Raw genomic sequence first — 57,671 nt, 5'->3', positions numbered from 1 at the left:
CAACTCATCCATTCACCGGTAATTGGGTGGTGCAAAGATAAACGCGCCGCATGCAAAGCCTGACGGCGGAAATTGCGTAACGTTTCGAGTAACTCTGGGCTGGCTTTCTGTGGTGGTCGCGGGCGACCGCCATAGGTAAAATCACCGACCAGCGGATGACGTAAATGAGCCATGTGCACACGAATTTGGTGCGTACGACCGGTTTCAAGACGCAGACGCAAATGCGTATGGGCACGGAAGCGTTCAACCACTCGGTAGTGCGTAATGGCCGGCTTTCCTAAAGCAACAACAGCCATATGTGTACGCTTGGTTGGATGGCGCGCAATCGGTTCATCAATCATGCCGCCAGCAGTCATTGGCCCATTACATACGGCTTCATACTCTCGCGTAATTTCACGTTCTTGCATGGCTGCAACTAAGTGAGTTTGTGCGGGGACGGTTTTGGCAACGACCATCAAGCCCGTGGTATCTTTATCTAACCGATGAATAATTCCGGCACGCGGCACTTGGTCGATAGCTGGAAAGTGATGCAACAGGGCATTCAACAATGTTCCATCTGGAGTGCCGGCACCTGGATGGACAACCAAACCAGCTGGCTTATTAATTACTAAAATATCGTCATCTTCGTAGACGATATTTAGTTCAATCGGTTGCGCTTCGAAGCGTTGCTCTTCCACAAGTTCGGCCGCCACCTCAATCGCCATACCGGCTAAAACTTTCTCGCGAGGCTTATCAACCACCTGCCCCTCTACCTTCACCTGTCCCTCGGTAATCCAGCTTTTTAACCGAGAACGTGAATAATCTGGGAACATCTCAGCGAGAGTTTGGTCCAATCGCTTGCCGTTCGCCGAAGGGGGGACATTTCCTGTTAGTGAAATCTGTTCGCTCATAAATTCGTATTCGGACCTGTGAAAGCAGCCAGTGCTGCGCTAGAATGCGTGAATATGTATAGTGTACCCGTTTGGGACGCTGCACCAAAGTTAAATCAACAGAGATAAAAAAAACACATTATGAAATTTCGTCTAATTGTAGCCTGTGTAACCCTCATGACCTTGAGCGCATGCTCAAGTTCGCCTGATGAATTTGAAAATACTCGAATGACTGATATCGAAGTTGGGTATGAACGGGCGCAACAAGCCATTCAAGCTGGAAACTTCAGTAGCGCTCTGCAAACTTTGGAAGCATTAAATACGCGCTTCCCATTTGGTCCACTGACACATCAAATTCAGCTCGACTTAATTTATGTTTACTACAAAACGGGCGATATTGATAAGTCACTCGCTGCCATTGATCGCTTCACACGCTTAAACCCAAATCACCAATCGGTTGATTATGCCTTATACATGCGAGGCTTAACCAACGAACGCGCCGCTGAAAATCTATTCCAAGATTTAGTCGGCATTGACCGCTCTGATCGTGACCCGACAAAAGCTCGTGAGGCATTTGATGATTATGCAGAACTGGTTCGCCGCTTTCCGGATAGCAAGTACTCGGCGGATGCACGTCAGCGAATGATTGGTATTAAGAGTCGTTTAGCGCGTCATGAGTTGGCGGTTGCTCAATACTATATGAAGCGTGAGGCATTCTTGGCCGCTGCAAATCGCGGTAAGTACGTACTGGAAAACTTTAGTGATACGCCTGAAGCTGAACACGCTCTAGCCGTTATGGCTGAAGCTTATCGCAGCCTTGAGCTAACTGAATTGTATGCTGATGCGGTAGCTACGCTGAAACATAACTTCCCTCGCAGCGACTACCTATCAAAGCTCGATTAATGACTACCGACGCGGTGCCTTACACCGCGTCTTCATTTTCCTCGCCAGTACGAATTCGAATCACTCTTTCAACATTCGTCACAAAGATTTTTCCATCGCCGATTTTACCTGTTTGCGCCGTTTCTAAAATGGTATCAATGCAGCGCTCAACCTGATCATCAGCAACAACAATTTCAAGTTTCACTTTCGGCAGAAAATCAACCATGTACTCTGCACCACGATATAATTCAGTATGCCCTTTTTGACGACCGAAGCCTTTGACTTCAGCCACCGTCATACCTGCAATACCGATTTCTGATAACGCTTCACGTACATCATCCAGTTTAAATGGCTTAATGATGGCTTCAATTTTTTTCATGAGAGCTCCGAGCTTGCACTTGTCGTTCTAATTCATAACGAAAGTGATTGGTAATTGGATAACGACGATCTTTGCCGAAGTTACGCGCTGTTATTTTCGGGCCAACGGCACCTTGTCGACGTTTGTACTCATTAATATCAACCAAGCGCACAACACGCAATACATCTGCCTCATCGAATCCACAATCGATAATGGCATTAGGTGACCAATCTTGCTCCACATAGAGTGTCAAAATTCGGTCTAACACGTCATACGGCGGCAAACTGTCTTGATCTTTCTGATCCGGCGCTAGCTCAGCAGATGGTGGACGCGTAATAACACGCTCAGGAATAACTTCTTGCTCTAAATTGCGAAAGCGCGCCAATTCGAACACCAATGTTTTTGGTACGTCTTTAATTGGTGCGAAACCACCGTTCATATCGCCATATAACGTACAGTAACCAACCGCCAACTCACTTTTGTTACCGGTGGTTAACACCAACGAACGCGTTTTATTTGATACCGCCATCAGCAAGGTGCCACGTGCACGCGCTTGAAGATTCTCTTCGGTGGTGTCTTTTTCGGTACCTGAAAACAGCGGTTCAAGCTGTTGCATGAATGCATCGTACATCGGTTCAATTGCCACAACATCGTACTTAACACCCATTCGCCGAGCCTGCTCTGCCGCATCATCTTGGCTCATTTGTGAGGTATAGCGAAATGGCATCATGATGGCGTGAACTTTGTCCGCCCCTAATGCATCAACAGCAATCGCCATGGTTACCGCTGAATCAATGCCCCCCGATAACCCCAACGTGACCCCCCGAAAACCGTTCTTAGTAACGTAATCGCGCACTGATAAAACTAGCGCTTGATAAATTTCGGTCAATAACGATTGTTCGCGTGGTTTAAATTGAGTATCGAGTAGTTGTAGCCCGCTGTTGTCAGAGCGAATGCTCGCACACGCTGTTTGACAGTGCGGCAGCTCAGCAACGAGATCACCGTTGGCATCCATAACCAACGAATGACCATCGAAAACTAATTCATCTTGCCCGCCACAATTATTGACGTAGACAATGGGAATGCGCGTTTCGCTGACGCGTTGCTGCAAAATATGTAAGCGTTGCTGGTGTTTCTCAACTTCGTACGGCGATGCATTTAGAGAAATCACCAAATCGATGTTCTCAGCTGCAAGACTCGCCAGCGGCGCCGCATGCCAAAGATCTTCGCAAATCAGCAAGCCAATACGGTGTCCTTGCCAGGTGAAAATGCCATTGTCGTGACCAGGAATGAAATAACGCTGTTCGTCGAACACGCCATATTGCGGCAGGCGCTGCTTATGGTAGCGCGCAAGGCATTTACCTTTGTGCAGCACCGAGACACTATTATAAAGCTCGTCACCAACGCGTTGAGGGTGACCAACAATAGCAAGATTCGTGTCAGCCGCTGCCGCAATTTTGTCTAGCGCTTGGTAAACCAACTTTTCAAAGTCATCTCGAAACAGAAGATCTTCTGGCGGATATCCAGTAATCGCGAGCTCGGGAAATATGACTAAGTCACTATCAGCGTATTGCTGCAACGTTGCGATAATCGACTCGGTATTGCGAGTGATAGCACCCACCGTAAAATCAAGTTGGGCAAGCGTTATCGTTATAGGCTTCATGAACGGTATCTCAAGCTCGGCTACAAATAGGATGCGTATGATAGAGCAGCGTTATGTTTCGCGCAAATTCAGCACATCATTATTGGTTTAAATAGAAACGTGAACCGGCACTCTCTATCGTGTAAATATCGCGCCCATGATGTTGCTGTACTTGGGCTATTTCCGCCCATTGATAAACCACGTTGCGATGAACTTTCGCCCAGAGGTCTCTGCCGCAATCAACATACAGTTGCTCGTTGCGCACAATAAGGGGATGCTGCTCTGAAAGAGCAAATTGTTGATCGATATTGGTTGTTACCTGAATCACGGTTGGCGAAACATCAGTAACTTTCGTCCAAGTAACAACAATAAAAGGAACGTCAGCGACACTAATTTTGACTTTCTCGGCAGGGGTTACCAAGAAATAATCCCCCTGCTCATGCACCAACACACTAGCGAACAGTTTTACCAACCTATCGCGTTGAATTGGCGACCCTTGATAATGCCACTGACCATTTTCATCAATGTGAATTGGAATTTCACCACAATATGGTGGGTTCCAACGTTCAGTTGGAGCATGTTTCCCTTGCTCTAACGAGCTAAGTATTTGCTCCAAACTCATTTAGCCCACCAAACGTTTCTGGCGCAACAGATACCAAAGTGTTGCCTCAGTTCGATTCGATACCTTAATGGCCTTAAAGATAGCCGAAAGGTGCACCCGAATTGTCCCCTCGGTAATACCAAGTATGGTTGCGATTTCTTTGTTCGATAAACCTTGTGCCAACAACTGCATAATTTCCAACTGACGCGGCGACAAAAAGTGCTCAGCACTCCCTTGTCGATTGATGTTGTCGTTTAGTCGCGACTCTTCTGGTAAATAACGGTCGTTTTGCAACAAAATACGTATTGCTTGTTTTGCTTCTTCGGCACTTGCATCTTTTGGCAGGTAGCTACGTACCCCGTTACTTAGGGCTTGGCGTACTTCAGACAACGGACGTGGCCAGCTAAACAAGACAATATGCGAACTTGGCGCCATTTTTTTCAGCGTCTGCAAGGTCGGACGGATTTCCGCATCAGGGATATCCATGTCGAGGAAAATTAGGTTATAGTCGTTTTGGTGGCGCAAGTATTCTTGCGCAATATCAAAGCTCGGGGCTTCGTAAATAGCGAGCTGGTCAGAGAAACTGGTTAGTACTTGGATGAGTCCAGCACGTACAAAGAATTGCGAATCTATTATTAATATTTTCATTTAAAACCACGCGCTTTAATTGGTCACTAACATTTAGCGTATTGTACACGCTTTAACGAATGTTTGAAGTTGTTGTGTTACTAAATTGTAAATTAATGTAAAAAATCAAGAATTGCAGTATCAGATATAAACAATCGAAAACAGTCTGAGTGTGCTATAGCGCATAAAATTCAATGAAAAAGAGAAATTTATGAGAATTTTACGTTTAATTGGGTTTGTTTTATTAATGTTACATTCTGGATCGGTGTTTGCCCAGTCTGTTTTGTTTCATAATTTTAACGGTTACACATTAACCGGAAATCCTGGTCACGAGGCCGTATTGGTCAAGTTTGACGCCATGTTGATTCATGATGGTAAGGTGGCAGCCATTGGTACGCTTGCTGAGCTCGAAGGCGTGTATGGTTCACTTACCAAGCAAAAACGCGTGAACTTAAATGGCAAATTTGTGTTGCCTGGCCTCATCGATGCACACGGACACGTACTAGGCCTCGGTCAGAACTTAATGTTAGCTGATTTGCGTGATGCTAAATCAGAAAGCGATGCGGCAGCTATCGTTGCCAACTTCGCACAAAACACGCCCTCGGCAGAATGGATTTTAGGTCGCGGCTGGAACCAAGAAAACTGGACAGTTAAAGCGTTTCCAAACGCTGAATCGCTGGACGAAGTTTCATCTGATAAACCAATTTACCTAACCCGCGTTGATGGACACGCAGCATGGGCTAACAGTAAAGCGCTCGAAATTGCAGGAATCACAGCAGACACCGTAAGCCCAGATGGCGGAGAAATTATTCGCGATTCGCAAGGTAACCCAACTGGGGTTCTGATTGATAACGCCATGAATTTGGTGGAGCAAAAAATTCCAGCCGCGTCAGCGCAGCAACAAGAAGAGGCTTTAAAGTTAGCTTTTAATCACCTTCTAGAGCGCGGCATCACAGGCGTTCATGACGCAGGTGTCGATGCGACGACCCTTCAGGTATATAAAGAGCTCGCAGACAAGCAGGCAATGCCACTGCGTATTTACGCGATGTTATCAGCAACAGAACCAAAGCTACCTGAGCTTCTCGCGGCTGGGCATTACGTGACAGCAGATGACAAACTCACCGTTCGCAGCGTAAAAATCTATGGTGATGGTGCCCTCGGTAGTCGCGGCGCCGCGCTTTTAGCGCCATATCATGATGCGCCAGATCAACATGGCTTAATGGTTACCTCACAAGAGCGCATTCGTGAGTTATACGAACTCATCATTCCACATGGTTTCCAAATCAACACACACGCCATTGGCGACCGTGCCAACCGAATTGTACTGGATGAGTATGAACATGCCTTTGACACCATTGGCGGGCGTAACTTGCGTCACCGCATTGAACATTCGCAAATTGTCCACCCAGAAGATATTCCACGCTTCAAAGAGCTGAACATTATTGCATCCATGCAGCCAACGCACGCCACCAGCGACAAAAACATGGCTGAAGATCGATTAGGCAAAGCACGCATGAAAGGTGCTTACGCCTGGCAGACGTTTGCCGAGCAAGGCACTATTATCGCTGCCGGTTCTGATTTTCCAGTCGAACTCGCTGATCCGTTCTTTGGCTTACATGCTGCGGTAACGCGTCAAGATCGTGACAATCAACCCGAAGGTGGTTGGTATGCGCATGAAAAGCTTACTTTAGAGCAAGCATTACGCGCATTTACTTTGGACGCAGCTTACGCTGCTGGCCAAGAACAAGAGCTCGGCACATTGGAACCTGGAAAGTGGGCTGATTTCATTGTGTTAGATCATGATCCGTTTGCCCGTGACGCCGCTATACTATGGCAGAATAAAGTGCATGCAACCTACGTTGCCGGCAAAGCTGAGTACCTATCTAAATAGGAAAGCGAAATAAAAACTAAGGAAACAACGCAGTATGGATTTAAAAAATGTTCGTCGTGATTATGAGCAAGGTAAATTGTGCCGCGAGTCTCTGCTTGACGATCCAATGCAACAATTTGCGCATTGGTTCGCTGCCGCGAAAGATCACCCGTCGCAAACCGATCCAACTGCGTTCACCCTCGCTACCGTTGGTGCGGATAACCAACCGCACCAGCGCATCGTGTTATTGAAAGAAGTGCGTGACAATGGCTTCGTGTTTTATACCAATTACGATAGCCAGAAAGGCCATGACATCAGTACGAATAGCCGTGTGGCAATGCTCTTTTCGTGGCTAGCTATTGAGCAGCAAGTTCGTATTGAAGGCTTCGCGCGCAAAATTTCACGAGAAGATAGCGAAGCGTATTTTTATAGCCGCCCAAGAGAGAGTCAACTTGGCGCGCTAGCATCTGCGCAAAGCCATCCCATTGCAAGTCGCAGCGAATTAGAAGCGCGTTATCATGAGCTCACTGAGAAATATAAAGATCAACAAGTGCCAATGCCGCAACACTGGGGTGGTTATGTTGTGGTACCGGAGCGCTTTGAGTTCTGGCAAGGCGGTCGCTATCGACTGCATGACCGCTTCACCTTTACTAAAGCCAATGGCGCCTGGACTATTGAGCGCCTTCAACCTTAATTAATCTGCTCTAGGTAGTTAATTCTGGCAATGGTTGCTGCATCATGTCGGCAACCTTCGCCAACTGCCGCCACAACTCTGGACTATATTCTACCCCGCTCTGAAGCTGACGAGTTCGGGTTGCCATAGCGCCCTCTCCCGGAATTCGAACCGGATAATTTTTGTCAATTGGCGTCACTGCTTTCATTCCGTCAACTAATGCTTGAGCCTGCGCTTTGAATTCGTTCACATCGCCAAACGCACTCGGATCAATGACTTGAATCCATACGGTATTCGCATCCAAGCCTGGCTGTTCTTGATGACGCCCTAATTGACTCAGCGCCAGCGTCCACAACTCGCTAAACAAACACAAGCCCGAACCTTTATAGCCTAATTCTTGGCCACCTAGCGGCGCCAGCACACTCGCGGGATCATGCAAAAACGTGGTTGCATCGGTGGTGTAATCTCCCGTTGCGGTAATTAGTGCTGGGTAAGGCAACGGCTGCTGTTCCGCAATGGCCTTACGGACCTTGCCAGCCGCCGTCATCGAAAAACTAATATCGAACAGTATTGGATGCGATTGGGTGGGTGCGCCAATCGCAAATGGATTTGGTGAGAACCACGCTGATTTCGCGCCGTGTGGCGCCACAACCTGCTGCCCTGGCGTTGCGCACATCAATTGAATGAGCATGCCTTCATTTACGGCTCGCTCAAGATAAACCGCAAGTGCGGCGACATGCTGAGCGCGTTTCACAATAACCGTTCCGGTACCGCACTCGCGTGCCATCGCAATTGCCGTATCAACCGCTTGCGGCACCACGTAAAGACCTGACAACAAATCAGCATCCCACAGCTGCACCGCTGCGCGTTTACTGATAACGCTGTAATCACCGCTTGGGCGAGAGCTACCATCACGCAGACAGTTAATGTTGTAACGTAAACGCATTAAACCATGAGTACGAAACCCCATTAAGTCGGCGGCTACCAAATTCTCGGCCATCGCTGCGGCAACAACTTCCTCTGCACCCGCCTGCTGCAGGCAATTTTGTGCCCACTGACGAATCGAATCTGCTGAAATATGAATATTTTTTTGCTCTGACATGTGCGCTTCATTGTAAATTGAGTTAACTTCGATAAGCTTATCAGACAATAGGAAAGAGGAGTATAGAGGTGTCTGAAACATCGACAAAGCAACGGATTGGTGTGCTAACCAGTGGTGGCGACGCCCCTGGCATGAATGCAGCGCTGCGCGCAGTGGTATTGGCTGCCGAGCACTATGGCATGGAAGTGATGGCGTTTCGTCATGGCTACGAAGGCCTGTTGAATAACGAACATGTGCCACTGAAATCTGCGGATGTCCTGCACGTTCTACAATATTCAGGAACAATCATTAAAAGCGCTCGGTGCCCGCGCTTTAAAGAAGTTGAGAGTGCCCAACTCGCTGCGAACAATCTCGATTCACTCGGGATCAGCGCACTCGTCGTCATTGGCGGCGATGGCTCGTTCCGTGGCGCGCATCATTTAAGCCAATACTGGAAGGGCCAAATCATTGGCGTGCCTGGCACTATCGATAACGATTTATATGGCACCGATGCCACCATCGGTTATTCGACCGCTGTCGCGATAGCAATGGACGCTTTGGATAAAATTCGCGACACCGCCGATGCGATGGATCGTGTGTTTATCGTGGAAGTCATGGGCCGTCATGCAGGTTTTATTGGTCTCAAAAGCGCCATGGCAGCCGGCGCCGAACGGATGATTTTGCCAGAGTTGCAAAAAGATAAACCATTAACGATTGCGGCATTGGTCAAACACATTAAACGTGTTGAAGAAGTTCGCGGTGCCGGCAGTTACGTTATGGTGTTGAGCGAGCATCAATGGCCAGGCGGTGCAGTTGCACTGTCTGAACAACTTGAAGCTGAATATAATATGCCTTGTCGCCCGTGCTTGCTTGGCCATATTCAACGTGGTGGACCACCAACGCCATCCGACCGAGTACTCGCATCAGAGCTGGGGGTACATGCGGTAGAGCTTATTCTGCAGGGTAAAACTGAGGTTATGGCTGGCATTAAAGCCGGTGAAATGGTCGAAGTGCCATTGGTTGATACATGGACCAAAAAGAACCCACTCGATGCGAATCTTTTACGTATTCAACACGAGATTTTTAATCCAGTAAAAAAGTCGACACGTAGTTAATCAGATAGTGGCAATTTGGGGCAATTATACGGATAATATGCCCCTTTTTAATTTGCCCAAATCAACCCTGTTGAACGAACGGAGGTGAATCACCTTGAGTCAACAAAGCCCAAATCAAATGACCGCTCAGACCAAAGTTGCTGAAGCTGTAAAAACTGACGCGCCAGTGCGCGAGTTTTTTGGCGCAACCACCGATAATGCCGTGTACACCAACGGTACGCATATTATTGGTTTCGGTTTTGATGGTACAGCATGTTTTCGTAAAGGAACACGTAACGGTCCTGATGGCCTACGCGCGGTGTCGGAAGATATCGAAAGCTATTCGCCATACCTTGATGCCGATCTCTTTGATCACCCGTTTTACGATTTGGGCAATTTATCGCTTGGCTCAAGTGATGATGTGGAAGCGCAGTGGCAACACGCTAGCGACCAATTTGATGAGATTTTCCAACCGCTCGACCTGCAAGCGAACAATGTTCGCGTGTTAACGCTTGGCGGCGAACACTCTATTTCGTATGCGCCAATTCGCAAATACTTACAACAGTACCCTGATTTAGTGCTACTGCACCTTGATGCGCACGCTGATTTGCGTGACGGCTTCTTGGGCTACCATTACTCACACGCCTCTATTATTCGTCGCTCGCTTGACCATTTTGGTCCGGGCCACGAACTCATTCAGTATGGTATTCGCTCAGGCACGCGCGAAGAATACCAGTACATGAACGAGCACGGCACGGTGCGCAAGTCACGCAAAGATTTCTTAGACAGCGTGGCAGCTATCGCTGACGACCGTCCAATCTATCTCACGTTGGATTTAGACTACTTCGATCCAGCATTTTTACCAGGCACCGGCACACCGGAGCCAGGCGGGGAAGATTTTCATTCGTACGTAAGCTTAATGAAGTTACTGCGCGGCAAAAACCTAGTCGGTGCCGATGTTGTTGAGCTATCGCCAGAGATCGATCCAACTGGTAACTCTGATGTGTTTGCGGCAAAAATTGTACGCGAACTGTTAATCATTCTGAACGAAAAAGGGGCTCGCTGATGGCTCAGAACTGGACAATCGACGATGCCGAAGAACTCTACGGGGTAAACCGCTGGGGTGCGGGATACTTCTCGATTGGTGCAAATGGCAATATCCAAATCGCACCGAATCACCGTTTGCCTGATGTCACCATCGATATGCAGGAAGTGGTGGATGAAATCTTAGCTGAAGGCATTCAGTTGCCAGCGGTCATTCGTTTTCACGATATTCTGCGCTCACAAGTTGAAATTCTGAACGAAACTTTCGCTAAAACCATCGCTGATGCTGGCTACAATGCGCGCTACGTTGGTGTGTTCCCAATTAAAGTGAACCAAATGCGTGAGGTGGTTGAAGAAATCATCGACGCGGGCGAACCCTACGATTACGGCCTTGAGGCTGGTTCAAAGCCGGAGTTGATGGCCGTACTTGCCTACAACGAAAACCCAAATGCTTTGACCGTTCTCAATGGTTATAAAGACGAAGATTACTTGACCCTCGCCCTACTTGGCCGTCAGCTGCGCCGTAAAATGATCATTGTCATTGAAAAGTTCAGTGAACTTGAAATGCTGATTCCACTGGCGAAAAAACTCGGCGTTGAGCCGATGATTGGTTTGCGTAGCAAAATGATGGTACGTAGCGCTGGTAAATGGGCTGGCTCAAGCGGCGACCGTGCAAAATTTGGTTTAAGCATCACTGAAATCTTAAACATTGTTGAGCTTCTGAAAAAAGAAGACATGTTGCACTGTGCGAAGTTATTACACTTCCACATCGGCAGCCAAATGTCGGATATTCGTAAAGTGAAAGAAGCAGTTTCTGAGGGCGCTCGTTTGTATGCCAAACTCATTCAAATTGGCGTGCCCCTTGAGTATCTAGACATCGGTGGTGGCCTTGGTATCGACTATGACGGCACCAGTTCAACTACCGACTCGTCGCGTAACTACTCGACCGAAGAATATGTTGCCGACGTGGTTTATGGTGTAAAACAGATCTGTGATTTGGAAGAAGTACCACACCCGAACCTTGTGAGCGAAAGTGGCCGCGCCATTACCGCTCACCACAGCTGTGTGGTGACCAATATTGTCGGTGAAATCAAAAACACCGGCGCACAGTTTGATATTAGCGCCAGCGCCGACGAACACATTCTTGTGAGCAACATGCGTGAACTTGTGAACGCTGCGGATATGCACCCGCAAGAACGTTACAACGACGCTGCATCATTCAAACAGAGCGCTTACGAAGCATTCAAGCTTGGTATTTTATCGTTAGAAGAAATGGCGAAGCTCGACACCATGTACTGGCGCATTTTGAGCGAGATTCATCAATCGCTTGATCGCGAAAGCTTCGTGTTCCAAGAATTGGAAGAACTCGAAGACATGTTGGCAAGCCAATACTTGTGTAACTTCTCAATTTTCCAATCGGCGGCCGATACTTGGGCCATTGGCCAAGTGCTACCCATTGTGCCAATTAGCCGCTTAAACGAGAAGCCAGAAGTACGCTGCTCTATAGTCGACATTACTTGTGATAGTGACGGTAAGCTAAGCAAATACATTGAAGGCACCGAAATCAGCGATAATATTCCAATGCATGCGTTACGCAAAGGCGATAACTATTACGTTGGTATGTTCCTAACCGGCGCCTATCAAGACGTGATGGGCGATATGCACAACTTATTCGGTCGTTTAACCGAAGTGCATATTTACTGCCACGATGACGAACCAGGCGACTTTTACATTGAAGAGGTGGTTCCGGGTACCTCAGCTGAGAAAGTGCTTGAAACGATGCAATACAACACTGATTTCATGGCAAAAACCGTGAAGAAGTCGATTGATCGTGAAGTTCGGAAAGGCCACATCGCACCGCGTGAAGGCGTGAAGTGGACTGACTATTACGAGAAGTGTTTGGCCGGTAGCACCTACTTAAAGGTGTAAAACCAATCAAATTGCGTATTTACTGAGCAAACGGTCTGAATTCACCGATTTTCCTTAAAAAAGCGGTTGACTCAGACCCGAAAAACTCGTTTAATACGCCCCGACGCCCAGATAGCTCAGTCGGTAGAGCAGGGGATTGAAAATCCCCGTGTCGGTGGTTCGATTCCGCCTCTGGGCACCATCATTTAGTACCATAATATTACAGGTACGACTAAAGCCAGCATAAACGCTGGCTTTTTTTATGTTTTTTTGTCTGGTATGGTCTTAGTTAGTCCCATTGAATCCCACCCTTTTGGGGGTACTTATAGGGGTATCATTTACTTGTACCCCTACACATAACTAAGAGTAACAGCGATGTCTTTAAACGATACCCGTCTTCGCAAAGCAAAAGTTACCGCGAACCGTTTGTATGACCGAGATGGTTTATACATACAGGCCGATACATCTAAATCTAAATATCGCTATTGGCGATTAAAATACTATCGACCTGTGGATAAGAGAGAAGATGTATTAGCGCTTGGCAAATATCCAGAGGTATCACTCAAAGAAGCTCGATTGAAGGCCGCAGAAGCTCGTTCGTTATTAGAGCAAGGGATAGATCCAAAAAAACACAAAAAAGCTAGTAGAGAGCGATTACGGCGTACTAATGAACGCAGTTTTGAAAAGGTTGCTTTGGAAGTTATAGACAATCAAGAGTTAACAGAATCTACTCGCTTTAAAAAACTCTCTCGCTTTAAAAACTATGTTTTTCCGCTCATTGGTAAAGAACCGATTGAAAAGCTCTCTACTCCAGATCTTGCAGATGTTATCAAAAGGCTTGTAGCAGCTAAAAAGCACGAAACAGCTCGAAAAGTAAGACGTGAATTAGACCAAGTGTTTATCTATGCTACGCAAGCTGGATACGTGACTACAAACAACGCACAGAACTTAAGAGGTATTGTTCCGACAACAACAGTAACGCATAAGCCCGCGATTACTGATCCATCAGAGTTTGGAGTGCTACTGACCAAGATAGATAACTATAATGAACATTCAATAGTCGGCGCAGCCCTCAAACTAGCTCCTCTTGTATTTCAACGTCCGGGCGAACTAGTAAGTGTCGAATGGACAGAAATAGATATGGAAAAAGGTTTGTGGGAGATACCGCCGGAGAAGAAAAAGGAAAGGAAGCATATGTCGGGCTCACATATCGTGCCATTGAGTGAGCAAGCTTTAGATATTTTAAAGTTTCTGAAGCCAATTACAGGTAATCGTACATATGTTTTTAGTAATCAAAAAAATAATGATAAACACATCACTACAGCGGCTGTGATAAAGGCGCTTCGTTCAATTGGGTATGATACTAAAACAGAACAATCTGTACATGGCTTTAGAGCTTCAGCTCGAACTATGCTTGAGGAACAATTGAAGTATTCGTACACGCTCATAGAGCAGCAGCTATCACATACCGTCAGAGACACTCATAAACGAGCCTATAATAGAACACAGTTTTTAGTTGAACGCACCAAAATGATGCAAAATTGGGCTGATTATTTAGATAAGCTACGAAAGTAAAAAGCGATTTTGAATTAAGGCCAATATGTAATACTTTAAAAGCCTACTTAAATTTTTTTCGAATATGTTAACGCAAGAATCAACACAATCAATCATCGAAACTATATTCTTATTACTAGTTTCTGATTACTTATTTTATACAAAATGTTGACATTCCAATTTATTTGGATAAAGCTCAAATTGATAATCATTTGTTGTTGGTGTACAATTCGCGACCACTTTTTATGGGTTTGATTATGCTAAGCAACGATGTTTTTGCGAAAGCTTTGCTTCAACGAGCTGAAAGTAAACACATTTCGGTTGACAATTTGAAGCTTCAAAAGCTGACTTATTATTGTCAGGGATATCACTTGGCAATCTATAAAGAACCTGCTTTTGATGGCGAGATTTGTGCATGGGAACATGGACCCGTTGTTTCTGAGCTCTACAACACCTATAGAGGTTTTGGGTCTACGTGTATCATTTCACAAGCCGATACAGATTACTTTTCTGAAATTAGTGAATCTGTTCAACATATTGTCGATTGGGTGTTGGAAACTTATGGTAGAGTTGGCTCATGGACTCTCCGCAATAAAACTCATCAAGAAAGGCCGTGGCTTTCACATTATGATTCTGAGACTTGTAAGGCGGACAACAGAGTTATTACTCATACCGAGTTGCAATCTTTTTTTAAGGAAAATCTAGTGGCAGCTCAAGACTCATACTTAGCAGCACTTTTAGATAGTGTCGAGTCAGAGGCTATAGACGTTCCTGAACATATTCAAAACGAAGATCAATTTTACGCTTGGATTATGGATGATTCACAAAGTTAAAGTTAGCAACAATTGCAAAAAAGAACTTCAAAAATTGGATAAAGCGCTTTCAGATTGTTTGTGGCGAAACTTCATACAACCAATACAAAACGGGCTAGTTCCCCCAGAAGAACTTCAAGGCAAATACAAACCTAGTTGGGCGGCGAACTTCTTAGGTTCTCCGATGGCTGAAGCTTTTCGAAAGTGTGCAGAAGAAAATAACCTTTATCATTACCACATCGGTTATCGCTTTTATCGCACTGGGAACGATCCAGACTATCCGGGTGATGTATCTGAAGGAATAGCGCACACTCGATGCGAAAGGTATCAAGATACCTTTCAACACACCGTAATCAAACTATGTTCAACCCATAGTTCTCCATTTACTATTCCTCTCGCAAATATAAAGGATGAATAGAGCTCATCAGTTGTAACTGACTAATTGCTAAAACATACCAAATACTAGTCCACAATTGTCTTTCTAATTCATCCTCAACTAGATTCCACCAAAGCTATTGTCTTTAACCCAGTAAACAAAATGGGTGAGCCCCTTCCCTACGACCAGTAATGGTGCTTATAGTCCGTGGACATATAATCATCAGAAGCATTTTAATGGTCACATGAAAAACTTCTCAATATTACAAACATTCGGTTCGAACATCAGAAGTCTTAGGCGTGCACAAAACATGTCACAAGAGGACTTAGCTGACCGTAGCGGATTAGATCGATCATATTTGGGAAGTGTTGAACGAGGCGAACGCAATATAAGTCTGATAAACATCTTGAAGATTGCCAATGCGTTAGGTATTTCAGCAAAGGAACTGTTTAACGATGTCTAATGAGCAAATTCATAAATTATTAAAGGAATTTCGTAGATTACGGCTAGAGCGAGGAATTACTGCGGAGCAACTCGAATCCAGACTAATATTGGGAACAGGTTGGATAGAAGATATTGAGGAAGGGAATGTTTCAATTACGCTTGAAATGTTTTTTGCGCTGCTCAAGGAGACCGGCATCACTTTAAATGACATTAGCAGTGCGGTTCTTGATAATACCAATGAAATAGAAGTACCTAGAGCAATTCGTGCTGAACAACATGGTAAGAATTTAAAAGTACTGTTTAAATATGCCAAGTTCGATTCTCAGTATTTACTACACAATGCTTCGCTTGAACAATTCAACCAAGTATTAAAGTGCTTACGAGATGGTTTATCTAGACTAGTAACAGCAGATGAACAAAAGAAAGAAGCGATAAAAACAGAATCGGTCGCTAGTGCTTTTAAACTTGCCGTAACTTTATGGCCTAAAGCAAACCCGTCTGATCTTTGGTGGTTCGTTGTTTATAGAGCCTATCTTGATCAATTTAATCATCCATCTATATATTCTCGTATGAGTTTTGAACAAAGCTGGAAACGAACTGGTGGTTGGGCATTGGAAGAAGTCTTAGTCCGCCATTATGGTCCGGCGCTAAGAGAGGTCGGTATAAATTTATTTATTGCGTCAAAGGATCAAAGGATAAGACTTCTCAGTCAAGCCAATATTTCAGAACGACTCGAAGCTGACAAAGCTGACGTTTTGCTTACCGGAATTATCGATGGTGTAGAAATTTTCTTCGGTATCGTTCATGTAAAAGCTAGTTTTGCAGAAAGACGAACAGACGATGTACCGATGAGCAAAGCATTAGTTGATGCTGGCTATGTATCTCCACTTTGGACTATGGATTGCAAAAGTTCCCCTTCTGTCAATCCTAATAATAAAGGGGAGCTTGGCGCGGTTAAAACTAAGACACTTGACGTAAGAAGCGCCAAGCGTAAAGATATTGAAGATGATGGGTATTTTTCAGCTTGTTTTTCATATAACACAAACACAATAGCGACACCTGAAAGCCAAGATGCCGCCGCTCGTATATTTGTATGTAACTTCGCTTCTCCTGATGCCGATGACTTTTTCAACTATATAAATGAACGGTGGCAAATATTTAAGAAAGACTTAAAGGCAACTCAGAAATAGCATTTTGAATTCGCTCATTAGATGCATCTACTTGCTCATGGTCAATTTCAAAACCAATGTAAGAACAACCTAATTTCAAGGCAGCGAGTCCAGTTGTACCTGATCCTGAAAACGGGTCGAAGACTACAACATCTTCTCCAGTCCGACCAAATGCCTCAATACACCGGATCGGAAGCTCGAGAGGAAATCTCGAGTAGTGCTTCTTACCATCTATCTTTTCGTTCCCAAATTCCCATACACTTTTAACTGGTGGACTAGTTCTAAATTGATGGCGTTCATGCTTTGCAAAAAGATAGATTGGCTCATGCTGACGATGCGGCCTTCTGCACCTTCCTTCAGGCATAGCATTTTTCTTCTTCCATAAAACTTCCCCTCGAAATAAATACCCTTTGTCGGAAAGTCCCGTCACCAGTCGATATGTTAGTGCAAGCAAGTTGCCGTATGTAAGCCAAGGAATCTCTTTATCGATAAATGCCTTTCTTTTAGCCCTATTTTTTGTATACGCTGAATTTTCTGGATTAAGCCCACTTTTATCGGCACCAAGTGAACTATATACGTGATCTTCTCGACTCCAATTAACTGGGGTATTATACGCATCTCCGATATTAATCCACATGACTCCTTCTTTTTTAAGTTTTGGAAGAAACCTCGTAAACGTATCCACTAGAAAATCTAAATACTCCCTAGGATCATCTTCGGTACCTGTACCTTCAGATGTTCTCTGCCCCCAGTATGGAGGACTAGTGACTAAAATATCGATACTTTCGTCAGGAAGGAAATCAATTAAATGGTTGCAGTCTCCGTGGTGAACTTGGTTAAGAGTCAAGTTTCCTAGTTTTTTCGTCATTAATGTATTCCCAAAATAGTATTTAGATTAAGCAGATTAGGTTTTCTACATTCGATTAATATCTTGCTATTGGCGTCGAATGTAAATTTGATAGAGCAATTTATTTTTTCAGACTACACGAACGTTTCACGGATGAAATGGATATTCCGAAATGCTCGGCTGTTTCTCGAATACTTGCGTTATTACAAACTCTCCAGTCTCGAACGCTTTGGTCGTCTATAGATTTACGTCGACCTAACAGCTTGCCTTTTTCTCTTGCATTTTTGATCCCTGCCATCTGGCGAGCATAAATATTCTTGCGTTCAAGTTCGGCTAATCCAGCCAACATAGTGAGAAGTAGTTTACCGTGATCAGTTGTAAGATCGAACCCTTCTCTGAGAGATATTAAGGCCACATTTTTCTTATTTAGAACTTCCACGGTTTCAAGAACATCGATTGTGTTTCGCCCCAATCGATCAATCGCGTATACGACTACGGTGTCACCATCGCGAACAAACTCTAGTAACTCACCTAGTCCTTTCCGCTCTGAACCTTTTGTCAATCCAGAAGTAGAATTATCTTGATACCATCGTTCAATTTTAAATCTCTCATCAATCGACATTCTTTGAGAATCATTCGACTGTTGATCCGAGCTAACTCGCAGATACCCAACGATCAAAGCAACTCCTTATTTGGCTCATAAATATAGGCTCAAATAGTAACACGTGGCTCAAAAGATATCATCAATTTTGAGCCAAAAAAATTGTCCGTATCGAATTGGCTCACAAGGTGTACTTTTTGAGCCACTATAAATATCAATTGACGGGGTATTGCTTCAGGATATCTGGAGCTTGCGATAAACAAGCGAATGCGAGTTTTTCAATATCTTGGATGGGTTCTGTCTTAAAATGACGATGGTAGGAGTTATAGTCTTTCCATTCCTCAATAAGTCTACTTCCGCCATGAATTAACTCATTTCGCAAATTATACAATTTAGGAAATTTTTCTATCCATTGATTTGGTTCACTTAAGCAAGGAAGCCGAGATTCAATCGATTCGTATACGGCTCTCGATTTACCAAATAGAGCATCTAAGCAGATGAAATAATAGATAAATGCGTCCACGCCGGAAAGGTTTATAGCTTGATTTAAAAAGTGCGCTCCTTTGTCTAATCTATCTCGATCTGCCTTCTCAAGTGAATTTCTCTTCCGATACCAGGTTTTTACTAAACCAATTTTTTCAACGCTTAATTGCAATTCATCTCCATAGAACGGGTAGAATATGCCTAAAGACCCTCGAATTGGACTCATTCGTTGATTTTGATGGGGTAAAATTACACAAGCAGATGAAGGGATCTCACCAACTTTAGTTCTCATGCATGGAAGGCTATTAGCTAAAATCACAGAAAAGAATCTTCGAAGTTTAATATTAGCTTGAATTTTGCACTCTTCATCTGTTCCAACTGTTTCAACCACACAGAAGCATTGATAGTCTTTATCCATTAGCAAACTAGGTAATCGAGGTAATTTAAGATGATCTTCTTTTGGGTTTAATTCGTCTACAATGTAGCCCAGCGCACGAAGTTCAATCCAGATCTTATCATCATCTTTCTTTATGAAATGTATGCCGTCTGATGCAACTGAAAAGGAAGTCCCTGTAATTCTTGGTGCTGTATATGCAACTAACTTCTTTTGCGATTTATTTTTGAGGCTACAAATAATCTCCCTATATAAATATTTCCCCATCTCTTGTGGGTTCGATGACAATCTGCTTTCGAAAAGACTAGCGCCACTAGCTCTTGTAATCATGCGGCGATCGAATATTTGTGGGTCTAGACAAACTTCTTGAAACGTTTGTCTAATTGATTTGATTATTGTCGTTCGATGATTGCTTGCTAGGAAGGTATGTTCTTGTTTTAACATATCAGAAATTTCATCTAAAACTCTATCAGCTCCCTCAATCTCCCACCATGATAAAATCGTTTCTCCAGCGAATCCGACGCCGTTATTCTTTCCTGCGACAAACTGTGCAGGATAGATTTCTGAATTGTTAGGCGCTTTAGATGTAATCAGCTTTGTTACTTCTATTAATTTTCTAACTATTTTTGAAGACATTTGTCTAATCCATCATCTGCATTTAGATATTCTCTACTTTACATTCTGAATAGATACTTTGAAGCTTATTCCGATTCCTGATGTAGGTAGGACTTTGTCTATTCAATTTCTGTTTTATATTTGGGAAAACTTCGTTAACTGATTTTTCAAGTATGGTCGCTATAAAATAGGCGACTCCGAAAGATTTTGCATTTCCGGATATTACTTTGGATATTAGGCTTGGACTTTTTCCCATAACCTCAGCTATCAAAGTTTGTGAATAGCCAAGCTGGTGTAGGGATTGGTTAATATCTTCGGGTTTCATCTATTACGCTCGTGTAATTTTTTTTCTTTTATACACAGCGAAACTCATAATACCAATCCTATATTTTTGTACTACATCGACTAACCTGCCCTATTTAACCTTTCATACTCGGGTGGGTATATTGGCGACTTGGACGTTTTCCCGTGTAGCTGCGACGATCTAGTTCGTCATGTAAATCCTTATAGTAGATCGAAGCCCCTCTAGCGCCATTTATAGTCGAAGGACGAATTGAGCGTAGCTTTTCCATTTCAGCTAGGATCATATCTGTACTTTTTGCATTTGGAGATAAATTCTTTTTGATTCGAAAGTCGATAATTTCAGCAAACCGCAATGCAAGAACATTTATAATTTTCTGATCAACTTCAGTCATCGTCACTTCGTCAATGACCTGATCACCGAAACTATCGTTTAGAACATCTCGAATAGATGAGTTATTGATTTGCATCTCAGAGCGGATTCTTTTAGCTAGTAATGCGTATTCGTCTTCACAACCATTTTCTTTGCAACACGTATTAGCCGGATCTATTTCGAAAAGAACTTGCGCCAGCTCTTTTTCGAACAATGGTTCTAACTCTTCAAAGTGCTCTATAGCCCATTGTAAGGCCTTTTCATTACTACTTAGGTCAGTTGGCTTACCATTACTACCTAATGGCGTTACACCTAGCTGTAGGCGTCTCCGCTGTACAATTTCAATATAATCGCGGTGCATTGGGTTCGTTCCCTGACGCCTTTCCTTACTTTCTAATATCGAATCGTAAACAAAGTCATATTCTTCAGGAAAATTACAATTGTACAAAATATCGGCAACGCGCTTAATCAGATTTTCTAGCGGCGTGTTGGATTTCAAGCTTTTCAAAAGTCACTCCTTAGAATTAGAGTACCCGTTTAATGAAAAATGATATCAAAAACAGGTTGTTAACCATTTTACAACATGGCAGGATTGATTGCTTCCATAAATTTATAAAAGTAAAGGAGGACTTATGAGCTTAGCAAAAGCAATACCCAAGGTTATCGCCGGATCAGCAATGGCTGGTATCGGTTTAAGTCTTGGAAGAGACATTTACAAATCATCTAAAAATAACAATGGGTTGATATTCGCTGTCATCTTTTTAGTTCTTTCAGTATGGCTATACATACAATCTTGGACATGGCTATTTAGAAATTACAAAACAACGGCGGGTAGCATTTTTGCTAGAGTATTCTCACTTCCTACATTATTGTTAGGAGCAATTTTCACGGCTTTTAGTCTATGGGTCCTAGGCGCACTAATTGGCATGATTTTTATAGATGAAGAAGCTCAAAATCCGTTAATGATCTACACCGTAGCTTATTGGATAGCAGAGAATATTTTACTTCCCCTTACTAACTCAATTTTCTGGCTACTCGGTGGTACAGGGTCTGACGAAATACTTACTCCGCAAAATGAACAACTAACACGCGATCAGTTAGCCGCGTCGTTTGCAGTTTTTGGAATTGTATTGTTTCCATATATCGGTATTAAAAGAGGTTTGAAACAACGCAAAGCTAGAGAACAAGCGTGGGAAGCAGAACTACATAATATGTTGTTCATGAACGAAATAGGTCTACAAGAAGTTGGTGATAAGCAATTTGTTGATGAAGAAGGTAATCGATATCGTCTAGAAAACGAGTTACGGAATATGATCGAACTATTCCCATTAGGACGTAGAAACCGCAGAGCTTACCTAGAGTTCGATGAGACAGGTAAATTTACAAACTGGACTGGTATAGTAAAAATATAAAAATAATACCTTATACGCGCATTAAGAGCGTTCTATTGCGCGTTTTCTATCACATTTTAATGAGTTAATGCAGCTAACGGTAAATTACACCGGATGCTCTTAGGTTTCTTGTTGAACTTGAAAACAGCGCCACGATTAGTAAATTCAAGATCATACAAATGATTCAGGTACTTATAAATTTGATTACAAAAGCGACGGTAAATTTTTGTTTTACGAGGTGAGTTAGCTTCAATTACAAATTCTTCTGGTTGTAGTTTAGCCATTTCAGTGACTATATTTTTCAAAACCAATTTAGATAGTTTAAAGACATTTATTGATTGATTTATCTCGTGGTATATATGTTCTGGATCCTCTCCAAACCAAACTAGACCTGATTTTGATAGGTAACGATTACCGTAAGCTCGATTAATAAATCCTAAATGGAAACTAGAACCATTAAAGCTTAAATTATAATCAATTCCGTCGATAGTAAGCGTTTTACTAAAACCTGTATTTTTTATAACAACCTCCAATAAAAACAGTTGGTTACTATATCATTTTGAACAAAATTTGTAACTAATTAGTGGCTTTAAAAATTACAGGTTTCAATAAAATTATAGATATATTTTATAGGTGGCTTCGCCACTTGGCCTGCTACGCAGCCCAAAACTTATCTTCTACACTCTACAGGTAATACATGTTCATTAGCATCCCAGTGGGTAATGAAGAAATTTGGATTATTCATATTTGAATATTTTGTGACATATCGACAAGCAGCAGCATTATCCTTTTTTACTTGTACTTGTTCTACTTGTAAATCTACTAGTTTATTTTGATAACCAAACCTTTTTCTAAATTCCCAAAAATTTAATAATTCATGTGACGCATTATTTAATAGGCGTTTATTTTTATTCGTTTGTTTTACATCATGTGGAGGCTCACTTAGAAGTAAATGAAGATGGATAGCTCCTGTAGCATGTCTCTCGACACTACCAAACATCATTAAGTTTTTACTTTGATCAAAGTGCTTTGCTGCATGTCTTCCGTATAATTGCTGTCTTAGATGGTTTACTAAAAGTTTTATATGTTTAGCTACTCTTTCAACACTAGTAACTTCATACCGATAAGTTAATGTAATAAACCATCTAAAATTATCATTATAATGATTAGTAATTGCTGTTTTAATCTTATTGTTCACTTCATATTCAGTCATAATTAATCCTAATTTAATTTTCAATTGGCATTACTAAGATCAAGGCGATGAATGGCTACCACGCCGTTTTCATACCTGTAGGGGTTATTTTAAACAAAGCTAGTCCAAGCAACTTTCGGGCTCCGAGACCGACTCGTCAGCTATTTCAGGTTGCCATGAAGTACCTAAAACTCACCGGCACTTAATGTTATTTAGTAGCGCGTTATGAGGATTCAGGATTTTTTTTGAAATTATTTTTTAAGTGATTAAAAAATAAGGATTTTTAGTAGTTATTCTTATTGAGGTAATTGGGTTTGAGTTAGCATATAAACCGTGTGTAGGTATAAATAGGTTGCTAATCTGAATACTGATTAATGGTTTTAATCCATCTCTCGATATCGTCCTGACGCCAACGAACTGCTCGTCTACCCAATTTAATTGGTTGGGGGAATTCCCTATATCGCATCCATCTGTAAATTGTGGACTTCGAAATTTTTAGCTGAGCTTCTAAATCAAATATTGTTATAAAATCCATAGAGTTACCTCATAATACTAGTTGGTTACATTAGTATTTAGTTGGCAATCCATACCCCACTTAGGCCATTTATAACGGACACACCTAAATCCTAGGCATTAATCTGAAGCCCAAGATTATAAGTGTGTTTGAAAGGTTAAAAACTCAGGGAGGGTTTAACTTGCTTTATAAATTATATCTTTAAAGGGGTTAGCAGCGCTGAAATTTTACACATGCACACCCGAACGTGACATTTGAATGGTGAGGCATTCAAAGTCTGGTACATTGCCTAATGCATATGCATTGATTTGTTCTTACTAACCGAGCCAGTATTTTTATCCCATTCTTCAACTTCATTTTTGTTCCATCTAACTAGTCTTGGACTAAATCTTTTTGGTTCTGGGAAATCACGTTCTTTTATCCACCGATAAAGCGTACTCTTTGAAATACTGAAATTTCTTTTGACTTCACGAATATCTATATACAATTTCGATACCTCTTATCCTTCTAGTTGTTGCGTAATTGCTATACAATTTTACCATGCTGGAAAACGCCGATAAACTTTTATATAAAATAAATTCGAAAGCATAAAGGCTAGAATTTTAGGGGTACTTTTGGGGGTATCAAATAACACATTCAAAACCAAAAGCCTTATAAAACAGATGTTTAAAAAATAATTTCATTCCGCCTCTGGGCACCATTATTCGAAAAGCCTCGCTAACAATAGCGGGGCTTTTCTTTTTGTGGCTTTGTGTCAGATTCTTTTTTGAATTCACCAAAGTATCATCCTTGATTCGTCAACAATGCAAACTCCCCACATCAACCGGGCCCCTCTTTGGCTGATATAAACTTTCTTTCTTTATCGGGATCCATAAGTTCGCTTTTATCAATATAAATACCAAGAGCTAACTTAACCTTTTGAGCTGAATAGCAGTTTAGAATACCTTGGTTATTTAGTGCGGCATCATGTCCATTTGACAGTCCTATCAAATTACTCGATCCAGTTTTGATATTCTGAATTGTTGGCAACCCGAACAATTTACAAGTCCATTTATAGGCAGGAATCAACGCCATATTTGCCTGCAACTTTGATGAGAGGATTCTAAATTTCTTAAATGCGTTATCCTGATGTTCATCTATTCCCATCGCCTTGGGGTTAGCATAGATGTTGGCATAGAGAATTAGATCATGTGAAATTTCAGAGATGGTGTTTTTCATCATGTGAACTGGTTCAATCAATATTTTTAAAGCCAACTGTCCTGCAACAAATGTCATTGCCCCCGCGACAACTGTAAAAAAAATTTCCACTTATACCTACTCCTTGTAGCTTAACTCTCTAGGCGAATAAGAATGCAATGTCCAACACTCGATATCACTCATAGGTGATAATAGACGCCTCGCAACTTGAGTTACCAACAATTGCCATTGCAGTGCCAACATTCATTCCGCCAAATCCATTTTTTGCTCGATATTTCATATAGAGCACATGATTGCCTTTCTCGTTCACGGGCGTAATTTTAGTTTCAATATGCTCAAAGCTACTTGGGTCTCGCAAGCTCTCTTTAACGTTAACTTTGACGGAAGTGTGAGAACCATCCCATGCACTCAAACAATGAAAACCTTTGCGCCTATTTTCAGCTCGTTCTTTTGCTTGTTGAGCTAAATCCTCTTTTGTTGGCTCATCATCGGCCAACCAACTATATAGTCCGTAAAACAATCCAACTATGACCAGGCCAGCTATAACTTGTGCGAATGCACCACCAGTATCGTTTGATTTATTCTGTTGCCTTGCTCTTACTCCCGATGGCATTATTTTGGTTCCGCAACTAAAACAAGTTCCTATGTTCGAATCCACCGGTGTATTGCAATTGGGACATTTTACAATAGCCATAATCAACTCCATTGATCTTCTTAAATACATAGTTATGAATTATCACATCCATTTGGGCCAGCGATTATATCCAATATCAGGACTACCGAAATATCTGAAACTTCCCACACTGTCTTTACCAATATAAATTTTCCCTGTGGGATATGAAATCATATAAATCTGTTTCATTGTTTAGTCTTACAATAATACTCATTTAATCAGTTGTCATATGGGAATAACTATAGCTCAATCAACGTGATTACCGAAATTTCAGTAACTTTACACTGTACCAGATTCGTACCAGCAACAAACGAAAAAGGGCGCATCCTGCGCCCTCTCCTTTCGTCATTCAGTGCTGCGAATTAGAACTCGTAGCTGTAGCTTAAGCTGAACACTTGCCCTACTTCGCGGGTTTGTACTATGACGTCAGACTGCGTGACTTCTTGATCTTCGCCAAGCAAGTTTTGCACTTTGAAACTAATTTTCGAGTTAAAGTCTGGGTAATAGTTGTAAACCAAATCAAGTGAGTGGAACGGTTGTTCGTAAGCATCACCACGGCCACCGATACCAGCCGCCAAAATGCGCTCACCAAACACGTTGTACACTAGCGAGCTTGAGTGATTGCCGTTCAGTGAATCGTAGCCTAACTGGAAGTTAGCCACGTACTTTGAATGGCCTGTCATGCGCTTGGTTGGGTTAGTTAAGTTACCCGCTAGCGCTGGGTCAATCACTGCTTCTGAGTCACTTAAGGTAAGGTTACCAGCGGTGAAGAAGCCGTCAGCCAGATAAGCAAGGTCATGTAACCACTCGAATTCAACGCCGTATACCTCAGCTGAAATACCGTTCACGTAATTCAACGTGTACTCTTCGTCACCCACGCTGAGTACTGACTCAATTGGCTTTTCAATATCCTTGTAGAAAGCCGAGATTGTGTAGTTATCACCGTTGTCAGCAAAGTACTCGAAACGCGCGTCTAAGTTCGTCATTGGGCTGCTTTCAAGGCCCGCACGACCGATGGTACGAATATCGGTAATTGGGTCGTAGTAAGCAACTGGCACAGTTTCACGAATATCAGGGCGCACAACCGTTTCAGAGAAACCGAAACGTAACTGGTAATTGTCGTCGCTGATATAGGTTAACGATAATGCTGGATAGAAATCATCTTCCACGGTGGTGCCGTTTAAAATACGATTAACCGAGTAGAATGTTTCCAGATCTTCACGGGTGAAAATCAAGCTTGAAGTTGCCAATGACACTTGTTTGAACTCTTCCCAACGCACACCACCAGCTAAACGCCAGTTGTTAGTCAGGAACGCATCAAACGAGCCGTAAAACGCATCGATTTTCTGCACAGCCATGTAATCGTCGGCGTCTGGCGAAGTTGGCTCACGATAAGACAACAAGAAGTTGTTTTCAGCAATGCGCTCGTCGGTCAGATAATCCGTTACACCCAACACATCGTTCGCGTCTTCGTTAACAGTTACACGCAAGCCTGAACCGTTATCCATAGCGAAGCGGTCAGTTGTGTAGTAGCGCGCCTTGTCAGTAAAGTCGTAGCCCGCTTTCAACTCAACATCCATGCCGGCAAAGTTGGTCGGTAAGCTGAAGTTACCGCTGTACGATTTCACGTTGTCTTGCATATCTACGTACTGATACACCGCGCGGTTATCATCACCGGTGACAACAGTCGCTAAGTACTCACCCTGGCTGCCATATAAATCATCGAAACGATACGAAATATCCGTTGGGATATCTGTTTGCGCTTCAGATTCAGTGTATTGCCAGTCAAAGCCGATACCCCAGTAGTCCAAGAAAGTATGCTGACCACGAATTTGGTCGATATCGAGTGTACGCTCTTCATATTTGAATTCGTGTTCACGATTAGCGATACCAGAACCAAAGATAGTTTTTAGGTTACTACCATTTGGACTTTGCATAATACCGAACTCAGACTCATCTTCAGAGTCGGTCAAATACAACTTGGTGTAGCTCACACTGTGCGTATCAAGCTCATAGCCGACACTAAATACACCGTTCAAACGTTCTGTTTCGGTGGTCAGTGTGGTTTCACTTAAGGTGTTGTAGCACGAGTTTGAAACTTCTTCGGCACTGTTCAGTGTGGTCGCACAGCCATCAGTCGCATTCTCACTCAGTACCGCATTGGTGCGTTCAGACACATCCCATTTGGTGTCGTAGGCACCCGCCAATAAGAAACCAATGCTACCGCCGAAATACTCCTCGTCGAAGCTGTTACCAATACTGGCTTTAATGCTGTAGTTCGGATCTAACGAATCGTCCTGTAGCGCGATGTCACGCGGTAAAGATTCTGCTAATCCGGCGTTAATGGCTCGCGCTTGGTCACTTGCACTGCCGGTTTCATTGCTAACCAGACCGTCACGGCTCACGATATTACGCAAACTGAAATCACCACGATACTTCACAATCGCTTCGCGAATGTTTTGCGGTACGCCTGCTTCGTTACGGTTATACGTGTAGCCATCCGATGCATTGGTGTTGTGACCAATGCCAACCTCAAGGTTTACTTGAAAGTCAGACGGGAGTGATTTGGTACGAATATCGATATTACCGCCACCAAAAGCTGCTGGCATGGTCGGCGAGAATACTTTCTGTACCGCTAAGCTCTCGATAATGGTTGATGGAATAATATCGAGCGGAATAACGTTACGAGTTAAATCAGGGCTAGGAATGCTCGCGCCGTTCAAACGTGCACTTGAGTAGCGCTCACCTAAACCACGAACATAAACATATTTACCGTCAACAAGGGTCAAACCTGTGACACGACGTAATGCCGAAGCTGCATCGCTATCGCCGGTTCTTGATAACTGTTCAGCACCAAGAATATCTGCCACGAAGGCTTGGTTCTTACGCTCGTCAACAACAGCTGCAGCGCTGCCTTGTAAACGGGTACCTGTGGTTACAACTTCTTCAATCGCAGTATCCGCTGCGGTTTCGGTTGTTGCTTGCTCGGATTCTTGCTGCTGCGCGTACGCCTGACCACTCGCAAGAAGGGCAATACTGACCGCTAGGGCTAGCGGCTTGAGTTTATAATTGGTGCTCATCGTCAACTCCTGCGTTATCGGTAATAGCAGGCGTGCCATAAGCACGCCTGCCATAGATTGCTATGCAACAAGTTCGTATTAATCTTGTTCTGCAGCAGTTAACGCAGTTTCAACCCACTGATACCATTCAGAAGAAGTGTCTGTGCTTGAAACCGCACCAACATAATCAACCGCTTCAAAGAAGCTGTTACCTAAACCGCTTAGGTCGTTGGCAGTCACAGTGATATCAGCTGATGACATGTCAGTTGCGAAACCATCTGAGCCAAATACTGTTGCGTTGCCACCGATGCGCTCGTTCAAGCCACCGTTGTCGAACCAGTCTTGACGGCTCGTACCATCAGCAAACAGGTCAGCCGATGTAAATTCGTTTTCAGCAACACAAGCCATCGCTGAGTTGAAGAAGTTCAAATCACCAGCGGTTACACCTAACTCACCATCACCAGTAAACAGGATGCAGCGGGTATCGTTGGTTGCAACGTCAGTTTTAACCAGTAAGAAGTTATAAAGCTGACCTTGGAAGTTATCGTCAAACTTCATCGCTGTTGATGGATCGTTGTCACGCGTTGATAAACCATCAGTGGTTACAACAGTGACGTTAGCAATGTTTGGACGTGAGGTTGGTGCTTGTGAGTATTCAGCGCCTGAGTTTTTCTCACCGTCAGCTTCAAAGCCGCCGTTACCCATGAATACGTCAGTTCCGTCAACGTTTACCGTACCGTGTTTGATGTACAAGAACTGCGCGTTACCCTGCCAGCCTGCATCGATATCGATTGAATCATCTTGGGTATCTGTAACAACAATACGTTTGATATCAGCTGCACCACCGAAGAATTCGATACCGTCATCGTAACCTTGGTGAATATGGATGTACTCGTAAGAAGAGCCTGAACCTACAGCGTTCAAGGTTAATGAGTTCAAGTCATCGCCGTCACCGCCAGCACGTGGGCCTGAACCAGCGTACCAGATTTTTGCATATTTCATTGAACCGCTATCATCAGCGTTATCATTACCGCCGTAGTAGCTTACGATACCTTCAGAAGCAACGTTACAGGTTCCTGCATCACGCTGTGCATCAGTACACTGGTTGGTGATACCTTCGCCGTTTACGATAATGCCACCCCAGTCAGCGAAACGTGGGCCGTTACCAACGACGTCAAAGCGGGTGAAAGCATTCGCAGAAGTGAAAGTGATTGGCTTATCAAAAGTACCGATTGCATTTAATTTTGCACCACGAGCAACACGAATGATTGCTTCACCGCTGGTGAAGGCTAACGTCGCACCTGGCTCAACAGTCATCACTGGGCCGTCTTGGTTAATCGTACATGACGTGGTGGTATCACAATCTTCACCAATCAATAATGCGCCATCAAATACGTGCACACCGCCGTCTGGTAATTCTGCGAAAGTAATGTCTTCAGTAATTTCGACGTTACGGCTCGCAAACTCAAGGTTGTATTCACAATCGCGGCCATCAAATGCGCCCTGTACACCATTGTTGGTTGCACACAGGTTATCGTTAGTTGTGTCACCGCCTGAATCGCCACCTGAGCCATTATTTACAACGCTGTTATCATTCACTGTCGGGGTAATTTCGATATCGCCACCACAACCGGCTAATGCCAATGCTGAAGCAACGGCGGTAACTTGGAAAAGAGTTTGCAATTTCATTGTGTTCTCCTGGAAGGAACGAGTGTAAGTAATTAAACGACGCAGGCAGATTAGTGAGGAGGCATGACAAATTTGTGACAAATTCGTTTTATCATGAAAGATTCATTGAACCGAAACAGAACTGTCACGGTAAAAATAAGGAAAGAAACGCGAAGTTTCGATGAACAATGTGGAGCAGTAGCAGAGCGAGTGCTACATTGATAATCAGCAGTAAGTAAAATGAGGTTTATATAACGTGCGCTATTTCATTGTTATTGCGGTTGCAGTGCTGGGCCTATTGTTATGGTTCGCACCAGCCGATTCTCAAATACGCCTCATTACCTTGAGTAAATCAGAGATTGGTTGGACGGTAACCTACCAGTTGAATGAACCAGTATCGCAATTAGAGTTCGTGCGCTCGCCTAACAATTCTCGAGCGACTCGTTGGCAGCCATTAACTGATAATATTGAGATTGCTTGGCAAAACGGTTCGGAAGTAATTCGTAGCCAAAACGGCGAACCGTTTACTGAAGCCGCTTTTACCCTTGATGCGAGTTATACCACCCTCCCGAAAGACTACGCACCGTTTTCTCCGTTTAGTGACGGCGGCATGCTCGTTCATACGGCACGCTTTTTTGCCTGTGCAGAAAGCTGTGGCGCCGCACACCATGAATGGCCAATGGCCGTCAATTTAACCACTAATGACTATATGCTGGTGGATGGTCAATTACGACTTGGCTTCCACGAATGGCTCGATAGAGACAGTGGACGCGCCATCTATATTGGCTCGCAACCGCCGGAAACATTCTCAGCTCTGGTCGCTATCATTGACCCTGCCCTGCCTTCGTCATTACGCCAAAACATGATTACGGAGCTACCGATGATCATGAGTTACTATACCAAGGAACTGGGCGCACTCTCACAAACGCCGACATTATTCGCCTCTTACAGTGACTTTGACGGCAGTTATTACGGGCATCAAGGCGGTGTTCTGCCGAATCAAGTGTTTATGCATTGGTATGGCGAGCAGGCACTGGATAACGTCGATGAGCAAAATACCTTATGGTTCTTCGCGCACGAAATAGCGCATTTGTTTCAGGGCGCTGGGTTAAAATATTCGAGCTCAGATGAAGCTTGGATTCATGAAGGCGCCGCCGAATTGATGTCGTACCTTTATACGGATGCGAAGTTAGCGAAGAGCAATCAGTTAGTACAAGATGCCGTGCGTAAGGCGCAAACAGAATGCGTCGCATCGTGGCCGGCAAGCGAACCGTTTGTGATTGTTGGCCGAATTAACTTTAAAGCGCATTACAGCTGTGGCCTAGTTGCCAATGCTGAGCTTCATGCGCAACTGCAAGCCAATGGCATACGGTCAGGTATCTTTGCGCTATGGGAAACCTATTCAGAATTAGTCGCTGATGGCGCGGCGGCCGATTCCGAAACCTATTTTGCCGCCTTTGAACAGTTAACCGGTTACGCCTCAATGTCGCTTCGGCAATTGATTGATCGACCAGTATCTGCTTCTATAGCTCCCTAAAGTAAAATTATTCAGGAATTTCATATGAAACCGCAGCGAATATTTATCACTGGCGGCGCCAGCGGCCTTGGTTTTGCTCTTGCTCAAATTTGTGCCAAAGGTGGTTGGCGTGTTTGTATTGGTGATCGAGATATTGAACGTGGTGAAGCAGTCATAGGCAGCCTACAAAAGCTACAACGCCAAGCCATGTTCATGCCCTGCGATGTCACTCGTGTCAGCGACCTCGAGCAAGTCGCAAAGAAGCTCGAAGAAGAATGGGGTGGTGTTGATGTGGTGGTGAACAATGCGGGGGTCGCTCAAGTCGGTCAACTCGCTCAAACCACGTTGAATGATTGGCAATGGATCATCGATATCAACTTATTAGGCGTTGTGCGCGGTTGTAAGGTATTTACCCCGATGTTCAAACGCCAAGATCATGGTCATTTTGTCAACGTAGCATCAATGGCTGGACTACTTGATGTACCCAACATGAGTGCTTATAACGCCACCAAGGCGGCTGTTGTGAGCCTATCGGAGACCCTGCAAAACGAGCTTAAAAAAGACAATATTCACGTGACGGTGGTGTGTCCAAGTTTCTTCAAAACAAATTTGGGGCACGGCATGCGAACCTCTATTGATGGCATGGAGCAGAAGCTCGATAAGCTCATGCGCTCAAGCAAATTGAATGCAGTTGATATCGCACGCCTAATTATGAAGGCGGTCGACAAGAAGAAAACCCACGTGCTTCCGCACCGCCAAGGTCGAATGGCTTGGTACATGAAACGGTTTTTGCCGCGTAGCTGGTACCAGAAACTACTCTATTCACGAATAAAATAATCAGCACATCCGTTTTTATATAACGCCCTCTGCTTGAGGGCGTTGTTGTTTAAATTTCAGACAGCACACCTTTATATACGCGTTCTTGTGTTGAACGCATCCGTTTAACTTCATTTATCATTCACCCTATGAATGCCTGTAATGCACTTCATTCATTTGTTGTATTAGTCGAATTCAGTCTAGCCTAGAGTTCGTTAACACACGAACAACAACTGGATGAATTATGAACGGACTAAAACTCCCAAAACTTGAGCAACCCGCAGCCGGTTTGATTAATCAAAACTGCCAACAATTTTTGGTCGACTTGGTACGAAATTTTCGCCCGAAACTCGAACAGTTACTAGTAAATCGCCAGCAACGGCAGCAGCAAATTGATCATGGTGCCCTTCCTGACTTTGCGCCAGAAACACAAGCCATTCGTGACAGCGACTGGCAAGTGGCGACGCTGCCGAAAGATCTCACGAAGCGACGTTTAGAAATCACTGGCCCTGTCGATCGCAAAATGGTGATCAATGCGCTCAATGCCAATGTTGATTGTTACATGGCTGACTTCGAGGATTCGCAATCGCCAACTTGGGAAGGTGTGATTCAAGGACAAATCAATCTATTCGACGCGAATACGGGTCACATGACTTATACCGATCCGACCTCGAACAAACGCTACCAGCTTAATGAAAATCCAGCACTGTTGATTGCCCGCGTTCGCGGTCTGCACCTACCAGAAAAACACGTTCTGGTTGATGGCACGGTGATTCCCGGCTGCCTGTTTGATTTTGCGGTTTATTTCTATCTCAACTATCAACAACGTGTTGCAAACGGCACTGGTGTTTACTACTACCTGCCAAAACTTGAGCACAGCAGCGAAGCGCAATGGTGGGCGGATGTCTTTACCTTTACCGAAAACTATTTTCAGCAGCCACGCGGCACCATTCGCGCCACGGTGTTAATTGAAACCTTACCCGCCGTATTCCAAATGGACGAGATTTTATACGCCATGCGTGACCACATTGTGGCGCTGAACTGCGGTCGTTGGGATTATATTTTTAGCTACATCAAGACTCTGAAAAACCACGCTGACAGAGTACTCCCAGACCGTCAGGTCGTGACCATGAGCCAACCTTTCTTAAATGCGTATTCACGGTTACTAGTGAAAACTTGCCACAAGCGCGGCGCACTTGCGATGGGCGGCATGGCGGCGTTTATCCCGAGCAAAGATCCAGCTGAAAACGCCACCATACTCGCGAAGGTGAAAGCGGACAAAGAACTTGAGCGGAGCAATGGCCACGATGGCACTTGGATTGCGCATCCGGGGCTTGCCGATACCGTGCGCGAGGTGTTTGTTGATGGGCTTGATGGCGACAATCAATTACATGTATTGCGTGAAAACGATGCGCCGATAACCGCCGCCGATCTGCTCGAACCGAGCTCTGGTGAGCGCACCGAAGCCGGTATGCGAACCAATATTCGCGTCGCATTGCAGTACATTGCCGCATGGATATCCGGCAAAGGCTGTGTGCCAATTTACGGCCTCATGGAAGATGCAGCTACCGCCGAAATTTCACGTACATCGATTTGGCAATGGATTAAGCACGGTAAAACCCTTGATAACGGTGAGGTCGTGACCAAAGACCTATTCCGCACCTACCTGCAACAAGAAGCCAGAGTTGTTCGCAACGAAGTGGGCGAGCAACGCTGGGAAAACGAGAACTTTGCAACAGCCAAGCAATTGTTAGAAGACATCACCACCGCTGATGACTTGGTGGAGTTTCTTACTCTGCCCGGCTACGAACTCATTCAATAATAATTCCACTACTTAACAGGACAACAACCATGACAACCATTCCATTACACCAAGCAGAAGCTGCCAAACAGCTGGAACAAGATTGGCAACAAAACCCACGCTGGACTGGCGTTGAACGCACTTATTCCGCACTCGATGTAGTGCGTCTACGCGGGAGTGTTCAGCCCGAGTGTACCTATGCCCAAAACGGTGCAGCAAAACTGTGGCGTTTAGTGAACGGCGCCGCCCAAGAGAAGTTCGGCAAAGACTATGTGAATGCGCTCGGTGCGCTCACCGGCGGCCAAGCGGTACAGCAGGTTAAGGCCGGCTTGCAAGCCATTTACCTGTCGGGCTGGCAAGTCGCTGCCGACAATAACACCTCGTTGAGCATGTATCCGGATCAATCGCTGTACCCAGTGGATTCAGTACCCACGGTGGTTGAGCGCATCAATAACAGCTTTGCGCGCGCAGACCAAATTCAATGGTCAAAGGGTATCGGCCCTGAGCAAGAGGGCTATGTCGATTACTTCGCACCAATTGTTGCCGATGCAGAGGCTGGATTCGGCGGCGTGTTGAACGCTTACGAGCTGATGCAGGCGATGATTCGTGCTGGTGCAGCCGGTGTGCATTTTGAAGATCAATTGGCATCGGTGAAAAAATGCGGTCATATGGGCGGCAAGGTCTTGGTACCAACCCAAGAAGCGGTGCAGAAATTGATTGCCGCGCGCCTTGCAGCTGATGTTGCCGGTGTGCCGACGTTGATTCTTGCCCGCACCGATGCCAATGCCGCCGATTTGCTCACATCCGATGTCGATCCGAATGACCAACCGTTCTGCACGGGTGAGCGCACCGCCGAAGGTTTCTACAGAGTGAATGCCGGCATTGATCAGGCTATTTCACGTGGCTTGGCCTATGCGCCTTATGCTGATTTATTATGGTGTGAAACCGCTAAACCTGATTTAGATGAAGCGCGCAAGTTTGCCGAGGCCATTCATGCACAGTATCCAGGTAAGTTGCTTGCGTACAACTGCTCTCCAAGCTTTAACTGGAAGCGCAATCTTGATGATGCAACCATTGCTAAGTTCCAGCGCGAACTTGCAGCCATGGGTTATAAGTTCCAGTTCATCACCTTGGCTGGCGTGCACAACATGTGGTACCACATGTTTGAATTGGCGCATGACTACGCACGTAACGATATGTCCGCATATGTGAAGCTGCAGCAGCAAGAATTTGCGGCAGCTGAGAAAGGCTACACCTTTGTGGCTCACCAACAAGAGGTTGGTACGGGCTACTTCGATGAAGTCACCAATGTGATTCAAGGTGGGAAGTCTTCAGTGACCGCCCTAACGGGCTCAACTGAAGAAGAACAGTTCAAAAAACCGGCGTAAGCTCAGGTTTACGAATACCCACTTAGAATTACCTCGGAAAATACTGAGTATAAGCCGCCAAGCACAGGTGTTTGGCGGCTTTTTTGTGGTAGTATGCGCGCGCCTGAACAGACAACTCATCTCATAAATTGTGCTGTTCACCCCTGAAGCCTCACATGTTGAAGGAATAACACTCATGTGGAAACTACTGCTGTTATTGTTAGGCGCTAGCCTGTTCTCACCTGCCGCATTGGCGGCCGCTGGTCAACTTGATCTCACCACCGCCAACGTTGGTATTGCTGCCATCGTTATCTTTACCGTTGCCTATATTCTGGTGATGGGCGAAGAGCGATTACACATGCGCAAATCGAAGCCGGTATTGGTCGCCGCTGGCTTAATCTGGATCATGATCGGTTTTGTCTATATGCAAAACGACTTGCCAGGTGTCGCCGAAGACGCATTTCGTCATAACTTACTTGAATTTGCCGAACTGATGCTGTTCTTGTTGGTGGCGATGACCTACATCAACGCCATGGAAGAGCGTCGTTTATTTGATGGCTTGCGCGCGTGGATGATTAAGAAAGGCTTCACCTACAAACAGTTATTTTGGCTATCAGGGTTTCTCGCATTCTTTATCTCTCCCGTTGCGGACAACCTAACAACTGCCCTACTGATGTGCGCCGTAGTGATGAAAGTTGCCGATGGCGATAAGAAGTTCATCAGTATCTCGTGTGTCAGCATTGTGATTGCCGCGAACGCGGGCGGTGCCTTTAGCCCATTTGGCGACATTACCACGCTGATGGTTTGGCAAGCGGGTATGGTTGAATTCCAAGAGTTCTTTGTCTTGTTCATCCCATCGTTGCTGAATTACTTAGTACCAGCGGTGATCATGAGCTTCTTTATAGAAAATCGTAAGCCATCAGCAATCTACGAAGAAGTTGAACTGAAGCGCGGTGCTTTGCGAATTACTACCCTCTTCTTGCTCACTATCGCAACGGCGGTTGCTTGTCACATGTGGCTGCACTTACCGCCAGTACTTGGCATGATGATGGGTCTCGGTTATCTACAATTCTTCGGTTATTTCTTGCGGATGACGTTACCAGGCTCACTGGCGCGCAAACGCGCTATGGCGGAACGCGCCGGCGATATGGCGCGGCTTGAACGCCTTGGTAGTGTGGTGCCATTCGACGTATTTAGCCGTGTACAACGTGCCGAGTGGGACACCTTGTTATTCTTCTACGGCATCGTGATCTGCGTTGGCGGCCTTGGCTTTATGGGCTACTTATCACTGCTTTCCAATACCTTGTATTTAGACATGAGCCCAACCTTTGCCAACGTCGCATTAGGGGTCATGTCAGCAATTATCGATAACATTCCGGTAATGTTTGCGGTACTGTCGATGCAACCAGAAATGTCGCACGGTCAGTGGTTATTGATTACCTTAACGGCCGGTACGGGCGGTAGTTTGTTATCGATTGGTTCAGCGGCAGGTGTGGCACTCATGGGGCAAGCGCGTGGCTATTACACCTTCGCCAGCCACTTAAAATGGACGCCGGTGATTGCGCTCGGTTACATCGTCAGCATCCTAGCCCACATGTGGCTGAATGAGCAGTTGTTTACCGTCTTCAACCACTAACGAATAACCAATAACGATTAACGAATAACGTCAGTCGCCCTACCCCGAAGTCGTGCGCACACACCGCATAAAGCGCACGGCATCAGGGTACGGAAACACATCCGTAATCACGCCACGCGCAAGATTATCTTGTTGCTGCCGCCAAAACTCAGCATCAATCAGCTCCGGATGATATTTCAGTAAGATATCTCGTAACTTCGGTTGCGGAACTGCGTAGGTCGCGAGCTGCTCCGGAAATACATCATTCGGCGCCACCGTATACCAAGGTTCTGGCGCAATCATTTGCTCGTAGGTTTCTGGCTTCGGTAATTTGCGGAAATTCATTTCGGTGAGGTACTGAACTTCGTCATAATCGTAAAACACCACCCGCTTATGGCGCGTTAAACCAAAGTTTTTCAGCAGCATGTCACCTGGGAAAATATTCGCGGCCATCATGTCTTTAATGGCTTGTCCGTAGTCCTTCATCACCAATTCTATTTCAGCGTCAGTGCCGTATTCCAAGAAGATATTCAATGGCATCATGCGGCGCTCAACAAATAGCTGACTAATCACCAGTTGACCGTCTTCAATAGTTAAACTACCCGCCACAGTGCTAGTGAGTTCGTCGAGTAAATCTGGAGAGATACGCTCAAGCGGAATCGCAACGTTGGCAAATTCATAAGTATCCGCCATGCGCCCTGCACGATCATGGCGTTTAACCATGCGATAGCGATCAATAACCGTTTGCCGACTCATCTGCTTGCCGCCACCAAACTGGTCTTTAATCACTTTGAATACATACGGGTACGACGGTAGCGTAAATACCGTCATCACCATGCCTTTAATACCTGCAGCGGCGACCAATTGATCATCGCTGGCGGCTAAGTGATGCAGAAAATCACGATAGAATTCAGTTTTACTTTGCTTATGTAGGCCAATGGCCGAGTACAGTTCCGCGATTGTTTTCTTTGGCATTAGCCCTTTTAAGAAGCGTACTAACGCCGAAGGTGCTCGGGTATGCACCATAAAATACGAACGCGCGAAAGCAAAAATGATCGCCATGTGGTCGGTATCGGTGATTAATGCATCCAAATAAAGCCGCCCAGCACTATTTCTTAGCACCGGAACAATAAACGGGAAAATACGGTTCGCGCTAACAATACGGCCGACGACATACGCGGCCTTGTTACGGAAGAAGGGTTCTTTCAGCACATCAATGCGTAGCTGATAGGCAGAAAGCTCGCCGGCGGCTGTTTGTTCGCGAAATGCCTTGCGCAATAAGCGAATATCTTCCGATAAATCATCATATTCGGCGCCAAAATCAATATCGCCCATGATGCGTGCAAGCGTGCGGCGCATGCCCTGTACGACGGGGAAATATGAGCGGAATTCAGTTTCAAGCGCAAGCGGAATACTGTCGCTTAGCGTCGTTTCGACAAAAATGTAGGCGTTATTAAAGTAGCGGCGATGAAAAAGATTACAAAATACCGAGTTATAAAAGGTTTCGGCCAATTCGGCCTGCGGGTGAAACTGCAGAAACTGCTGGTAGATTTTGCGTGTTTCTAACCAAAGCTCTTCATTGAGTTTGCCGCCCGTCAGCTGACTAAGAATCGCGGTGGTTTCACGTACGCGCTGATCATAAAAGCTAATGCGCACGGTTGCCGCGTACTGGCCGGCGTGCCAATCGCCCTCGCCGAACCGTTCTTTGGCTCGACGAGTTACTTCTTGAAACAGGGCATAGTGCTTATGAAAGCCCTGCAATATCTTTCGGGCAAACATGCCCGCGCGCTTCGCATCGCCCATGATTAATGGTGCGCTGCGGTATCGGTTATCAATTGCCGAAACCAACGATGCCCGGCGTCATGTTGCAATAACGGGCTCCAAATCATGGTGAGCTCAAGCGCTGGAATTGCAAACGGTGGCTCTAACATGACCAACTCGTCATCGTCTTTGTATAACGCAGCAGCCTGACTCGGCAAAGTCGCGATAAGCCCTTGGCGCGCTAAATGCATAGCCACATGGTAGTTTCGCGTAAAGATGCGGATTTCTCGCTTATGCCCCAGCGAACCTAAAGCTTCATCAACCCACCCGAGCTTTTGCACGTCATGCGGATCCATACCAACACCAACACCGAAGCCAGTTTTACTTACCCAAACGTGCTCGCCCTTGAGGTAATTCTCAAGTGTGTAGTCTTGTACCAATGGGTGGTCTTTGCGCACTAAGCAACTAAAGTCGTCTTCCCATAAGTTTTTCTGATGAAACGACTGCGGTAATTTCTCAAAGCGGTTAATCGCCAGATCGACCTTGCCGTTTTCAACATCGTGAAAGCTGATATCACTCGGTGTCATGATATCGAGTGCCACATGCGGTGCTTGTTGTTTCAGCTTTTCAAGTAACCGCGGCATCAACGTCGATGCAGCATAATCTGACGCCATAATTCGAAATACACGGTCGCTGGTCGCCGCATCAAACTCACGCGCCGGTTGCACCATTTCTTCTACGGAATAGAGTATTTGGCGTACCGGTTCTTGCATGCGCAAGGCGGTTTCAGTGGGGAGCATACCTTCACTAGTACGCACTAATATTGGATCGTTCAGAAGTGTGCGTAATCGCTTCAAGCCGTTACTCATTGCGGGCTGGGTAATATTCAGTTGCGCCGCCGCTTTGGTCACATTGCGCTCGCGCAATAACACGTCGAGGTAGACCAATAAGTTGAGGTCGATATCTTTAATGTTATTCATAAAAAAAATAAATCCCGCTATAAGAATATAGCGGGATTATAGACATAATTTTTCTGAGATACATCACTTGTGTGATGCGACTATGGTCTATTCCCAGAAAAATGGCTTACGTGGCTCAGCTTTTGGCACCAACTGATTCATGGTTTCCGCATCAAACAAGCGGCCATTGACCATGGTGTGCGTGACACGATCAGTGACAAAAATATCCGCTAACGGATTACCATCAATCACGATAATGTCAGCCAGTTTGCCCTCTTTCAACGAGCCGATATATTTATCCATACCGAACTCTTTCGCTGGGTTAATCGTCGATGTCGCTAATGCTTCCAGCGGTGTCATACCACCTTGCGCCATCATCCAAATTTCCCAGTGTTGAGCTAAACCTTCACGCTGACCATGCGCGCCAGCCACCACATCAACGCCGAGATCTTGTAGCTGTTTGGCTACATCGGCATTGTTGAAATGGTTGTAGTGGTTATGCGGTGCTTTCTCACGGCGCACAGAGCCCACCAATGCATCTTCTGGTACAAACTTCGATAGCTTCGGATGTTTCCACACGTCCGTTTCAGCGTACCAATAGTTCTCACCCCAAATACCGCCGTATGCAACACCCAACGTCGGGGTATAGTTCACGTCGGTTTGGCTCCAGAATTGCTCAATATCATCGTAGATTTTGGCAACTGGAATTGAGTGTTCGACTGTGGTGTGACCATCAGCAATCATCGTCAAGTTATGTTGCAGCAATGAGCCACCTTCCGGTACCACCATCATGCCTAACTCGCGACCAGCTTGAATAACTTGCTGACGCTGATTACGACGCGGCTGGTTATAGCTCTTCACCGAAAATGCACCAACTTTCTGCAGACGCTCAAGATGGAACTTCGCATCTTCAAGACTATCAACATGCGCGGTATAACCCGGACCGTTCGCACCATATAAAATAGTACCGGTTGAGAATGTGCGTGGCGCAGCAATGTAGCCTGCTTTTTGCAATTCACTCGCAGCAAAGATTTCAGTGGTGTCATTGGATGGATCGTGAATTGAGGTTACACCAAACGCCAACGTGGCATAGGTTTTCCAGTTTTGCTCTGGAATAATCTCGTTGTCACCTTGCGGGCCGTGTGCGTGACCATCGAACAAGCCAGGCATGACCGTCTTGCCAGTGGTATCAATCACGGTTGCACCGCTTGGCACAGTCACATCATCGACGCGACCAACCGCAACGATTTTGTTGCCTTTCACGACAACAGCACCGCGCTCAATCACTTGATCGCCTTCCATGGTGATAACCTGACCGCCTACAAACGCAACGGTTTCATCATGAATACCGGCATCCGCATCAAAGCTGATATCCAAGCCATTCGCTACTTTCTCGAACTCAGATTCGCCATCAATGCCGAACAAGCCGTTTACTGAGGCATGGTAAAGCTCAGGGCCCAGAGACCAATACAGCGCCTGGCCGTCGCCGCTCCACGAAATATTTTCGCCAGCACGAACCGACAATTGTTCAACTGGGAACTGTTTGTCCGTTGGGCTGATTTTAATTGGCGCACCACGTTCAACAAATGGCGTCACGAATACTTTGAAACGCTCAGCAAAAGCCAAGTTCTTACCATCCGGTGATACACGGAATTCAGTTGCGTGCTCCGCGGTATAGAGCGTGCGCGATTCTTTCGTAGTTAAATCCACGCTCATCAATGACGGCGAGCCATTGAATGCCATTAGGTAAACCCGATCGCTACGCGCACCAAACTGTGGCGAGCTACCGCTTTCACTAATCAGACGTGGCTTCGCGTTTTTGCTCAGCGACAAGTGATAAACACCAGGGTTCAAGCCGTAAGTATCAGAAGTGATATAACCACCACGGATTTTACGATAGACCACGGCGTTGCCATCTGGGCTAAACACCGGCTCAACGAATTTACCTTCGCCGGTTGCCAATACCGTTTCTTTGCCCGATTTCACGTCACGAACAATAAGTTGGCCAAGTTCTTGGTCATCCCATGTCGCATAAACGAGCTTGCTGCCATCGCGTGAATAGCTTGGGTAAAGCTCCCAAGCGCCTTCACGATTGGTTAATCGCTTCGGCTCACCGTTCGGTAAACTACGCACGTATAATTTGCCGAGCGCCTCGAACACCACTTGCTTCGCATTTGGCGCTACTTGCACCATACGCAGCATTTTCACCTTGAACTTGTCTTCATCTAGGTTGGTTTCGAAGTGCAAGGCATGCTGAACTTTCTTCGTGGTTTCAACGCTAAATGGAATCACGCGGGTACTGCGGCTAGCAACATCAAGTTGCATGATTTTGCCGTCAGCCCAAAACACCATTTTCTTGCTATCCGGGCTCCAATCCATGGTCGGATACACGCCATGAATTGCCCATGTTTCCTGCATGTCGCGATCAAGCTGGCTGTATAACCGCTTTTTCTCGCCTGACTCGAGGTCATATAAATACAGTACGCTGTTGAAATCTTCGCGCTTAATATAGGCAAGATACTTACCATCCGGCGAAGGTGTCGGGCGAATTGCGCCACCTGCACCACTTAAAATCACATCAATGTCGCCGGTTTCGCGATCATAGCGTTTGATTTTATAAATGCCTTCCAGCGAATCTTTGCTGTAATGGAAGGTTTTACCTGGGGTATCGTCTTGCGAGAAATAGATATAACGGCCATCTGGTGAAAACGCCGGCTCGCCTAAGTCTTTTTGATCATTTGGACGCTCAGTCAACATCACACCTGAGCCACCCGAGCGGTGATACATCCACACTTCACCAGCACCGAGTGAACGGCGCGCCGTAAAGTGTTTACGCGCAACGATAAACTCGCTGTCTGGGCTCCATGCTGGGCTGTTCAACAAACGGAAGGTTTCGTCTGTGACTTGGCGCGGATTGCTACCATCCGCATCCATGATCCAAATATTGTCGCCACCGTCGGCATCCGAGGTAAAGGCAATGTATTTGCCATCCGGTGAGTAAACCGGCTGCATATGCCATGCAATACCACCAATCAATAATTCAGCATCGCCGCCGCTGGCAGGAATACGATAAATATCGCCGAGCATATCGAAGACAATGAATTTGCCATCGGGGCTCATATCCACGTTCATCCAAGTACCTTCAGAGGTTTTGATCTGAATGTCTTTGAATTCACCTTGAGGATTATTTACGTCCCAACCATTTTCCGTTTGGGCAAGCGTAGGCGCAGAAAAAGATAAAGCTACGCTGACCCCAAGGGCCAGCGTTGATAATTTCTTCATGGGTAAACCTTATAGTTATTTTTTGGCGATAACCCAAACCGCGTGAACGATACCTGGTATGTAACCAAGCAATGTCAAAATAATATTAATCCAAAAGTGCTTACCAATACCGACCTGTAAAAATACACCCAGTGGCGGTAACAAAATTGCGATTAAAATGCGGATTAAATCCATGAGTTATCTCCTTAATTATTAATATTTCGCTGCTTCATCCTTAGCAGGAATAGTCGCTTTTATGAATTCGCGCAAGTCGTTGTTCGATAATTTCAAATCTTCAGCGCGCAAATACATCATGTGACCGCTACGATAACCTTTGAATCCAATACGGTCTGCCATGCGGCCGCTCGGATCGATGTGCCACATATTGTATTTCGCATCGAAATAGTTGGTCGCACCGTCGTAGTAACCCGATTGAATCAAGACATTCAAGTATGGGTTTTGTGCCATCGCTTGACGCAGGTTTTCACCGGTATTGTCGTTGCTGCGATCCCACGGATGCACTGGGCCAAACATGTTGTATTTCACATCAGTTTTGTAGCCAAGTTCTTCGCGCAAGTAGTAGTTAATTGCCGGAGTAAACGAGTGCAACCAAGAAGTCAGTTCTGAGTTGTAATCTGGGCGAGACCCCACGTCATCACGGTCAATACCGAGATAGCGCGAATCGAGACGACCAATCGTCTGGCCACGATCACGCAGTAATTCTTTCCAGAAAAACGAGGTGCTGATGTCTAGGTTAGAACGCATAACCGTTTGCTTATCTAAACCTGAATACTTCGCCACTTGCTCAGCAATTTGCTCTTTTTCAGCAGCAGGCAACATGGCGCCTTTAGCTAACGCTGGCAAGTAAACGTCAAGCGTATATTTCTCAACTTCTGGCAGCAATTCGAGTAAGTCTTTGCTTTGCAGATCAGAGCCTAGGGCATTGTGATACCACGCCGCTGCCGCAAAGTACGGTAAGCGGTTAGCTGCTTTCACAGGGCCGTTACGCTCAATACCGATATCGGTTGGCGATACTAAAATCACGCCATTTAGATACATCCACTGACGGTTTTGTAGCTCAAGCGCTAAGCCAGATACACGGGTGGTACCGTAGCTTTCACCAATCAGGTACTTCGGCGAGCGCCAGCGTTCATGACGCGTCACAAAAGTGTTGATCCAGTCAGCTAAATATTTCACATCGGCGTTTACACCGAAGAACATTTTTTGCAGTTCATCACGCGAATATTGCGAGCCATCTTTCTTAGGTAGAGGACGTGAATAACCTGTATTTACTGGGTTCACAAACACAATATCAGCCACATCTAATACCGAATGCGGGTTCTCTTTAACGCCGTATGGCATAAGTGGGAAGCCTTCGTCATCAACGCGAAGCGATTTTGGGCCGGTGTAAGCCACGTGCATCCACACGGATGCTGAACCTGGGCCGCCATTAAATGAAATCAATAATGGACGTTCTTCGCGATTTTTAACGCCTTGGCGCTCATAGTAGGTAAAATGGAGTGCAGCCGTGGCTTCACCGTCTTCGTTGAAAACTGGCTGCGTGCCGGTGGTTGCTTTGTATTTAAAACGCTGACCATTAATGGTCGTGCTGTGCTCAGTCACAACCGTTTCGTCAGCTGCAATTTTGGCTTCTGGGAGTTCTGTTGCAGTTGCCGTAACAACCAAGCTTGACCCCATCATCACCGCTAAAATGAGATGTTTCATGCCCTTCATGATTACTTCCTCTGGTTTTATTGTTGTTCCATTTAATGCAATCACTCACCAAAGCTCAAGGCGAGTGAGCTAAACGCACTTATTTTCAAGATAGTCATGAGCCCATGAAGATTAAAAAGTACAAATACCCCATGGCAAACACAATTAAGTAGGTTAAACCTAACCAGCCGTACAGCCGCATCAGCGTCGACATCTTGTTTTTACGTGCGAGTTTAAAGTTGAGCCACGCGAAAAATGGCGTGGTTAAAAAGGCGAGCGTCATGGCGAACGTTAACATTGGCCCTAACGCACTTTGAAAGTAAATAATCACTAACATGCCAGCGAACGATTGGCCGATAACCCACCAAGTAAGACGCTCTGTTGTCGCCGGCGGTTTATTATCTTGCGCACGCGGCGCTAGTAGCGAACGGCATTCTTTGAGTGTTCGTGCGTAGCCATCGAGCACCGCAAGCGTGGTTCCGAACATACATAAAAATGCGATACCGCCAACCAAATACTCCGACCACGCCCCAATGGTATTGCCGTACATACTGACAAACTGCTGCGCAAATTGCGTTCCCGCTAATGCAATGGGTTGGTCACTGCCAAACTGAACGAGCGCACCAAGGGCAAGGAACACCACCGCCAAAGCAGCCGTCACCCAGTAGCCTAAATTGAAATCGAACAAGCCATGTTTCAGGCTAATGCGCGTGAGCTTTTGCTTGCTTTGAAGCCACAATGAATTGATTGCCGAAAGCTCGATGGGAACGGGCATCCAGCCCATCATCGCCACCAAGAACGCTAATGCAGAAAGCTGCCACGGTGACGGTGCCACAAAATCGTCAGGCAGCGGCTGCGCGTTACCCCACGCCATAATCACGGCGACAACAGTTGCCAGACTCAAACTCGCCATAATCCATTTCGAGAGATTATCGAGCATGCGGTATTGGCCACCGAGAATAACTAACAGGCATCCGAGCAAAATCAGCCAGCAAAGTGCTATCAGCGGCAGCTCAGGAATAAATAACTTTAATAGGCTGGCGCTCAGCAGTAACACACCGGCGGTATTGACCACTGCAGCGATGGCGTTCAACACGGTGAAAAGCCACAGATAAAGCTTGCCCTCGCCGTAATAGCCGGCAATTAAATTTTGCTTACTTTCGAGTGTGTAGGTAACGGCGAAGCGGAAAAACGGGTACTTCAACACGTTAACTAGCACGATCACCCACCACAACTGCCAACCGAACAAAGCACCGGCTTGGGTAGATGCGACAAGATGTGACGCACCTACCGCCGCTGCAGCTAAAATGATTCCAGGCCCCAGTGCGTGGCGTCGTGATGATTCTGTGCGTTGTGTCATCGATTTATTCTTATTGTTTGAAAAATGACGCCCCACAGCATAGCGCCAATTTCGCCCAAGCCAAAATTATGTTTATACTGCTGATGTAAGTCATTGCGACATCAGTGCGGCATAAGGAAAGAGAACATGAGTAGCAATGAACGGCAGTTGATGGTTGATGGTCACCCCGCTAAATGGGAGCAGCTACTAAAGTCTGGCGACCGCATATTCATAGGAACCCATGCGGGCGTTCCACATGCGCTGATGCATGACCTTGCTGACCACAGCAAACACTTCCATGACATTGAAATTGTGCAAATTTATGCGCTTGGCGATAACCACTGGGTAAACCCAGAATACAACCAAACCTTCAAGGTCAACTCACTGTTTATTGGCGGCGAAAGAGTTCGACAAGCCGTTGCCGAAGGCCGCGCCGATTACACCCCTGCCTTCATGTCGGATATTCCGTCACTATTTAGCGAAGACATTTTACCTTTAGATGCCGCGTTAATTATGGTCAGCCCGCCCGACCAATATGGTTATCATTCACTCGGTGTGTCGGTCGATATTGTGTCGTCAGCACTACGCTCCGCCAAGAAAGTGATTGCGCAAGTGAACCCGAAAATGCCGGTAACATTCGGCCAAGCTTTTATTCATAAAGGCCAAATTGATGCGTTTTTTGACGCCGAGCAAGATTTACCCGAAATCACCGCGCCCGAACTTGATGCGGTCACCGAACGGATAGGCCAATATGTGTCGTTGCTGGTGGAAGATGGTGCCACCATTCAAATTGGCTTTGGCAAAATTTGCGACGCCGTGTTGCGCTACCTCAGCAATCACAAAGACTTGGGCGTACACAGTGAGCTGATCACCGACGGCATTATGGAGCTGATGCTCAGCGGCGTGATCAATAACCGGAAGAAAACCTACCACCAGCACAAAGCGGTGACCAGCTTCTGCATCGGCAGCAAAAAACTGTACGACTTTGTGAACAACAACCCACACATTGGCTTTTACCCGTCAGAGTATGTGAACTCGCCCGCTAACATTGCGCGCAACGAAAAAATGGTGTCGATTAACAGTGCCATTGAAGTGGATTTGACCGGCCAAGTGGTATCAGACTCCATCGGCCATCACTTTTACAGCGGTATCGGCGGCCATGTGGATTTTAGTCGCGGCGCCAGCATGAGTCCTGGCGGTAAACCGGTGATTGCCCTGCCCTCAACCGCGAAAAACGGTACTGTGTCACGCATTGTGCCGTTTATAAGCGAAGGCAGCGGCGTGGCGACCTCGCGAGCGCATGTGTATTACGTGGTCACCGAATTCGGCGTAGCGTCGTTACGTGGCAAAAGCATTCGTGAACGCGCACTTGAGTTAATTCGGGTGGCGCATCCGAAATTCCGCCAACAATTATTAGAAGAAGTTCGTAAACATTACTACGTGCCGCACTATCAAATTCTGCATTCGGTAGAAGTGCCAGAACTTGGCCCCGTTGGCTTCAAAGAAATTGTGATTAACGGTGAGTTTTTCGATTTACGCCCGCTGAACCCCAGTGACGAGCGACGCCTGCAAGAATTTTTCTACTCGCACACCAAAGAAACACTGCAGATGCGCTACAACACCGTGCCAACCAGTATGAGCCGAGAGAAATCATGTACCTTGGTGAGTGTGGATCAGTCGCGTGATTTAGCGCTGTGCATTGTGCGACAAAAAGGCTCGATGGCACAGATTCAAGCCGTTGGTCGCTATTATCTGCTACACGACGAAAAAAGCTGTGAAGTTGCCTTCGTGACGCGAGAAACTCAGCACGGTAAGGGCATGGCAACCCGCCTACTTGATGAAATGAAGCGCATTGCCCGAGAACGCGGACTTGAGCGCATGCTGGCTTATGTGCGCGCTGAGAATGGCAAAATGCTGGCGGTGTTTGAACGCGCTGGCTTTGTGCGCAAGCCTTCGGAAGAGCCGGGCGAGGTTTACTTGCAGCTTGATTTGAACGAGCCCGCCGTGGTTGAACAACCTAAAGACAGTGAGTGATGTATGTCGATAACCGTGTTTAGTCATCCGTATTGCAGTCTGCACCGCGTGTCAGAGGTTCACCCTGAAGAGCCGGCGCGCATTGCCGCCATTAACGATCAGATTATTCGCTCGGGCATGGAGTTTGCACTCACTCAGAAAGACGCCAAGCCGGCCACACGTGAAGACTTACTTCGCGTGCACGCCGCAAACTACATTGATGATGTATTTGAACGCGCACCCACTGAACCCGACCAACACATTTGGCTCGACCCCGATACCATGATGACCGCAGGCACACTGCGTGCGGCCTTGTATGCCGCCGGCAGCGGTATCTGCGCTGTGGATGAAGTGTTTACTGCCGAAAACCGTCGGGCTTTTTGTGCTGTGCGCCCGCCAGGGCATCATGCCACTTGGGATGCCGCCATGGGCTTTTGTATTTTCAACAATATTGCGGTGGCGACCGCCTATGCCATGCATACCTATGGCATTGAGCGAGTGGCGATTGTGGATTTTGATGTGCACCACGGCAACGGCACTGAAGATATCTTTTTGAACGATGAACGCGTGCTGTTTTGTAGCTCGTTTCAGCATCCGCTGTACCCAAACTCAGGTACCGAAACCATCAGCCATGAAGTGATTAACATACCGTTACCAGCTGGTTGCGATGGGCCAACGTGGCAGGCCGCAGTACGCGAACGCTGGTTCCCAGCTATAGATGCCTTTGAGCCGCAACTAATTATGGTTTCCGCGGGCTTTGACGGGCATTTAGAAGACGACATGGCGCAGTTTAAACTCACCGAAACCGACTATCATTGGATTGGACGTGAACTGAAAGAGCTCGCTGAACGCCACTGTGACGGCCGCATTGTCGCAACGCTTGAGGGTGGTTATGACCACAGCTCGCTGGGGCGCAGCGTGGTGGCGTTTTTGAAGGGCATGCAGTGACGGTAGGCTGGCAGTGGCTTGTTGGCCATTTAGCGCTTTTGCTCATCGAATTGAATCTATTCGGGCTGACACCATGTCTTTCTAGAACCTAAAGTCGTCATGTAATTTCGACCAATGCAGTCTTAAGGCTTTCTTGTGTTCTTCATTCATCGGCAATTCGGTTAATAGTTGCGGCCAAATAGTTTGGGCTTTGTCTAATGCATCAACAATATGAACTTTAACTGCTTGCCATGGCACACCAACACGGTTAGACCAAGTTTCAAACGAAGCCATATTGACTTGGTACCAGTTTTTGTTTTTACCCATATTCAGAGCGAACTCAGTCTCACCTTGCACGTAGGGTAGCGTTGAAACGATATCATAAGCTGGCGATAACATAGGACGCTGCGGGTTAGTATATATCACAGACCAGTTTTTAAGGTGTGCATCGCCATTAGCAAGTAATATATTCACGAGCAAACGCCTAGCCATTTGTTGCACGTCTTTTAAAGCTTGTTGGCTGTACGAATATAAAGCATCAGCAATTTGCTCGTAATTGTACTTTTTATATTTTTCCCGAGAGTACACTTGGAATACTTGCGCAAAATCTTCGGTGTGTATTCGTTGTCCATTGCCTCTATCAAATCGCTTTATCGCGTACGCATGCTGCTCATTTGGTAACTGAATATCAGGTAAGTTATCTAAGTCAGACAAATCAACCAGCTTTATTTCCGGAATATCAACACCGACAGTTTCAGCAAGGCGCATAGCTGAGAACTCGTTGTAAGGCACAAATTTGTGCACAGTTGATGGTGTTTTAATGATCCAGCTTTCGTGATTAGCATCATTGCCTATATTAAACCGCCCATCTCGATTTCGAACGGAAGAAAACTTCATTTGTACGCCGGCAAGGGAGAATTTATTTTGTTGATGCCCTACATCAATTTGTACAGCTTCAACTTGTTCCCGATGATCGAGCGCCCATGTCGGTAACTGACCGGCAACTATCGGTGTCGCAATAATACCTCCTGGCAAACCTTTCCCCATATGTGCCAGCAACGGGAATTCGTTGTCCGCATGCACCTTAAGAGACTGTGACATCCAATCTCTTAATGCCCCCTCCGGTAATAAGTTAGATAGTACAGGCGGCAAACGCTGTGAACTGATAAGCGGCTGACGAAGGTATCGTTCATCAATCAATTGCGACATCGTGAATGTGTTGCGTTTATTGCTAGGCAACGCTGTGTAATCAGGTGAGAATACAAAGATATTCTTGCCGCCCGAATAGTGAGATATAACACCAATTTCTTGATTGTTAATACTCAGGCTAAGACCTTCGACCTGTTCTATGCGCTTTGTGGTCATAGTGCCTAGTCCTCGAGGTGCTTATGTTTGTTCGCCCAAATATTCTCATGCTGGGTGTCAGTTGCCGTTGAGGGTTGATTCTCAAGGTTTAACGGGTCTACAACTGCTAGCTCTAAACCTAAACCAACAAGTATGCGAAGTAAGGTCGAGACCTTTAGATCTTGCCCAGACTCCACTCGCTGATACTGTTGTTGCGACATGCCAATAAGCATCCGCATGTCTTTTTGCGACAACCCTCGTTTCTTGCGCTCGCTAATTAATAACTCACTTAGCTCATTTAACGTTTTCATAAAACAACCTAAATATTGTTTTTATAACAATAAACAACTTATACGCTGTTATTTTAGAAAAGACAACTTTTATGTGTTGGTTGACTTAGGCTGCAACCTTAACGTCAAACCTAACGCATAAACGATGAATGCGGGATCACCATCGGATTCTTCCATACATGCCTCTGAATTTGCAATCTTCCGACTTTGGCGTATGTTGTTTGTATAAAAATCAAACAATCCAAGGAGTGGTAGAGATGAAACTTGCGAACGTCCTCTCAGCAGTTAACCAAATTGAAAAGTCAAAATTCGTTAATTTCCTCGATCGCGTATGCACTGAAGCAAGTGAACACGACAAAGAACTCGCCAAACGAATCCGCAACATAGACGGTCAGATTAAAGACGCCTCAAGCGGCGAAGTCACTCAATTATTTAAATTGGCAATGCCGCTATTAAGCCGCGAAGTGAAGCATTTGCTTGCGCTAAGCGGAGCCCAAGCTGCCCTGCTCGTCAATATCTTAAGCCGTGACGGCAACTGCGTAGCCCAAATTTCATGGATAGAACGTTTATATGCAAAAGAGTGGAAGAGTATTAACGATCATTCAAAAGCGATAAAAGAAGTATTAGAAAAAGAAACAGAACCTAGTGTTTTTGACGAAAATCGACGCTTAGGTATTTACTTTCGATGCTTGAATGAAGCATTTCATAATGACGAACGAATTAATCGCGAAGCCAAAATTACGGATGAAGAACGCGGAATTTTGAACGTATTAGCTCATCAGCTTGATGTGACAGCAGAAGACAAAGTTGCCATTGAGCACTTAGTTTATCCGATACCTAAGAATGGCGTTCAGGATTGCCTTAACCAATTGCGGGAAATTGGCCTTCTCTTTATCAGTAAAAAAGAACAAACAGTTTATGTTCCCGATGAAATTGTCGCCATGCTGCACCGCATTCAAGGTAAGCAAATTGCCGATAAGCACCTGCTTAGAATTCTTCGTACCCTTTCGGATGCTGAACTTTCAAATATTCTAAAAGCTCATGACAAGCGGATTCGTGGTGTTGAACGTGTGGAAAAAATCAGCTCGATATTCAAAATGGGGCTGTCAGTTACCCAAATTCTAGCGGATGACATGCATGCCGAACAAGCCCTTCTAAACGAGAAGAAAGATCGTCTGAAAGCGTTAGTAGAACACCTACAACTAAAACTCGACAAGCTGGGAACGACACTTGAAGAACGCATTCACTTAATAATCGATACGCTCAATAACTCATCGGACAAAGAATTTAATGTTCTCTCCGCTGCCGGTTACAAGGCGTTGTTCGAAACAATTACCAAACACAACCCCAAAATTGTGAAATTGTTACGAGAAGAGTTTGAGCTGGAAGACAATATTGAAATTGATGTTGAACGCCTCCGCGCCCTATCCATCACTCCTTTCGATATTTTATATGCGCTCTCAAACGACGAGGTGAAAGATCTCAAATCAGCGATGGGAATAACCCGACGTGGTGATCTTCGCCAAGTGATTGTCGAAGCTTTTGCAAACGCCACTGATAAGCTAATTGAGAACTACGAAGCACTCGCCAAACGTGATTTGGCAACTTTGAAACAGAATAATATTGAAATAGCAGAAGCAGAGATTGGCGTTAAATTTGAAGAAGTCACCAAAGCCATTTTTGAAGAGCTTGGATTTGCTGTTGATGAAGATTTACGCCGGTCAATTAACACTGCCAAAGACCAAGCTGACATACTCATATCGCTCAGTGATGACGACGTGATTATTGGCGAAGCGAAAACCTGTAAAAACGGTGACTTTGCGAAATACTCAACCACATCACGACAAATAAAGGCTTACGTAAACCGATGTGAAGCCGCCGGCAAACGCGTTTCACAAGTACTGATTATCGCTCCAACGTTTTCAACCGACTTTATCGAGTCTGCCGAACTGGATACCGAAGTGAATATATCGTTACTTGAAGCGGCTGGGTTGAAGAAAATATTAGAAGCCTATAAAGCACGAAGAAATCCGAACTTTTCCGCGAAGCTATTAACCAAGGGTGGGTTGCTTAAGGCGGATTTGATTGCTAAGCGGATATGACATGTCTGTTATGTGCCAAGAGCGGACGGTGGTAACGCCTGAGTGCACCTCGGCGCATTACTTGTTAAATGATTTCACCCCATGTAAGGCAATCCCTGACACAGTACGGTCAAGGGTATTATAGACGATGGCATTGATTTAAATCGTTTGGGGTTTTTGTTGATCGCTTGGCGAAGTTTTTTTGCTGCGGCTACGTTTTTCACCAACACAGCGTGAGGATCGTTTGGTAGCCGAAAATTTCCCTTCGAGCGCCATTCTCGTTCATGGACCCAGTTTATACCTTCTCCATCGACTCCTTCTAGCCGCACTACTCGCCATAGTTCTTTTTGAGGGACAGCGATTGATTCTAGCTCGTCGTTGGATAAGTACATGACTGGGCGGCAACCGCGTTTATAGGCAAAGGTCTTTGAAACGATTAGACCGAACGGCTCATATCGTGGCTTTTTAGGATCTGTGTTCGCTGAATTAAGAACGTATTTAAGTGAGGTTAAAGGTATATCCATGAAACACGCAGCGGTGTTAGGCCCTTTAATAAAGCCTTTTTCAGTATCACTCCCCCAAACTTCCCCAGTTTTCAAAATATTAACGAGGTTATCGTATGCAGAGAATTCGTCTTCCTCTTTTGTGTTCTTGGTGAGATGAACCAGAAATGGCGACAAATCTGGACGCTCAAAGAACGGCAAATTATTGGATTCTTTTTTCGTCATTCTTCACTCCTTTAACAGCTTATTATCGAAAGATTAGGTAGTTTTCCTATTGCAACTTATCTCGATTTTACTCTTTCGATATTGGTAACAAATTCTTGCATCGCTTACTAGCACCTAATTTTCGGTAGTTTAGTAATTGGATAAGTCTCCGCTCTTCGCTCAATGTTGACGTTAAAGTTAATCTCATTGGTCGACTTGTGCCAAAAGCGCACGTTAACGCTTACTCTACTATGGAAAACTAAAATTACAGCGAGATAATTTCTTCGAGTGCAAAAACTTCTTATGGGTTTGGCTATCAGGTTAGTATTCGTAAGTTATCTGAGTACTCTTTTAACGCTAATTTATATTCTTCAGCGTAGGCTTTGTCAGAAACTTTTACATATACTTTTTTGCCTTCATCTAGCAGTCTTTTTACTTCGTGAATCAATGCTATTCTTCTGGAAGTCATACGAATATCGCTATCCTGAACGTATATAACTTTGCATCCTTCGTTATAAGATAAGGTAGCTTGCCGGCTATACGCTGATCCTATTGTTGATGGAATGATTGAAGCTGTACAATTTTTAACGGCATCTATCAGTTCTTTATTAGCAGCCGTCATTTCAAAGTAGTGACTTTTCTTCTTAAAGGAATAATTGACTAAATTAGTATCTATGGCGCATGACTTAATGCGCCGCCAAGATAAAGCCCCCCCATTATCTCCTTCAAGATTATCAAGCGAGTACTCATCTCCGTCATCATTAATGATTATTTTATCTGGATAAAACTTAACACTGGCGAAAGATGCTCCACTATGTTTAAGGGAGTTCTGTAGAACTTCAAGGATCAAGTCACAAAAGTAGCGCAGGAAACTTCTGTCATAACCAACCTCATTAAGGTAATACTCGAGTTTCCTCTCTATGATTATTCCGACTTCATCATTTAAGAGGTCATTAAGATCATCTGATTTAATAGTCTTTTTCAGAACTCTGATTTCATTGCCAAATAAACGGTCAATAAGAAGTAACTCATCAGGCTTAGATATACTAAAATTAATCAATGCATTACTTATCAGCAACTCGTTAAGAGTACGCAGTGCTAACGAAGCTGAAACTGCTGCCTCTGGTTGATTTGAACGTTCAAAATCATCACATCCGAAATCCGACACTGACTTAATAATCAGCCAAGGAGTTCTCTTTAACGAAGGCACGAAACCGAAAGCCTCCATTTCTCCGCCTATCAAATATGGGTACTGTTGAAGCAACTGTTCCCTTTCAGAAGTACTTGATAGCAAAGTCTCTAAACTTGCTAGTTCTCCTAGTTGAGAGTCCGCAATTTCTCGATTTATTTCTTTACTTACATGGGAAAGGTCAAGTGAACTTCTGTATTGTGTTGCTTTGTATATGGACTCTTTGCCTTTGCTTATTCTTGAATTAAGTGAATAAATTGTATCGGAAATTATAATATCGCCAATATTTGTTAATGTCGGATTACCCCAACAAAATCCCACTAAATACACTAGCCCAGGAGAAGGCATATTGTTTCGACTGACAAACTCGACTACTAACCTACTTGCCGAGCCTTCAGCAGATATGCCGCTACTTCCCGTTAAATGAATTGCAAACATGCCGTCCAACAGCCCTATACTGCACCCACCTGTAGACATGTGAACAGAAAGATTTTTCCTATTGGTCATGATTTCATTAACAGCTTTCTTCTCTTTGCTATTTGAAGTGACAATGAGAAGATAGTTATTTTTCAGAGCGTCATAATAGTCTTGTATATCTATGTTCACGTTAAACAATGCCTATACTCTGTGTCGCGTGCATAAAATCCACATGATGACCGCATCAAATTTAGCTCGAATTATCGAGTAAAGCTCGCTAACCGCCATTTAGCCACCTATTCGTTGACTCGCTTGTTAATTAACGTTTTCACGATTGTCTTACTCAAACTTACCTCCCCCAAATAGAACCATGATATCGACGACATTTCCATTAAATGGTACAATGATGGCTCTTGTGAACGATATTCTCAGGAATACTCGCCCATATTCAGTGAGGTCCGCAATTCGCTCAAAAACGGAAGTAATCAAGATAACATCCGTTTCGATCTCATTGCCGATTCTGTCAGCTATTTCGTAAATCGCTAATACCAACCATAGCACATCCTATACTACTCGCAGTGCCTCTAACTTAATGCAATTATTTTTTAATTGCATATTGATAATATGTGTCTAAAATCATGGATGAACTAAATGACTAGGTTGGAAAAGCTATATCAGCGCATGCTAGCAACGCCTACCCCCTGCGATGTGCGACATGAAGAGCTGAAGATATTTTTGAAGTCACTAGGGTTAGTCGAAGTCAAGCGTGGAAAAACATCTGGCTCGCGAATCAAGTTTATGGACCCACAGAATCCAAGCCGACAAATACGATTGCATAAATCACATGGTGACTCACCTGTTGATCGTGGCGCATTGAAAGATGTGATTACACGGTTACGATTGATGGGATTCATAGAGTGAGTAAGGTTATGTCACAAAAATTATTACGCCATAGAGGCTACCAAGGCACTGTCGAAGTCGATTTCGACAAAAGCTGCCTATATGGCAAAGTTCTGTTTATTAAGAGCCTTATTACTTATGCAGGAGCGACACCGGATGAGTTAAAGGCGAGCTTTGAGCAAGAAGTCGACGAATATATTGCCGATTGTGAGGCGTTTAATGTCGAACCCGAAAAGCCGTTCAGCGGCACCTTCCAAATTCGCTGTTCAGCTGAATTACATAAGGAGCTAAGCTCCGAAGCTCTGAATGCTGGCGTGTCATTTAATAAATATGTGGTGGCATTGCTTGAGCAAGGCACACGCGAACAATAAAAAAGGCGAGCTAAAAAGCTCGCCTTCTTCATCACATCTGTTTTCATGAAATAAGTCGTTTAATCAAGGTCTTTGTTTTAAGGCCTTTCAAGAGTACGTGATCTGAAATAAGTCGTTTATAGAATCTCTTGTCCTGTGTCGAACTCTAAGCATGCTTCTACATGGCTCAAGTTGCTTAAAGAGCACTTAACACTTGAAAGATCTTAGCTCATGACTTCGCTAGTCGCTCCTTGACTTCATCCACGCCAAAGGCTGGTTTTCGTCTATGAATCATGGCGTGGCAGTTTGGACATACTGGCTTCAGATCACGAACAGGATCGATGACATACTCTTCTCCTATGCTCGATAACTCCAACTCATGATGAACATGAATGAAGTCTCTTCCAATTTCTCCATAGGCAGACAGAAAGTCGAATCCACAAATAAAGCAGTAGCAACCATAGTGCTCGATACATTGCGCCCGAGCAACCGGGTTCCTTTCGTAAATGTTCACATATACGCTTCGTACCTTTCCTTCCCGAAGCTCTTTAGACTCATCAACTTCGTCAGGGAAGATATAATCATCATTTGTGGAAACCTGAGCTAGTCGAGAAAATTCCTCATAAATTTTTTTGCGTTTGACTACGTTGGCATTGCCGACCGTTTCGTAGTAGTCAATGTGCTGTCGTAAGGAGGACAATGCATTCAGCAGCTTGTCTCTACCATCTTCTTTTAGGATCATTTCCAGATAGTAGCGTGTCGCTTCTGCGTTCGTTGTTCGGGTAAATCGTTTACCCTGAATCAAGCTCCGATAGTTATATATGTAATCGACTGCGGAGTTACGGTTCATCCCATGACTCGTTTGAATGGTAAGGCCTGAGATTTCCCGACACCTTTTATGGTAAAAATGTAACTATGACCATAAGAGGTAAATCATGGGTAAAGGTATCCGATATTCGGACGAGTTTAAACAAGAAGCCGTGAATCAAGTCGC

General features: G+C 45.0%; 51 protein-coding genes and 1 tRNA gene (1 of these 52 running past the window's edge). 23 read left to right on the top strand and 29 right to left on the bottom strand.

The annotated features are described in order from the left end of the window. Positions 1–890 carry the 5' portion of a 23S rRNA pseudouridine(1911/1915/1917) synthase RluD gene (rluD, locus tag CWI76_RS11195; RefSeq protein WP_126760441.1) on the bottom strand. The gene continues 79 nt to the left of window position 1, outside the view, so 890 of the gene's 969 nt are visible here — the first part of the coding sequence; its start codon is at positions 888–890; the stop codon falls past the left edge of the window. A gap of 120 nt (positions 891–1,010) precedes the next feature. On the opposite strand from rluD, the gene CWI76_RS11190 reads away from it, so the two are divergent. Beyond that, positions 1,011–1,772, top strand: coding sequence for an outer membrane protein assembly factor BamD (locus CWI76_RS11190; protein WP_126760440.1), 762 nt, complete (start codon positions 1,011–1,013; stop codon positions 1,770–1,772). A 19-nt stretch (positions 1,773–1,791) separates the two neighbouring features. Here the strand turns inward: CWI76_RS11190 and glnB are convergent, their stop codons facing one another. The 4 genes from glnB to CWI76_RS11170 form a co-directional block, all read right to left on the bottom strand. After that, positions 1,792–2,130, bottom strand: a complete 339-nt coding sequence (gene glnB / locus CWI76_RS11185) for a nitrogen regulatory protein P-II (protein WP_092858279.1) — start codon at positions 2,128–2,130, stop codon at positions 1,792–1,794. Continuing rightward, on the bottom strand, positions 2,117–3,772 hold the full coding sequence (locus tag CWI76_RS11180; protein WP_126760439.1) for an NAD+ synthase: 1,656 nt from the start codon (positions 3,770–3,772) through the stop codon (positions 2,117–2,119). The genes glnB and CWI76_RS11180 overlap by 14 nt, the downstream gene beginning before the upstream one ends. A gap of 79 nt (positions 3,773–3,851) precedes the next feature. Further along, entirely contained in the window at positions 3,852–4,373 is a 522-nt protein-coding gene (locus tag CWI76_RS11175; RefSeq protein WP_126760438.1) for a DUF1285 domain-containing protein, read from the bottom strand. Next, a complete protein-coding gene (locus CWI76_RS11170; RefSeq protein WP_126760437.1) occupies positions 4,374–5,000 on the bottom strand; it encodes a LuxR C-terminal-related transcriptional regulator in 627 nt (208 codons plus the stop codon). Between the two features lie 190 nt (positions 5,001–5,190). Between CWI76_RS11170 and CWI76_RS11165 the strand changes: the two genes are divergently transcribed. Both CWI76_RS11165 and pdxH read left to right on the top strand, forming a co-directional pair. Beyond that, positions 5,191–6,870, top strand: coding sequence for an amidohydrolase (locus CWI76_RS11165; protein WP_198678619.1), 1,680 nt, complete (start codon positions 5,191–5,193; stop codon positions 6,868–6,870). Positions 6,871–6,904: 34 nt separating this feature from the next. Continuing rightward, positions 6,905–7,543 carry a pyridoxamine 5'-phosphate oxidase gene (pdxH, locus tag CWI76_RS11160; RefSeq protein WP_126760436.1) on the top strand — a complete coding sequence of 213 codons (639 nt, stop codon included), beginning with the start codon at positions 6,905–6,907 and terminating at the stop codon, positions 7,541–7,543. Positions 7,544–7,553: 10 nt separating this feature from the next. Here pdxH and CWI76_RS11155 read toward each other — a convergent pair whose 3' ends face one another. After that, entirely contained in the window at positions 7,554–8,624 is a 1,071-nt protein-coding gene (locus tag CWI76_RS11155; protein WP_126760435.1) for an Ldh family oxidoreductase, read from the bottom strand. A gap of 68 nt (positions 8,625–8,692) precedes the next feature. Between CWI76_RS11155 and CWI76_RS11150 the strand changes: the two genes are divergently transcribed. The 9 genes from CWI76_RS11150 (at position 8,693) to CWI76_RS11110 (ending at position 17,025) form a co-directional block, all read left to right on the top strand. Beyond that, the gene (locus tag CWI76_RS11150; RefSeq protein WP_126760434.1) at positions 8,693–9,718 is read left to right on the top strand and encodes an ATP-dependent 6-phosphofructokinase; all 1,026 of its coding nucleotides are present in this window, start codon (positions 8,693–8,695) and stop codon (positions 9,716–9,718) included. 94 nt (positions 9,719–9,812) lie between these two features. Beyond that, entirely contained in the window at positions 9,813–10,763 is a 951-nt protein-coding gene (speB, locus tag CWI76_RS11145; RefSeq protein ID WP_241968026.1) for an agmatinase, read from the top strand. Beyond that, complete coding sequence (speA, locus tag CWI76_RS11140) at positions 10,763–12,670, top strand: biosynthetic arginine decarboxylase (protein WP_126760433.1); 1,908 nt, start codon at positions 10,763–10,765, stop codon at positions 12,668–12,670. Before speB ends, speA begins: the two co-directional genes overlap by 1 nt. A gap of 105 nt (positions 12,671–12,775) precedes the next feature. Then, a tRNA-Phe gene (locus tag CWI76_RS11135) sits at positions 12,776–12,851 on the top strand. A gap of 173 nt (positions 12,852–13,024) precedes the next feature. Next, entirely contained in the window at positions 13,025–14,224 is a 1,200-nt protein-coding gene (locus CWI76_RS11130; RefSeq protein WP_126760432.1) for a tyrosine-type recombinase/integrase, read from the top strand. Between the two features lie 236 nt (positions 14,225–14,460). Continuing rightward, positions 14,461–15,036, top strand: a complete 576-nt coding sequence (locus CWI76_RS11125) for a Panacea domain-containing protein (protein ID WP_198678618.1) — start codon at positions 14,461–14,463, stop codon at positions 15,034–15,036. Next, positions 15,020–15,433, top strand: a complete 414-nt coding sequence (locus CWI76_RS11120) for a hypothetical protein (RefSeq protein ID WP_126760430.1) — start codon at positions 15,020–15,022, stop codon at positions 15,431–15,433. Before CWI76_RS11125 ends, CWI76_RS11120 begins: the two co-directional genes overlap by 17 nt. A 202-nt stretch (positions 15,434–15,635) precedes the next feature. Then, positions 15,636–15,854, top strand: a complete 219-nt coding sequence (locus CWI76_RS11115; RefSeq protein ID WP_126760429.1) for a helix-turn-helix domain-containing protein — start codon at positions 15,636–15,638, stop codon at positions 15,852–15,854. Further along, complete coding sequence (locus CWI76_RS11110) at positions 15,847–17,025, top strand: helix-turn-helix transcriptional regulator (RefSeq protein ID WP_126760428.1); 1,179 nt, start codon at positions 15,847–15,849, stop codon at positions 17,023–17,025. Before CWI76_RS11115 ends, CWI76_RS11110 begins: the two co-directional genes overlap by 8 nt. Here CWI76_RS11110 and CWI76_RS11105 read toward each other — a convergent pair. The 5 genes from CWI76_RS11105 to CWI76_RS11085 all read right to left on the bottom strand — a co-directional run bounded on the left by CWI76_RS11105 (position 16,994) and on the right by CWI76_RS11085 (position 21,125). Beyond that, complete coding sequence (locus CWI76_RS11105) at positions 16,994–17,872, bottom strand: DNA-methyltransferase (RefSeq protein WP_126760427.1); 879 nt, start codon at positions 17,870–17,872, stop codon at positions 16,994–16,996. The genes CWI76_RS11110 and CWI76_RS11105 overlap by 32 nt on opposite strands. A gap of 100 nt (positions 17,873–17,972) precedes the next feature. Continuing rightward, positions 17,973–18,530, bottom strand: coding sequence for a recombinase family protein (locus CWI76_RS11100; protein ID WP_126760426.1), 558 nt, complete (start codon positions 18,528–18,530; stop codon positions 17,973–17,975). A 136-nt stretch (positions 18,531–18,666) separates the two neighbouring features. Continuing rightward, complete coding sequence (locus tag CWI76_RS11095; protein WP_126760425.1) at positions 18,667–19,965, bottom strand: HEPN domain-containing protein; 1,299 nt, start codon at positions 19,963–19,965, stop codon at positions 18,667–18,669. A 22-nt stretch (positions 19,966–19,987) separates the two neighbouring features. Next, positions 19,988–20,269: a helix-turn-helix domain-containing protein gene (locus tag CWI76_RS11815; protein WP_126760424.1), complete on the bottom strand. Its 282-nt coding sequence runs from the start codon at positions 20,267–20,269 to the stop codon at positions 19,988–19,990. A gap of 94 nt (positions 20,270–20,363) precedes the next feature. Then, positions 20,364–21,125: a hypothetical protein gene (locus tag CWI76_RS11085; RefSeq protein ID WP_126760423.1), complete on the bottom strand. Its 762-nt coding sequence runs from the start codon at positions 21,123–21,125 to the stop codon at positions 20,364–20,366. Positions 21,126–21,249: 124 nt separating this feature from the next. On the opposite strand from CWI76_RS11085, the gene CWI76_RS11080 reads away from it, so the two are divergent. Further along, positions 21,250–22,029, top strand: a complete 780-nt coding sequence (locus tag CWI76_RS11080) for a hypothetical protein (RefSeq protein ID WP_126760422.1) — start codon at positions 21,250–21,252, stop codon at positions 22,027–22,029. 649 nt (positions 22,030–22,678) lie between these two features. On the opposite strand, the gene CWI76_RS11075 is transcribed toward CWI76_RS11080, so the two are convergent. From CWI76_RS11075 to CWI76_RS11040, 7 genes are all read right to left on the bottom strand, one after another. Further along, on the bottom strand, positions 22,679–23,221 hold the full coding sequence (locus CWI76_RS11075; RefSeq protein ID WP_126760421.1) for a rolling circle replication-associated protein: 543 nt from the start codon (positions 23,219–23,221) through the stop codon (positions 22,679–22,681). Positions 23,222–23,555: 334 nt separating this feature from the next. Next, positions 23,556–23,735: a helix-turn-helix transcriptional regulator gene (locus tag CWI76_RS11760; protein ID WP_126760420.1), complete on the bottom strand. Its 180-nt coding sequence runs from the start codon at positions 23,733–23,735 to the stop codon at positions 23,556–23,558. Between the two features lie 268 nt (positions 23,736–24,003). Then, on the bottom strand, positions 24,004–24,201 hold the full coding sequence (locus CWI76_RS11810; RefSeq protein WP_126760419.1) for a helix-turn-helix transcriptional regulator: 198 nt from the start codon (positions 24,199–24,201) through the stop codon (positions 24,004–24,006). 332 nt (positions 24,202–24,533) lie between these two features. Next, on the bottom strand, positions 24,534–25,022 hold the full coding sequence (locus CWI76_RS11060; protein WP_126760418.1) for a hypothetical protein: 489 nt from the start codon (positions 25,020–25,022) through the stop codon (positions 24,534–24,536). A 64-nt stretch (positions 25,023–25,086) separates the two neighbouring features. Next, a complete protein-coding gene (locus tag CWI76_RS11055) occupies positions 25,087–25,605 on the bottom strand; it encodes a hypothetical protein (protein ID WP_126760417.1) in 519 nt (172 codons plus the stop codon). Between the two features lie 341 nt (positions 25,606–25,946). Next, positions 25,947–28,664, bottom strand: coding sequence for a TonB-dependent receptor plug domain-containing protein (locus tag CWI76_RS11045; protein WP_126760416.1), 2,718 nt, complete (start codon positions 28,662–28,664; stop codon positions 25,947–25,949). 78 nt (positions 28,665–28,742) lie between these two features. Beyond that, on the bottom strand, positions 28,743–30,332 hold the full coding sequence (locus tag CWI76_RS11040) for a hypothetical protein (RefSeq protein WP_126760415.1): 1,590 nt from the start codon (positions 30,330–30,332) through the stop codon (positions 28,743–28,745). A gap of 235 nt (positions 30,333–30,567) precedes the next feature. Here CWI76_RS11040 and CWI76_RS11035 point away from each other — a divergent pair, with 235 nt between their 5' ends. From CWI76_RS11035 to nhaD, 5 genes are all read left to right on the top strand, one after another. Beyond that, positions 30,568–31,848 carry a hypothetical protein gene (locus tag CWI76_RS11035; protein WP_126760414.1) on the top strand — a complete coding sequence of 427 codons (1,281 nt, stop codon included), beginning with the start codon at positions 30,568–30,570 and terminating at the stop codon, positions 31,846–31,848. Positions 31,849–31,872: 24 nt separating this feature from the next. Continuing rightward, complete coding sequence (locus CWI76_RS11030) at positions 31,873–32,664, top strand: SDR family oxidoreductase (RefSeq protein ID WP_126760413.1); 792 nt, start codon at positions 31,873–31,875, stop codon at positions 32,662–32,664. 223 nt (positions 32,665–32,887) lie between these two features. Continuing rightward, positions 32,888–34,465: a malate synthase A gene (aceB, locus tag CWI76_RS11025; protein ID WP_126760412.1), complete on the top strand. Its 1,578-nt coding sequence runs from the start codon at positions 32,888–32,890 to the stop codon at positions 34,463–34,465. A 29-nt stretch (positions 34,466–34,494) separates the two neighbouring features. Then, entirely contained in the window at positions 34,495–35,832 is a 1,338-nt protein-coding gene (aceA, locus tag CWI76_RS11020) for an isocitrate lyase (protein ID WP_126760411.1), read from the top strand. Between the two features lie 175 nt (positions 35,833–36,007). After that, the gene (gene nhaD, locus CWI76_RS11015; protein ID WP_126760410.1) at positions 36,008–37,447 is read left to right on the top strand and encodes a sodium:proton antiporter NhaD; all 1,440 of its coding nucleotides are present in this window, start codon (positions 36,008–36,010) and stop codon (positions 37,445–37,447) included. 39 nt (positions 37,448–37,486) lie between these two features. Here nhaD and aceK read toward each other — a convergent pair whose 3' ends face one another. The 6 genes from aceK to CWI76_RS10985 all read right to left on the bottom strand — a co-directional run bounded on the left by aceK (position 37,487) and on the right by CWI76_RS10985 (position 46,480). Continuing rightward, complete coding sequence (aceK, locus tag CWI76_RS11010; protein ID WP_241968028.1) at positions 37,487–39,205, bottom strand: bifunctional isocitrate dehydrogenase kinase/phosphatase; 1,719 nt, start codon at positions 39,203–39,205, stop codon at positions 37,487–37,489. A gap of 26 nt (positions 39,206–39,231) precedes the next feature. Then, positions 39,232–40,167: a LysR family transcriptional regulator gene (locus tag CWI76_RS11005; protein ID WP_126760409.1), complete on the bottom strand. Its 936-nt coding sequence runs from the start codon at positions 40,165–40,167 to the stop codon at positions 39,232–39,234. An 87-nt stretch (positions 40,168–40,254) separates the two neighbouring features. After that, positions 40,255–43,428 carry an amidohydrolase family protein gene (locus CWI76_RS11000; protein ID WP_126760408.1) on the bottom strand — a complete coding sequence of 1,058 codons (3,174 nt, stop codon included), beginning with the start codon at positions 43,426–43,428 and terminating at the stop codon, positions 40,255–40,257. 15 nt (positions 43,429–43,443) lie between these two features. Continuing rightward, entirely contained in the window at positions 43,444–43,602 is a 159-nt protein-coding gene (locus CWI76_RS10995) for a YqaE/Pmp3 family membrane protein (protein WP_126760407.1), read from the bottom strand. Positions 43,603–43,620: 18 nt separating this feature from the next. Beyond that, on the bottom strand, positions 43,621–45,141 hold the full coding sequence (locus tag CWI76_RS10990; RefSeq protein ID WP_126760406.1) for a S10 family peptidase: 1,521 nt from the start codon (positions 45,139–45,141) through the stop codon (positions 43,621–43,623). Between the two features lie 94 nt (positions 45,142–45,235). After that, positions 45,236–46,480: an NRAMP family divalent metal transporter gene (locus tag CWI76_RS10985; protein ID WP_126760405.1), complete on the bottom strand. Its 1,245-nt coding sequence runs from the start codon at positions 46,478–46,480 to the stop codon at positions 45,236–45,238. 126 nt (positions 46,481–46,606) lie between these two features. Here CWI76_RS10985 and CWI76_RS10980 point away from each other — a divergent pair, with 126 nt between their 5' ends. Together CWI76_RS10980 and CWI76_RS10975 are read left to right on the top strand one after the other, a co-directional pair. Continuing rightward, positions 46,607–48,493 carry a GNAT family N-acetyltransferase gene (locus CWI76_RS10980; RefSeq protein ID WP_241968023.1) on the top strand — a complete coding sequence of 629 codons (1,887 nt, stop codon included), beginning with the start codon at positions 46,607–46,609 and terminating at the stop codon, positions 48,491–48,493. A 3-nt stretch (positions 48,494–48,496) separates the two neighbouring features. After that, positions 48,497–49,420: a histone deacetylase family protein gene (locus tag CWI76_RS10975; protein WP_126760404.1), complete on the top strand. Its 924-nt coding sequence runs from the start codon at positions 48,497–48,499 to the stop codon at positions 49,418–49,420. Positions 49,421–49,501: 81 nt separating this feature from the next. Here CWI76_RS10975 and CWI76_RS10970 read toward each other — a convergent pair whose 3' ends face one another. Beyond that, positions 49,502–50,764, bottom strand: coding sequence for a type II toxin-antitoxin system HipA family toxin (locus tag CWI76_RS10970; protein ID WP_126760403.1), 1,263 nt, complete (start codon positions 50,762–50,764; stop codon positions 49,502–49,504). A gap of 5 nt (positions 50,765–50,769) precedes the next feature. After that, a complete protein-coding gene (locus CWI76_RS10965; protein ID WP_126760402.1) occupies positions 50,770–51,054 on the bottom strand; it encodes a helix-turn-helix domain-containing protein in 285 nt (94 codons plus the stop codon). A 236-nt stretch (positions 51,055–51,290) separates the two neighbouring features. On the opposite strand from CWI76_RS10965, the gene CWI76_RS10960 reads away from it, so the two are divergent. Further along, positions 51,291–53,135: a hypothetical protein gene (locus CWI76_RS10960; RefSeq protein WP_126760401.1), complete on the top strand. Its 1,845-nt coding sequence runs from the start codon at positions 51,291–51,293 to the stop codon at positions 53,133–53,135. Between the two features lie 74 nt (positions 53,136–53,209). On the opposite strand, the gene CWI76_RS10955 is transcribed toward CWI76_RS10960, so the two are convergent. Both CWI76_RS10955 and CWI76_RS10950 read right to left on the bottom strand, forming a co-directional pair. Then, the gene (locus tag CWI76_RS10955; protein ID WP_126760400.1) at positions 53,210–53,842 is read right to left on the bottom strand and encodes a hypothetical protein; all 633 of its coding nucleotides are present in this window, start codon (positions 53,840–53,842) and stop codon (positions 53,210–53,212) included. A gap of 295 nt (positions 53,843–54,137) precedes the next feature. After that, positions 54,138–55,616, bottom strand: a complete 1,479-nt coding sequence (locus tag CWI76_RS10950) for a nucleoside phosphorylase-I family protein (RefSeq protein WP_126760399.1) — start codon at positions 55,614–55,616, stop codon at positions 54,138–54,140. Positions 55,617–56,078: 462 nt separating this feature from the next. On the opposite strand from CWI76_RS10950, the gene CWI76_RS10945 reads away from it, so the two are divergent. Further along, entirely contained in the window at positions 56,079–56,348 is a 270-nt protein-coding gene (locus CWI76_RS10945; protein ID WP_126760398.1) for a type II toxin-antitoxin system HicA family toxin, read from the top strand. 8 nt (positions 56,349–56,356) lie between these two features. Then, a complete protein-coding gene (locus CWI76_RS10940) occupies positions 56,357–56,698 on the top strand; it encodes a type II toxin-antitoxin system HicB family antitoxin (protein WP_126760397.1) in 342 nt (113 codons plus the stop codon). A gap of 208 nt (positions 56,699–56,906) precedes the next feature. On the opposite strand, the gene CWI76_RS10935 is transcribed toward CWI76_RS10940, so the two are convergent. Then, positions 56,907–57,527 (bottom strand): HNH endonuclease, encoded by a 621-nt coding sequence (locus tag CWI76_RS10935; protein WP_126760396.1) that lies wholly within the window; start codon positions 57,525–57,527, stop codon positions 56,907–56,909. Positions 57,528–57,671 lie beyond the last annotated feature (144 nt).

This window comes from Pseudidiomarina marina (genome assembly GCF_003987045.1).
Classification (GTDB): Bacteria; Pseudomonadota; Gammaproteobacteria; order Enterobacterales; family Alteromonadaceae; genus Pseudidiomarina; species Pseudidiomarina marina.
The sequence above is the reverse complement of the archived record's forward strand: the minus strand, read 5'-3'. Positions and strand labels throughout refer to the sequence as shown.

Bases quoted from the DNA above. Each gene is read 5' to 3' on its own strand.
- CWI76_RS11190 (WP_126760440.1), top strand. From the start codon at position 1,011: ATGAAATTTCGTCTAATTGTAGCCTGTGTAACCCTCATGACCTTGAGC.
- glnB (WP_092858279.1), bottom strand. From the start codon at position 2,130: ATGAAAAAAATTGAAGCCATCATTAAGCCATTTAAACTGGATGATGTA.
- CWI76_RS11180 (WP_126760439.1), bottom strand. From the start codon at position 3,772: ATGAAGCCTATAACGATAACGCTTGCCCAACTTGATTTTACGGTGGGT.
- CWI76_RS11175 (WP_126760438.1), bottom strand. From the start codon at position 4,373: ATGAGTTTGGAGCAAATACTTAGCTCGTTAGAGCAAGGGAAACATGCT.
- CWI76_RS11170 (WP_126760437.1), bottom strand. From the start codon at position 5,000: ATGAAAATATTAATAATAGATTCGCAATTCTTTGTACGTGCTGGACTC.
- CWI76_RS11165 (WP_198678619.1), top strand. From the start codon at position 5,191: ATGAGAATTTTACGTTTAATTGGGTTTGTTTTATTAATGTTACATTCT.
- pdxH (WP_126760436.1), top strand. From the start codon at position 6,905: ATGGATTTAAAAAATGTTCGTCGTGATTATGAGCAAGGTAAATTGTGC.
- CWI76_RS11155 (WP_126760435.1), bottom strand. From the start codon at position 8,624: ATGTCAGAGCAAAAAAATATTCATATTTCAGCAGATTCGATTCGTCAG.
- speA (WP_126760433.1), top strand. From the start codon at position 10,763: ATGGCTCAGAACTGGACAATCGACGATGCCGAAGAACTCTACGGGGTA.
- CWI76_RS11130 (WP_126760432.1), top strand. From the start codon at position 13,025: ATGTCTTTAAACGATACCCGTCTTCGCAAAGCAAAAGTTACCGCGAAC.
- CWI76_RS11125 (WP_198678618.1), top strand. From the start codon at position 14,461: ATGCTAAGCAACGATGTTTTTGCGAAAGCTTTGCTTCAACGAGCTGAA.
- CWI76_RS11120 (WP_126760430.1), top strand. From the start codon at position 15,020: ATGATTCACAAAGTTAAAGTTAGCAACAATTGCAAAAAAGAACTTCAA.
- CWI76_RS11115 (WP_126760429.1), top strand. From the start codon at position 15,636: ATGAAAAACTTCTCAATATTACAAACATTCGGTTCGAACATCAGAAGT.
- CWI76_RS11110 (WP_126760428.1), top strand. From the start codon at position 15,847: ATGTCTAATGAGCAAATTCATAAATTATTAAAGGAATTTCGTAGATTA.
- CWI76_RS11105 (WP_126760427.1), bottom strand. From the start codon at position 17,872: ATGACGAAAAAACTAGGAAACTTGACTCTTAACCAAGTTCACCACGGA.
- CWI76_RS11095 (WP_126760425.1), bottom strand. From the start codon at position 19,965: ATGTCTTCAAAAATAGTTAGAAAATTAATAGAAGTAACAAAGCTGATT.
- CWI76_RS11815 (WP_126760424.1), bottom strand. From the start codon at position 20,269: ATGAAACCCGAAGATATTAACCAATCCCTACACCAGCTTGGCTATTCA.
- CWI76_RS11080 (WP_126760422.1), top strand. From the start codon at position 21,250: ATGAGCTTAGCAAAAGCAATACCCAAGGTTATCGCCGGATCAGCAATG.
- CWI76_RS11075 (WP_126760421.1), bottom strand. From the start codon at position 23,221: ATGACTGAATATGAAGTGAACAATAAGATTAAAACAGCAATTACTAAT.
- CWI76_RS11760 (WP_126760420.1), bottom strand. From the start codon at position 23,735: ATGGATTTTATAACAATATTTGATTTAGAAGCTCAGCTAAAAATTTCG.
- CWI76_RS11055 (WP_126760417.1), bottom strand. From the start codon at position 25,605: ATGGCTATTGTAAAATGTCCCAATTGCAATACACCGGTGGATTCGAAC.
- CWI76_RS11045 (WP_126760416.1), bottom strand. From the start codon at position 28,664: ATGAGCACCAATTATAAACTCAAGCCGCTAGCCCTAGCGGTCAGTATT.
- CWI76_RS11040 (WP_126760415.1), bottom strand. From the start codon at position 30,332: ATGAAATTGCAAACTCTTTTCCAAGTTACCGCCGTTGCTTCAGCATTG.
- CWI76_RS11030 (WP_126760413.1), top strand. From the start codon at position 31,873: ATGAAACCGCAGCGAATATTTATCACTGGCGGCGCCAGCGGCCTTGGT.
- aceB (WP_126760412.1), top strand. From the start codon at position 32,888: ATGAACGGACTAAAACTCCCAAAACTTGAGCAACCCGCAGCCGGTTTG.
- aceA (WP_126760411.1), top strand. From the start codon at position 34,495: ATGACAACCATTCCATTACACCAAGCAGAAGCTGCCAAACAGCTGGAA.
- nhaD (WP_126760410.1), top strand. From the start codon at position 36,008: ATGTGGAAACTACTGCTGTTATTGTTAGGCGCTAGCCTGTTCTCACCT.
- aceK (WP_241968028.1), bottom strand. From the start codon at position 39,205: ATGTTTGCCCGAAAGATATTGCAGGGCTTTCATAAGCACTATGCCCTG.
- CWI76_RS11005 (WP_126760409.1), bottom strand. From the start codon at position 40,167: ATGAATAACATTAAAGATATCGACCTCAACTTATTGGTCTACCTCGAC.
- CWI76_RS11000 (WP_126760408.1), bottom strand. From the start codon at position 43,428: ATGAAGAAATTATCAACGCTGGCCCTTGGGGTCAGCGTAGCTTTATCT.
- CWI76_RS10995 (WP_126760407.1), bottom strand. From the start codon at position 43,602: ATGGATTTAATCCGCATTTTAATCGCAATTTTGTTACCGCCACTGGGT.
- CWI76_RS10990 (WP_126760406.1), bottom strand. From the start codon at position 45,141: ATGAAGGGCATGAAACATCTCATTTTAGCGGTGATGATGGGGTCAAGC.
- CWI76_RS10985 (WP_126760405.1), bottom strand. From the start codon at position 46,480: ATGACACAACGCACAGAATCATCACGACGCCACGCACTGGGGCCTGGA.
- CWI76_RS10980 (WP_241968023.1), top strand. From the start codon at position 46,607: ATGAGTAGCAATGAACGGCAGTTGATGGTTGATGGTCACCCCGCTAAA.
- CWI76_RS10975 (WP_126760404.1), top strand. From the start codon at position 48,497: ATGTCGATAACCGTGTTTAGTCATCCGTATTGCAGTCTGCACCGCGTG.
- CWI76_RS10970 (WP_126760403.1), bottom strand. From the start codon at position 50,764: ATGACCACAAAGCGCATAGAACAGGTCGAAGGTCTTAGCCTGAGTATT.
- CWI76_RS10965 (WP_126760402.1), bottom strand. From the start codon at position 51,054: ATGAAAACGTTAAATGAGCTAAGTGAGTTATTAATTAGCGAGCGCAAG.
- CWI76_RS10960 (WP_126760401.1), top strand. From the start codon at position 51,291: ATGAAACTTGCGAACGTCCTCTCAGCAGTTAACCAAATTGAAAAGTCA.
- CWI76_RS10955 (WP_126760400.1), bottom strand. From the start codon at position 53,842: ATGACGAAAAAAGAATCCAATAATTTGCCGTTCTTTGAGCGTCCAGAT.
- CWI76_RS10945 (WP_126760398.1), top strand. From the start codon at position 56,079: ATGACTAGGTTGGAAAAGCTATATCAGCGCATGCTAGCAACGCCTACC.
- CWI76_RS10940 (WP_126760397.1), top strand. From the start codon at position 56,357: ATGTCACAAAAATTATTACGCCATAGAGGCTACCAAGGCACTGTCGAA.
- CWI76_RS10935 (WP_126760396.1), bottom strand. From the start codon at position 57,527: ATGAACCGTAACTCCGCAGTCGATTACATATATAACTATCGGAGCTTG.